Origin of the sequence: Rubrivivax benzoatilyticus JA2 = ATCC BAA-35 (genome assembly GCF_000190375.1) — a bacterium.
GTDB classification, from domain to species: domain Bacteria; phylum Pseudomonadota; class Gammaproteobacteria; order Burkholderiales; family Burkholderiaceae_C; genus Rubrivivax; species Rubrivivax benzoatilyticus.
The window spans coordinates 1-56073 of the sequence record NZ_AEWG01000156.1; the positions used below are offsets into that span (position 1 = coordinate 1).

Genomic DNA, 56073 nt, shown 5'->3' on the forward strand with positions numbered 1-56073 from the left:
CTGCCGAAGCCGCCGAAGCCGCCGCGCCGGCGCCGCAGCTGCCGCCGGCCGACGTCGGCGAGGTCTTCGCCAGCGTGCTGTCGGGCAGCTGGGACGCCGAGGCCGGCGACGAAGCGCCGCCGCTGCCGGCCAAGCGTGTGCTCGCGCCCGAGCCCGACGCGCCCAAGCTGCACAAGGTGCTGGCCCAGGCCGGCATCGGCTCGCGCCGCGACATGGAGCAGATGATCCTGGAAGGGCGCATCACCGTGAACGGCGAGCCGGCGCACATCGGCCAGCGCATCGCCGCCGGCGACCGCATCGCCGTCGGCGGCAAGCCGGTGCGCTACCGCATCGCGCCGCCGCCGACCCGCGTCATCGCCTATCACAAGCCGGCCGGCGAGGTCGTCACGCACGACGACCCGCAGCAGCGGCCGACGGTCTTCCGTCGTCTGCCTCGGCTGCACCAGGGCAAGTGGCAGTCGGTCGGCCGTCTGGACATCAACACCGAAGGCCTGCTGCTGTTCACCAACTCCGGCGAGCTGGCCAACCAGCTGATGCACCCGCGTTTCGGCATCGAGCGCGAGTACGCCGTGCGTTCGCTGGGTGGCCTGGACGACGCTTCGCGCCAGAAGCTGCTCGAAGGCGTCGAGATCGACGGCCAGCGCTGCGCGTTCAAGAGCATCGAGAACGGCGGCGGCGAAGGCGCCAACCAGTGGTATCGCTGCGTCATCACCGAAGGCCGCAACCGCGAGGTGCGCAAGCTCTTCGACGCCGTCGGCCACGCGGTGAGCCGGCTGATCCGCATCCGCTACGGCTCGGTCGTGCTGCCCAAGGGGCTCAAGCGCGGCGTCTGGGTCGACCTGAGCGAGCAGGACGTGCGCACGCTGCGCCGCATGACCGGCGTCGGCGAGCGTCCCGAAGGCGAGGCGCGCGAGGCGCGTGAGGCCGGCGGCGACCGTCGCGGCAAGCGTGGCAAGCGCGGCCGCGGCGGCAACGCCCCCGAGGGCGCGCCGCGTGCGGCCAGGCCGCAGCGCCGCGAGGGCGGCGAGGGGCCGGCGATCCCGAACCCGCTGCAGCAGACCTTCGACAAGCGCGCGATCCAGCAGGAGCGCCAGCGCAAGCGCGAGATTCCCGAGGACGGCCCGATCCCGAACCCGCTGCAGCAGACCTACGACAAGCGCGGCCTGCAGCGCGAACGGCCGGTGCGCGACTTCGGCGAGGACGGCCCGATCCCGAACCCGCTGCAGCAGACCTACGACAAGCGCTTCGTGCAGAAGCCCAAGCCGCTGGCCGGCGGCCGCGGCGCCCGCGGCCCGAAGAAGGGGGGCGCCGGCGGCCAGCCCGACCCGATGCAGACCTCGGTCGGCTACATCGGCGGCGACGCCTTCCTGCGCAAGGGGTCCGGCGGTGGTGGCCGTGGCGGCTCGCGCGGCGGGCGCGGCGGCGGTGGTGGCGGTGGTGGCGGCGGGCGTCGCGGCGGGCGTTGAGCGCCTCTTTGTCAAATCCCTGCCGCGATCCCTCGCGGTAGAATCGAAAACTTTGCCAAGTCCTTGATTCAGGAGAACATTTACATGGCCATCGAACGCACCCTCTCGATCATCAAGCCCGACGCCGTCGCCAAGAACGTCATCGGCCAGATCTACGCCCGCTTTGAAGGCGCCGGCCTGAAGATCGCCGCCGCGAAGATGCAGCACCTGTCGCGTGCCGAGGCCGAGGCCTTCTACGCCGTGCACAAGGCGCGTCCGTTCTTCAACGACCTCGTGAACTTCATGATCTCGGGCCCGGTGATGATCCAGGTGCTCGAAGGTGAAGGCGCGATCGCCAAGAACCGCGAGCTGATGGGCGCGACCGATCCGAAGAAGGCCGAGAAGGGCACGATCCGCGCCGACTTCGCCGACAGCATCGACGCCAACGCCGTGCACGGCTCCGACGCCCCGGAAACGGCGGCCGTCGAGGTCGCGTTCTTCTTCCCCGGCATGAGCGTCTACAGCCGCTGAGTCGACGATGGCCGTCAATCTTCTCGACTTCGACCTCGAGGGGCTGGCGGCCTTCTGCGACAGCCTGGGCGAGAAGCGTTTCCGCGCCGTCCAGCTGTTCCGCTGGATCCACCAGAAAGGCGAGTCGGACTTCGACAAGATGTCCGATCTCGCCAAGTCGCTGCGCGGCAAGCTCGCCGGCGCGGCGGTGGTCGAGTCGCTGCCGGTCATCAGCGAGCACGTCTCGGCCGACGGCACGACCAAGTGGCTGTTCGACGTCGGCGGCGGCAACGCCGTCGAGACCGTCTACATCCCCGAGGACGACCGCGGCACGCTGTGCGTGTCCTCGCAGGCCGGCTGCGCCGTTGGCTGCCGCTTCTGCTCGACCGGGCACCAGGGCTTCAGCCGCAACCTGAGCACCGGCGAGATCATCGCCCAGCTGCGCTACGCCGAGCACCGCCTGCGCGGGCCGGATGGCCAGCGTGTCATCGACAACGTCGTGATGATGGGCATGGGCGAGCCGCTGCAGAACTACGCCGCCGTCGTGCCGGCGCTGCGCGTGATGCTCGACGACCACGGCTACGGCCTGTCGCGCCGCCGCGTGACGGTGTCGACCTCGGGCATGGTGGCGATGATCGACCGCCTGCGCGAGGACTGCCCGGTGGCGCTGGCGGTCTCGCTGCACGCGCCCGACGACGCGCTGCGCGACATGCTCGTGCCGATCAACCGCAAGGACGGCATCGAGGCGCTGCTCGACGCCTGCCTGCGTTATGTCGAAGCCGCCCCGCGCGACTTCATCACCTTCGAGTACTGCATGCTCGACGGCGTCAACGACGCCCCCGAGCAGGCGCAGCAGCTCGTGCACCTTGTCCGCCGCCGCCGCGTGCCGTGCAAGTTCAACCTGATCCCGTTCAACCCCTTCCCCGAGTCGGGGCTGAAGCGTTCGCCGCGCGAGCGTGTGACGGCGTTCGCCAAGGTGCTGCAGGACGCGGGCATCGTGACGACGATCCGCAAGGTGCGCGGCGACGACATCGACGCGGCCTGCGGCCAGCTTGCAGGCGAGGTCCAGGACCGCACGCGGGCGCGCGAACGCCTGCTGGAGCGCCGTCGCACGATCCCGATCGCCGCGGCGGAGGACTCGCGGTGACGCGACGCCTGCTGGCTTCGCTGGCGATGCTGGCGTGCTTGGGCACGCTGCTGCCGGCTTGTGTCACCGAGCCGCCGGCCGGCGGCAGCGTGCGCGACGCGCGCCCGAGCAACGACCCCGCCGACGTCGAGCGCCGGGCCAAGGTGCGGCTGGAGCTGGCGTCGGCCTACTTTGCCCGCGGGCAGACCGAGACCGCGCTGAACGAGGTCAAGCAGGCGCTGGCGGCCCGTCCCGACATGCCCGAGGCGCTGGGCCTGCGCGGCCTGATCTACGCCGCGCTGGGCGAGAACCGGCTGGCCGAGGAGAGCTTCCAGCGCGCGCTGTCGCTGGCCCCGCGCGACGGCGACATGCGCCACAACTACGGCTGGTTCCTCTGCCAGCAGCGCCGCTACGCCGACGCTGACCGCGAGTTTGACGCCGCGATGGCGCTGCCGCAGTACCGCGGCGGCTCCCGCACGCTGCTCGCCAAGGGCGTCTGCGACGCCCGTGAAGGCCGCTGGGCCGATGCCGAGAGCGCGCTGATGCGCAGCTTCCAGCTCGACCCCGGCAATGCCGCCACCTCGTTCAACCTCGCCGACACGCTGTACCGACGCGGCGAGTACGAGCGCGCGCGCTTCTACGTCCAGCGAGTGAACGCCGTGGCGGAGCAATCCAGCCCGTCCTCGCTCTGGCTGGCCGCGCGCATCGAGCGCCGGCTCGGCAACCTGGCTGGTGCACGCGAGTTCGGTCGCCAGGTGCGCGACCGTTTCCCCCAATCGCCTGAGGCAGCGCTGTTCGAGCAAGGCCGGTTCGATGACTGATCCCGTGACGCCCCCGCCCGAGGGCACGACGGCCGGCGCGCTGCTGCGCGCCGCGCGCGAGAAGCAGGGCCTGCACATCGCCGCGCTGGCGGCGTCGATCAAGGTCCCGGTGGCCAAGCTCGAAGCCCTCGAAGCCGACCAGTACGCCTTGCTGCCGGATGCGGCCTTCACCCGGGCGCTGGCCCAGGCGGTGTGCCGTGCGCTGCGCACCGACCCCCAGCCGGTGCTGGCGCTGCTGCCGCAGACCGACGGCTCGGCGCTGGACCACGTCGTCGGCAACCTGAACACCCCGTTCCGCGAGCGCGCCGGCCCCGATCTGCCCAAGGTCAACCTGGGGGCGGTGCGTCCGATGGCCTGGGCCGGCGGTGCGCTGCTCGTGGCTGCCGCGGTCGTCTATTTCATGCCGAGCGGGCTGCTGCAGCCGCCGGCGGCCACGGCCGACGCGCCGCTGGCCGCCGAACCGGCCGCGCCCGCCGAGCTGGCTGTCGAGCCGGCGGCCGAGGTGTCGGCCTCGGCCGTGCCGCTGGACCCGGCAGCGCCCGTGCTGCAGGCCTCGCAGAGCGTGGTCGCGCCCGCCGTCGCCCAGCCGTCCGCGCCGGCGTCGGTGGCACAGGCCGCGACCCCGGCCGCACGCACGCTCGTGGCGTCCGCCCCCGTGCCGGCCGCGGCCTCGCGCCCGAGCCTGGTGCAGCTGCACGCCGACGGCGCCTCCTGGGTCGAAGCCTATGACGGCAAGGGCCAGCTGCTGTTCTCGCGTCTGCTGCAGGCGGGCGAGTCGGCCGGCGTCGAGGGCCAGCTGCCGATCCGGCTCAAAATCGGCAATGCGCCGGCGACCCGCCTGGTCTTCCGCGGCCAGCCCGTCGACCTGGCGCCGCTGACGCGCAACGCCGTCGCCCGCGTCGAGTTGCAGTGAGCGAAGAAGTTCTTGCAGTGAGGTTTCGATGAACGCTCCGGAAACGCCCGCCACCATCCCGTCCGCCGCACCGCTGCCGCGCCGCTCGCGCCAGGCCCGTGCCGTCTGGGGGAGCCGGGTCGTCACCATCGGCGGCGACGCTCCGGTGCGCCTGCAGTCGATGACCAACACCGACACGACCGACGTGATCGGCACCGCCATCCAGGTCAAGGAGCTGGCGCTGGCCGGTTCCGAACTGGTGCGCATCACCGTCAACACGCCCGAAGCCGCCGAGGCCGTGCCGCACATCCGCGAGCAGCTTGACCGCATGGGCATCGACGTGCCGCTGGTCGGCGACTTCCACTACAACGGCCACCGCCTGCTCACCGAGTACCCGGCGATGGCCCAGGCGCTGTCCAAGTACCGCATCAACCCGGGCAACGTCGGCAAGGGCGACAAGCGCGACCGCCAGTTCGCGATGATGGTCGAGGCCGCCTGCCGCTGGGACAAGGTGGTGCGCATCGGCGTCAACTGGGGCAGCCTGGACCAGGAACTGCTCGCGTCCATGATGGACGAGAACGCCCGCCGCGCGCAGCCGCTGGACGGCAAGCAGGTGATGTACGAGGCGCTGGTGCAGTCGGCGCTGAGCTCGGCCACGGCCGCGCGCGAACTCGGCCTGAACCCGGACCAGATCGTCATCAGCTGCAAGGTCAGCGGCGTGCAGGACCTGATCTCGGTCTACCGCGGCCTGGCGCAGCGCTGCGACTACGCGCTGCACCTCGGCCTGACCGAAGCCGGCATGGCGACCAAGGGCACGGTGGCCTCCAGCGTCGCGCTGGGCATCCTGCTGCAGGAAGGCATCGGCGACACGATCCGCGTCAGCCTGACGCCGCAACCGGGCGAGGCGCGCACCCAGGAGGTCGTCGTCGCCGGCGAGATCCTGCAGGCGCTGGGCCTGCGCACCTTCAACCCCAGCGTCACCGCCTGCCCGGGCTGCGGCCGCACGACGAGCACCACCTTCCAGGAGCTCGCCAAGCAGATCGACGACTACCTGCGCGCGCAGATGCCGGTCTGGAGGAGCCGCTACCCGGGCGTCGAGAACCTGAAGGTCGCGGTGATGGGCTGCATCGTCAACGGCCCCGGCGAGAGCAAGCACGCCGACATCGGCATCAGCTTGCCGGGCAACGGCGAAGCCCCGGCCGCGCCGGTGTTCATCGACGGCGAGAAGGCGCTGACGCTGCGCGGCGAGGGCATCGCGCAGGAGTTCCACAAGATCGTCGAGGACTACATCGAGCGCCGCTTCGGCGCGGCCGCGACCGCGGCCTGATCCTCGTTCCAGGCGGGCCGCCGGCCCGCCGCACCAACCTGTTCCCCATGGCCGAGAAGATCGTTGCCGTCAAAGGCATGAACGACATCCTGCCGCCCGAGTCGGCGCGCTGGGAGTGGTTCGAAGACACCGTGCGCGCGCTGATGCGTCGCTACGCCTACCAGAACGTGCGCACGCCGATCGTCGAGCACACGCCGCTGTTCGTGCGCGGGCTGGGCGAGGTGACCGACATCGTCGAGAAGGAGATGTACTCCTTCGTCGACAGCATGAACGGCGACCCGCTGTCGCTGCGCCCCGAGGGCACGGCCGGCGTCGTGCGCGCGGTCGTCGAGCACTCGGCGCTGTACGACGGCGGCAAGCGGCTGTTCTACATCGGCCCGATGTTCCGCCACGAGCGCCCGCAGCGCGGCCGCTACCGCCAGTTCCACCAGGTCGGCGTGGAGGCGCTGGGCTTCGGCGGCCCGGACGTCGACGCCGAGGTCATCCTGATGTGCCGCGCGCTGTGGAAGGACCTGGGCCTGGGCGAGGTGCGCCTGGACATCAACAGCCTGGGCCAGCCCGAGGAGCGCAAGGCGCACCGCGCGGCGCTGATCGCCCACTTCGAGCGCCACGCCGAGCTGCTCGACGAGGATGCGCGCCGCCGCCTGCACAGCAACCCGCTGCGCATCCTGGACACCAAGAACCCGGCGATGCAGGCGATGGTCGAGGCCGCGCCGCAGCTCATCGACTACCTCGGCGAAGCCTCGCTGAAGCACTTCGACGCGCTGAAGGCCATGCTCGACGCCGCCGGCCAGCCCTACCGCGTCAACCCGCGCCTGGTGCGCGGCATGGACTACTACAACCTGACCGTCTTCGAATGGGTGACCGACAAGCTTGGCGCCCAGGGCACGATCTGCGGCGGCGGACGCTATGACGGCCTGGTCGAGCTGGTCGGCGGCAAGCCGGCGCCCGGCATCGGCTGGGGCATGGGCATCGAGCGTGTGCTCGACCTCGTGCAGCAGCTGGGTGTCGCGCCGCCGGCGCCGGTGCCCGACGCCTACGCCATCGTGCCCGACGGCGCCGCGCTGCCGCAGGCGATGCGTGTCGTCGAGGCGCTGCGTGCGGCCGGTGTCGCGGTGCAGCTGCACGTCGGCGGCGGCAGCATGAAGTCGCAGTTCAAGAAGGCCGACGCCAGCGGCGCCCGCCACGCGCTGATCTTCGGCGGCGACGAGCTGGCGCGCGGCGAAGTCGCCGTCAAGCCGCTGCGCGACGCCGCCGCGGCGCAGACCGCGCGCCCGATCGCCGACCCCGCCATCTGGGCGAGCGAACTGCTCCCCGCATAATCGATCGTTTTTCGTCCGCTTCATCGACATGGCCACACAACTCGACCTGCAGGAGCAGGAGCAGCTCGACGCCCTCAAGGCGTTCTGGAAGCGGTACGGCAACCTGGTCACCTGGTTGCTGATCGCCGCGCTCGCCGCCTACGCCGGCTGGAACGGCTGGAACTACTGGCAGCGCGACCAGGCCTTGAAGGCCAGCGCGATGTACGACGAGCTCGACCGTGCCGCCGCCGCCGGCGACGCCGACAAGACCGCGCGCATCTTCGGTGATCTGAAGGACCGCTACCCCGGCACCGCCTACGCCGAGCAGGGTGGCCTGGCCGCCGCCAAGGTGCAGTTCGAGAAGGGGCAGGTCGACGCCGCGAAGGCCTCGCTGACCTGGGTGGCCGCCAACGCCGCCGAGGACGAGTACCGGACGGTCGCCCGGCTGCGCCTGGCCGCCGTGCTGGCCGCCGCCAAGCAGTTCGACCAGGCCCTGGCCGAACTCGACGCCGCCAAGGCGGCCGGGTTCGAGGCCCTGGTGGCCGACCGCCGCGGCGACGTGCTCGCTGCCGCCGGCCGCGAAGCCGAGGCGCGCGCCGCCTACGAGGCGGCCTACAAGGCGATGGACGACTCGGTCGACTACAAGCGCCTGATCGAGGCCAAGCTCACCGCGCTGGGCGCCGCACCCGCACCGGCGGCTCCCGCCGCCTCGGGAGCCGCGTCGTGATGCGCCGCGCCGTTCTCGTGCTCGGCCTGGCTGCGGTGCTGGCCGGTTGCACCTCGTCCAAGCCCAAGCCGATGCCGCTGGAGACCGTCAAGCCGACGATCGCCGGCCGGCAGGTGTGGAGCGCGCGCCTGGGCAGCGTCGAGTTCCCGCTCGCCGTCGTCGTGCGCGACGGCAAGTTCCGCGTCGCCGGGACCGACGGCACGATCCTGGTGCTCGACGCCGACAGCGGCCGCGAGGTCTCGCGCACCCGGGTCGACGGCAAGCTCTCGGCCGGTCTGGGCAGCGACGGCCGCTTCGACGCCGTCGTGACGGTCGCCAACGAACTCGTCGTCGTCGACGGCGGCCGCGAGGTCTGGCGCAAGCGCCTGCCCGCGCGTGTCGTCACCGCGCCGCTGGTCGCCGGCGAACGTGTGTTCGTGATGGGCGTGGACCGTGCCGTGCACGCCTTCGACGCGCTCGACGGCCGCCTGCTGTGGCGCCTGCAGCGTCCCGGCGACGCGCTGACGCTGGCGCAGCCCGGCATCGTGGCGGCTTTCCGCGACACGCTGCTGGTGGGCCAGGGCCCGCGCCTGACCGGCGTCGACTCGCTTCGCGGCACCATCCAGTGGGAGGCCGCGATGGCCTCGCCGCGCGGCACCAACGAGGTCGAGCGCCTGGCCGACCTGCTCGGCCCGCCGCTGCGCCTGGGCGAGCGTTTCTGCGCCCGCGCCTTCCAGTCGGCCGTGGCCTGCGTCGACGCGTCCAAGGGCACGCTGCTGTGGTCGCGCAACGTCGGCGGCCTGCAGCCGATCGGCGGCAACGAGACGGCGATCTTCGGCGCCGACGGCACCGACCGCATCAGTGCCTGGCGCACCGACACCGGCGAGGTGCTGTGGACCCACGAGCGCCTGCTCAACCGCGGCCTGAGCGCGCCGGTGGTCGCCGGCACGACCGTCGTCTTCGGCGACTACGAGGGCTACCTGCACTTCCTGTCCACGGCCACTGGCGAGACCCAGCTGCGCCTGCCGACCGACGGCTCGCCCGTCGTCGGCACGCCGGTGCTGTCCGGCAGCACGATGCTCGTCGTCACCCGCAAGGGCGGCCTGTACGCCTTCCGTCCGAACTGAGGTCGCGAGTGAAACCCGTCATCGCGCTCGTCGGGCGCCCGAACGTCGGCAAGTCGACGCTGTTCAACCGGATCACGAAGAGCCGCGACGCCATCGTCGCCGACTTCGCCGGCCTGACGCGTGACCGCCACTACGGCGACGCCCGCCTGGGCGGGCGCGAGTTCATCGTCGTCGACACCGGCGGCTTCGAGCCCGAGAAGCCCTCCGGCGTCGTCGCCGAGATGGCCAAGCAGACCAGGCAGGCGGTCGCCGAGGCCGACGTCGTCGTCTTCGTCGCCGACCTGCGTGCCGGTGTCTCGGCCCAGGACCACGACATCGCGCGTTTCCTGCGCACGCAGCAGAAGAAGGTCATCCTCGCCGTCAACAAGGCCGAGGGCATGGCCGAGTCGCCGCTGCTGGCCGAGTTCCACGAGCTCGGCATCGGCGAGCCGCATCCGCTGTCGGCCTCGCACGGCCAGGGCGTGCGCAGCCTGCTCGAGGCGGCGCTCGAGGACTTCGACTTCGGCGACGAGGACGAGGAGGGCGCCGAGCCCGACGCCGACGCGCCGATCCGCCTGGCCGTCGCCGGCCGGCCCAACGTCGGCAAGTCCACGCTGATCAACGCCTGGCTCGGCGAGGAGCGCCTGGTGGCGTTCGACCAGCCGGGCACGACGCGTGACGCGATCAAGGTCTCGCTGGAGCGCGAGGGCCGCCGTTTCGAGCTGATCGACACCGCCGGCCTGCGCCGCAAGGGCAAGGTTTTCGAGGCGATCGAGAAGTTCTCGGTCGTCAAGACGCTGCAGGCCATCGCCGACGCCAACGTCGTCGTGCTGATGGTCGACGCGACCGTCGGCGTTAGCGAGCAGGACGCGCACATCGCGGGCTACGTGCTGGAGTCCGGCCGGGCCGTCGTGCTGGCGCTCAACAAGTGGGATGCCACCGACGAGTACCAGCGCCAGCAGCTGCAGCGCTCGATCGAGAGCCGGCTGGCGTTCCTGAAGTTCGCGCCGCTGCTGCAGATCTCGGCGAAGAAGCGCACCGGCCTGACGGCGCTGTGGAAGGCGATCCTGCACGCCCACGCCTCGGCGACGGTGAAGATGCCGACGCCGGTGCTGACGCGGCTGCTGATCGACGCCGTGCAGCACCAGGCGCCGCGGCGCGATGGTGCCTTCCGGCCCAAGATGCGCTACGCCCACCAGGGCGGCATGAACCCGCCGCTGGTCGTGATCCACGGCAACTCGCTCGACCACATCACCGACGCCTACAAGCGTTATCTCGAAGGCCGTTTCCGCGAGCACTTCAAGCTCGTCGGCACGCCGATGCGGATCGAATTCCGATCGTCGAAGAATCCCTTCGACGACCGCAGCCCCTGAGGCAATCCGCATTTAGCGTCGGGTTCTCCCCCGTGTGATAACGTGGGGCACTCGACATTCAACACGGAGCATATCGTGAGCAACAAAGGCCAACTTTTGCAGGACCCCTTCCTGAACCTGCTGCGCAAGGAGCACGTGCCGGTCTCGATCTACCTGGTCAACGGCATCAAGCTCCAGGGCCACATCGAATCCTTCGACCAGTACGTCGTTCTGCTTCGCAACACCGTCACCCAGATGGTCTACAAGCACGCGATCTCGACCGTCGTGCCCAGCCGCGCGGTCAACTTCCACCCGAACGAGGCTCCCGAGCAAGCCTGATCCCGTTCGGGCCCTGCCGTACCGAGACCCGCCACCCCCAGAGCCTTGAGTTCCGCATCACCGCAGACGCTGTCACCTGAGGGCGGCCCGACGCGCGCCGTGCTCGTCGGCGTCGACATCGGTGGTGACCCCCACTTTGATCCCACGCTCGACGAACTGGCGTTGCTGGCCGAGTCGGCCGGTGACGTCGCCGTCGCGCGCGTGACCGCGCGCCGCAAGGCGCCGGACGCCGCGCTGTTCGTCGGCTCGGGCAAGGCCGACGAGATCCGGGCGATGGTCGCGGCGACGCAGGCCCACGGCGTCATCTTCGACCAGGCGCTGTCGCCGGCGCAGCAGCGCAACCTGGAGCGTCACCTCGGCGTTCCGGTCGCCGACCGCACCTCGCTGATCCTCGACATCTTCGCCGCCCGCGCCCAGAGCCACGAGGGCAAGCTGCAGGTCGAACTCGCGCGGCTGCAGTACGTCGCCACGCGGCTGGTGCGGCGCTGGTCGCACCTGGAGCGCCAGCGCGGCGGCATCGGCACGCGCGGCGGCCCGGGCGAGGCGCAGATCGAACTCGACCGGCGCATGATCGGCGAGCGCATCAAGTCGGTGAAGGCCCGGCTGGAGAAGGTCAAGCAGCAGCGCGGCACGCAGCGCCGGGCGCGCGAGCGCCGCGGCACGTTCCGCGTCTCGCTGGTCGGCTACACCAACGCCGGCAAGTCGACGCTGTTCAACGCCCTGGTCAAGGCCAAGACCTACGCCGCCGACCAGCTGTTCGCGACGCTGGACACGACGACTCGCTCGCTGTGGCTGGGCGAGGCCGGCATGTCGGTGTCGCTGTCGGACACCGTCGGCTTCATCCGCGACCTGCCGCACAAGCTGGTCGAGGCCTTCGAGGCGACGCTGCGCGAGGCTGCCGACGCCGACCTGCTGCTGCACGTCGTCGACGCCGCGAGCCCGGCGCTGCTGGAGCAGCAGGCCGAGGTCGAGCGCGTGCTCGAGGAGATCGGGGCCAGCGGCGTGCCGCAGATCCTGGTCTTCAACAAATGCGATCTGCTCGAGGACTCGCGCCTGCCGCGCTGTCCCCGTGACGAGGTCGAGGTCCATCCCGGCGTGCGCCGTGCCCGCGTGTTCGTCAGCGCCCGCGACGGACAGGGTCTCGACAGCCTGCGCCAGCTCATCGCCGATGCCGCGCATTCCGCGCAAGACGCGCAACTGATCACCACCGAATGAAGCACACACCCCCCTTCAAGGTCTCGCGGCTGCGCGCCGCGCTGGCAGGCTGGGTCTTCAACAACCGCAATGACGGTCCGCCCGACCTGGACGAGCTCTGGCGCGACTTCAACCGCAAGCTCAGCGGCCTGTTCGGCGGCAAGGGCGGCGGTGGCGGCGGCAACCGCAACAACGGCGGCGGCGGTGGCGGCGGCTCCGGCGGCCCGTCGTTCCAGCCCGACATGAAGAGCGCCGGCATCGGCGTCGGCCTGATCGGCGCGGTCGTCGTGCTGGTCTGGCTGGGCAGCGGCTTCTTCATCGTCCAGGAAGGCCAGCAGGCGGTCGTCACGACCTTCGGCAAGTACAGCCACACGGCAGACGCCGGCTTCCAGTGGCGCTTCCCGTATCCGGTGCAGGCCCACGAAACGGTGTCGGTGACGCAGCTGCGCTCGGTCGAGGTCGGCCGCAGCACGGTGGTCCAGGCCACCGGCCTGCGCGACTCGTCGATGCTGACGCAGGACGAGAACATCATCGACATCCGCTTCACCGTGCAGTACCGGCTGAGCGATGCGCGCCAGTACCTGTTCGAGAACCGCAGCCCCGACGAGGCGGTGGTCCAGGCCTCCGAGTCCGCGGTGCGCGAGATCGTCGGCCGCAGCCGGGTCGACTCGGTGCTCTACGAGCAGCGCGACGCGCTCGCCGCCGACCTGGTCAAGTCCATCCAGTCGCAGCTCGAGCGCCTGCGCGCCGGCATCCTGATCGCCAACGTCAACGTCCAGAACGTGCTGGTGCCCGACGCGGTGCAGGCCGCGTTCAACGACGCCGTCAAGGCCGGCGCCGACCGCGACCGCTTCAAGAACGAAGGCCAGGCCTACGCCAGCGACGTGATCCCGAAGGCGCGCGGCAACGCCTCGCGCCTGCTCGAGGAGGCCGAAGGCTACCGGGCCCGCGTCATCGCGCAGGCCGAGGGTGATGCGCAGCGCTTCCGCTCGGTGCTGGCCGAGTACCAGAAGGCGCCCGCCGTCACGCGCGACCGCATGTACGTCGACGCGATGCAGCAGATCTACTCGAACGTCTCCAAGGTGATGGTCGATTCGCGCAGCGGCTCCAACCTGCTGTACCTGCCGCTGGACAAGCTGATCCAGCAGAGCGGCCCGACCACGGCGGCCCCGCAGGCCCCGGTGGCCGTGCCGACGCCTTCGTCGTCGACGCCGGACACGCTGTCCGGCAGCGCCGACATCCGTTCCCGCGACAACGCGCGCGCTCGCGACCGCGAAGGCCGCTGACCCAGGAGCACGCGAGACATGAACCGCATTGGAGTTTTCGTTGCCGGCGCGCTCGTCGCGCTGATGATCGCCGCCTCGACCCTGTTCGTCGTCGACCAGCGCCAGGTGGCGGTGGTCTACGCGCTCGGCGAGATCAAGGAAGTCGTCACCGAGCCGGGCCTGAAGTTCAAGATGCCGCCGCCGTTCCAGAACGTGGTGTTCCTGGACAAGCGCATCCAGACGCTGGACAGCCCGGAGACGCGGCCGATCTTCACCGCCGAGAAGAAGAGCCTGGTCATCGACTGGCTGGTCAAGTGGCGCATCACCGAGCCGCGCCAGTTCATCCGCAACAACGGCACCGACATCCGCAACCTCGAGTCCCGCCTGGCGCCGGTGGTGCAGGCCGCGTTCAACGAGGAGATCACCAAGCGCACCGTGCGCGGCGTGCTCGCCACCGAGCGTGACCGCGTGATGGCCGACGTCAAGAGCCGGCTGACCGACGAGGCCCAGGGCTTCGGCATCGAGATCGTCGACGTGCGCATCAAGCGCGTGGACTTCGTCGCCGACATCACCGACTCGGTCTATCGCCGCATGGAGTCCGAGCGCAAGCAGGTTGCCAACGAACTGCGCTCGCAGGGCGCGGCCGAGGGCGAAAAGATCCGCGCCGATGCCGACCGCCAGCGCGAGATCATCCTTGCCGAGGCCTACCGCGACGCGCAGAAGATCAAGGGCGAGGGTGATGCCAAGGCGTCGGCGCTGTACGCCGAGGCCTTCGGCCGCGACCCGCAGTTCGCCCAGTTCTACCGCAGCCTCGAGGCCTACCGCGCCGCCTTCCGCTCCAAGAGCGACGTGATGGTGCTGGACCCGAACTCGGAGTTCTTCCGCGCGATGCGCAACGGCGGGCCGGGCACGCCGGCGGCCAAGGGTAGGTGAGCGGGCCGGCACGGACGTGTCCGACCTGCTGATCGGCGCCCTGGCGCTGGTGCTGATCTTCGAGGGGCTGCTGCCCTTCGCAAGCCCGGCGACCTGGCGCCGCATGTTCGAGCAGATGACCCGGCTCGAGGACGGCCAGATCCGTTTCCTCGGCCTGGGCTGCATCAGCGTCGGCCTGGTGCTGCTGGCGCTCTGGCACTGAGCTGCCCCGGTGCTGCGCTCGGCCGATCGGCGGCCGGGCGTGCATCGCCGCGTACAATCCCCTTTTTAAGCGCTGCAGGCCTTTTCGAATGTTGTCAGCTTGGCTCTTGCCCGAGCATATCGCCGACGTCCTGCCCGCCGACGCCCGACGCATCGAGGAGCTGAGGCGGCGCCTTCTGGACCGCGCCCGCGGCTACGGCTTCGAGCTCGTGATGCCGCCGCTGCTCGAGCACCTCGAGTCGCTGCTGTCGGGCACCGGCCGTGAACTCGACCTCAAGACCTTCAAGCTGGTCGACCAGCTGAGCGGCCGCACGCTCGGCGTGCGCGCCGACACGACGCCGCAGGCCGCGCGCATCGACGCCCATCTGCTCAACCGCGAAGGCGTGACCCGGCTGTGCTATTGCGGCCCGGTGCTGCACACGCGGCCCTCGGGGCTCAACGCGACCCGCGAGCCGCTGCAGTTCGGCGCCGAGATCTTCGGCCATGCCGGGCTCGAAGCCGACCTCGAGGTCGCCGAGCTGGCGCTGGACTGCCTGCACGCGGCCCGCCTGTCCGAGCTGACGATCGACCTCGCCGACGCGCGCATCCTGCGCGGCGTGCTCGCCGGCGCGCCGGTGGACGCGGCGCGCTTGCAGGACGTCGTCGCCGCGCTGTCCGAGAAGGACGCTTCTGCGCTGGAGGCGCTGGCCGCCGGCCTGCCCGACGAGACCCGCCACGGCCTGCGCGCGCTGCTGCGCCTGTACGGCGGCGACGAGGTGCTCGCCGCCGCCCGCACCGAGCTGCCGCAGCGCAGCCTGATCACCGCGGCGGTCGAGCAGCTCGAATGGACCGCGCGCCACCTGCGCGCCGCCTTCCCGGGGCTGTCGATCGGCTTCGACCTCTCGGACATGAGCGGCTACGCCTACTACAGCGGCCTGCGTTTCGCCGTCTACGGTGCCGGCAGCGCCGACGCGCTGGCGCGTGGCGGCCGCTACGACGAGGTCGGCGCGGTCTTCGGCCGCAACCGGCCGGCTGTCGGCTTCAGCCTGGACCTGAAGGCGCTGGCCGACCTGGCGCCGGCCGTCGGCGCCGGCCGCGCGATCCGCGCCCCCTGGGGCGAGGATGCCGCGCTGCGCGCCGCCGTGCGCCGGCTGCGCGAATCCGGAGAGACCGTCATTGCCGCGTTGCCGGGTCACGAAGTCGAGACCCAGGCTTTCGAATGCGACCGCGAGCTCGTGCTGCTGGACGGCCAGTGGCAGCTGCGCACCTGCTGAATCCCGTTAAGGAACCCATCCCATGCAAACAGGCATCCTCCCGACCGCGGGACGCAACGTCGTGGTCGTCGGCACCCAGTGGGGCGACGAAGGCAAGGGCAAGGTCGTCGACTGGATGACCGACCACGCCCAGGGCGTGGTGCGCTTCCAGGGCGGCCACAACGCCGGCCACACGCTTGTCATCGCCGGCCGCAAGACGGCGCTGCAGCTGATCCCCTCGGGCATCATGCGCGAAGGCGTCAAGTGCTACATCGGCAACGGCGTCGTCGTCGACCCGAAGCACCTGCTCGGCGAGATCGAGCGCCTGGAGGCGCTGGGCCTGGAGGTGCGCTCGCGCCTGTTCATCAGCGAGTCCTGCCCGCTGATCCTGCCGTTCCACGTCGAGATCGACCGTGCGCGTGAAGCGCAGCGCGAAAGCTGCGGCAGCGGCAAGATCGGCACCACCGGCAAGGGCATCGGCCCGGCCTACGAAGACAAGGTCGCCCGCCGCGCGCTGCGCGTGCAGGATCTGAAGCACCCGGCGCGCCTTGAAGCCAAGCTGCGCGCGCTGCTCGACCTGCACAACGCCGAGCTGACCGGTGTGCTCGGCGGCCAGCCGCTGGAGCTGCAGCCCATCCTCGACGACGCGCTGCGTGCCGCCGAGCAGCTGCGCCCGATGATGGCCGACGTCGGCTACCGGCTGTTCCAGGCCCATGGCGTCGGCGAGAACCTGCTGTTCGAAGGCGCGCAGGGCACGCTGCTCGACATCGACCACGGCACCTATCCGTACGTCACCTCGAGCAACTGCGTCGCCGGCAACGCCGCCGCCGGCTCGGGTCTCGGCCCGGGCATGCTGCACTACGTGCTGGGCATCACCAAGGCCTACACGACGCGTGTCGGCAGCGGCCCGTTCCCGACCGAGCTCGACATCGAGACCCCGGGCACGATCGGCCACCACCTGTCGACCGTCGGCCAGGAGCGTGGCACCGTCACCGGCCGCGCGCGCCGCTGCGGCTGGCTGGATGCCGCCGCGCTGAAGCGCTCGATCATCATCAACGGCGTCTCCGGCCTGTGCATCACCAAGCTCGACGTGCTCGACGGCCTGCAGGAAATCAAGATCTGCACCGGGTATGAACTCGACGGCCGCGTGATCGACGTGCTGCCGCTGGACGCCGACGAGATCGAGCGTTGCCAGCCGATCTACGAAACCATGCCGGGCTGGAGCGACACGACCGCCGGCCTGACCAACTGGGAACAGTTGCCGGCGCCCGCCCGGCGTTATCTCGAGCGCGTGCAGGCCTTGATCGGCGCGCCCATCGACATGGTTTCCACCGGCCCCGACCGGGTCCATACCATCCTGCTGCGGCATCCGTTCCGCGCCTGAAACACGACGATTCGCGAGAAGGAGAATCCATGCTCACCGACGACGGCAAGCACCTCTACGTATCCTGGGACGAATACCACCTGCTGATCGAGCGCCTGGCGCTGAAGGTGCATGCCTCGGGCTGGGAGTTTGACCAGATCCTGTGTCTGGCGCGCGGCGGCATGCGCCCCGGCGACGTCATGTCGCGGGTGTTCGACAAGCCGCTGGCGATCATGTCGACGAGTTCCTACCGCTCGGACGCCGGCACCATTCAGGGTCGTCTGGACATGGCCAAGTACATCACCATGCCCAAGGGTGAACTCGCGGGCCGCGTGCTGCTGGTCGACGACCTCGCCGACACCGGCGTGACGCTGCGTGCGGTGGTCGACCGCCTGCGCGGCATGCCGTCGATCACCGAGCTGCGCGCTGCGGTGCTGTGGGTGAAGGGTGTTTCGAGCTACGTCCCGGACTACTACTGCGAGGTCCTGCCGACGAGCCCGTGGATCCACCAGCCGTTCGAGGAATACGACAACCTGCGTCCCGACGGTCTCGCCCGCAAGTTCGCGGTCTGACCGCCCAGCAAAAAGGCCAGCATGCAGCTGGCCTTTTTTATTTTCCGTGCTCCGGAAAAGCCAACGGGGTTTCGGAAGATAATTTCCGAAACCCCGTCGTTGTTTGGTGCCCAGAAGAGGACTCGAACCTCCACGCCGTTAAGCGCTAGTACCTGAAACTAGTGCGTCTACCAATTCCGCCATCTGGGCGTCTCAGGAAGAAAAGAACTATAGCATCGGAATATGGACTCTGCAAGCCCCTCCGCAAAAAATCTTCAACCGGCCTGTTGGGCGAGGTTGAGGGCCGTGTCGAAGGCCATCGTGACGGCCATGGTTTCGTCGTGCCCGACGAAGGCGACACCTGGATCTATCTCGCGTCGCAGGAGATGCGCTCGGTGCTGCACCGCGACCGCGTGCGCGTGCGCATCGTGCGCTTCGACCGCAAGGGCCGGCCGGAAGGGCGCGTGCTCGACATCCTGGACCGCCGCAAGACGCCGATCATCGGCCGCCTGCTGCACGAAGGCGGGCAGTGGGTCGTCGCGCCCGAGGATCGCCGCTATGGCCAGGACATCCTGATCCCGAAGAACGCCACCGCCAGTGCCGCCGTCGGCCAGGTCGTGTCGGTCGAGCTGACCGAGCCGCCGTCGCTGCACTCCAAGCCGGTCGGCCGCGTCGCCGAGGTGCTCGGCGAGATCGACGACCCGGGCATGGAGATCGAGATCGCGGTGCGCAAGTACGAGGTGCCGCACCGCTTCTCGCCCGAGACGCTGGCCCAGGCCGCGGCGCTGCCCGAGAAGCTGCGCGCCGCCGACCGCAAGAACCGTGTCGACCTGACCGACGTGCCGCTGGTGACGATCGACGGCGAGGACGCACGCGACTTCGACGACGCCGTCTACTGCGAGCCGTTCCGCCGCGGCCGCGGCAAGACGCTGTTCGAAGGCTGGCGGCTGATCGTCGCGATCGCCGACGTCAGCCACTACGTCAAGCCCGGCGAGCCGCTGGACGAGGACGCCTACGAACGCGCCACCTCGGTCTACTTCCCGCGCCGCGTGATCCCGATGCTGCCGGAGAAGCTGTCCAACGGCCTGTGCTCGCTGAACCCCGAGCAGGACCGGCTGGCGATGGTCTGCGACATGCTCGTGTCCACCGAGGGCACGCTCGACGCCTACCAGTTCTACCCGGCGGTGATCTGCTCGCACGCCCGGCTGACCTACACCGAGGTCGCCGCGGTGCTGCAGAACACGCGCGGCCCCGAGGCCCAGCGCCGGGCCGACCTGGTGCCGCAGCTCGTGCACCTGCACGAGGTCTTCCGCGCGCTGCTCAAGCAGCGTGCCCAGCGCGGCGCCGTCGACTTCGACACCGTCGAGACGCAGATCGTCTGCGACGACAACGGCCGCATCGAGAAGATCGTGCCGCGCGTGCGCAACGACGCCCACCGGCTGATCGAGGAGGCGATGCTGGCGGCCAACGTCTGCGCCGCCGACTTCATCGCCCACGGCGAGCACCCGTCGCTGTACCGCGTGCACGAGGGACCGACACCCGAGAAGCGTGCCGCGCTGCAGTCCTATCTGAAGGCGCTGGGCCTGGGTCTGCACCTCAGCGAGGAGCCGACGCCGGCGGAGATGCAGGCCATCTCGCAGGCCGTGCAGGGCCGCCCCGACGCGCAGCAGATCCAGACCATGCTGCTGCGCTCGATGCAGCAGGCGATCTACACCGCCAGCAACGCCGGCCACTTCGGCCTGGCCTACGGCGCCTACACGCACTTCACGAGCCCGATCCGGCGCTACCCGGACCTGCTGGTGCACCGCGTCATCAAGGCGCTGCTCGGCGCGCGCCGCTACCACCTCGTGCCCAGCCCGAAGACGCGCGTGCCCGAGGTGCGTCGCGGCGCCCGCGGCGGCAAGCCGGTCAAGGCGGCCAAGCCGATGTCGCAGGAGATGGAGTCCTGGGAGGCCGCCGGCGCGCACTGCAGCGCCAACGAGCGCCGCGCCGACGAGGCCTCGCGCGACGTCGAGGCCTGGCTGAAGTGCCGCTACATGCGCGAGCACCTCGGCGAGGAGTACGCCGGCACGGTCAGCGCGGTGACGCCGTTCGGCCTGTTCGTCACGCTGGACGCGCTCTACGTCGAGGGCCTGGTGCACATCACCGAGCTCGGCGGCGAGTACTTCCGCCACGACGAGCTGCGCCAGGAGCTGCGCGGCGAGCGCACCGGCGTGCGCTACGCCATCGGCACGCGGGTGCAGGTCCAGGTCAGCCGTGTCGACCTCGACGGCCGCCGCATCGACTTCCGCATGGTGCGCGACGGCGAGGCCGAGCGCCTGTTGTCGCGCGGCCGCACGACGCCCGAGCGGGCCGACAAGCCAGGATCGGCAACCGAGGAGCTGGCCGCGCTGCGGGCCGCCGACCGCGCCGCGAAAGCCGCGTCCAAGGCGCGCACGACGTCCGCGGCGCCGCGCAAGACCGGCGCCCGCAAGACGGCCGGCAAGACGGCCGCCAAGGCGGGTTCGCGCCGCTGAGCTCCGGCCGGGGCGCTCCCGTGGTGCCGGCCGGCCGAGGTCGGTCTCGCCCGACCGGCCTCAGGCCGCCGCGTGCAGCGCCTCGACGAGATCGGCCGCGCGCAGCGGCGCTCTGGCGCCGGCGGCCTGCGCACGATCGGCGGCGTGGCCGTGCTGCCACGCGGCGGCCACCGCGCTGTCGAAGGCCTCGCCGCCCGCCGCCCACCGTCCGCCGAGCCACCCGGCGAGCACGTCGCCGGTGCCGGCGGTGGCCAGCAGCGCGTTGCCGGTCGGGTTCAGCGAGGGCAGGGCGCCGGGTGCGGCGACGACGCTGCCCGAGCCCTTCAGCACGACGACGCAGCCCAGGCGCTCGGCCAGGCGCTGTGCGGCCGCCACGCGGTCGGCCTGGACCGCGGCGGCCGTCGTGCCGAGCAGCCGGGCGGCTTCCAGCGGATGCGGCGTCAGCACCGTCGGCCGTGAACGGTGGGTCAGCAGCCGCTGCAGCGACGGATCCGCCGCCAGCACGTTGAGCGCGTCGGCGTCCAGCACCAGCCGCCCGGCGTGGGCCAGCAGCGCCGGCAGTGCCTCGCGCACCGCCTGGCCGCCGCCGCAGCCGGCGACGACGGTCGCCGCGGCCAGCGTCGCCGGCGGCGAACGCCACCAGGCGGGGCGTCCCATCAGCTCGGGGCGAGCCGCGTCCAGCAGCGGCGCGTCGGCGTCGAGCAGGCTGCAGTAGACGCGCCCGGCGCCCGCCGCCAGTGCTGCGCGTGCTGCGAGCCAGGCGGCGCCGGCCATGCCGGGCGCGCCGCCGACGACAGCGAGGTCGCCGAAGCTGCCTTTGTGCTGGGCGTGGTGGCGCACCGGGCCGGGGGGCGCGCCGGCCAGGCGTGCCGTCTCGCCGCCGGCCGCCACGCCGAGGTCGTCGAACCAGACCTGGCCGGCATGGTCGCGCCCGTGGCCGGTGAAGAGCCCTGGCTTCAGCGTCAGCAGGGCCAGTGTCGCGTCGGCGCGCAGGCAGGTCTCGCCCAGCGGCTGGCCGGTGTCCGGGTGCAGGCCCGAGGGCAGGTCGACGGCGAGCACCGGCGCGCGCCGTGTCGCGGCCCAGTCGATCGCGGCGGCGATGCGGCCTTCGGGCGCGCGGCGCGTGCCGAGGCCGAGCAGGGCGTCGATGACGAGCTCGGCCGGGGCTTCGTCCAGCGCTAGGGCGATCGGCACGCCGGCGGCCTGTGCCGCCGCCAGCGCGTCGGCGGCGTCCGCCGGGAGCCGGCCGCTGTCGCCGGCCAGCACGACACGCACGGCCTTTCCCGCGGCGTGCAGATGGCGCGCGGCGACGAGGCCGTCGCCGCCGTTGTTGCCCGGGCCGGCGAGCACGGCGACGGTGCGCGCGTGCGGGGCCAGCGCTAGCGCCAGCCGGGCGACGCCCAGACCGGCACGCCGCATCAGCGCGTGCGGCGGTGCGCCGGCCAGCGCCGCCGCTTCGGCGGCGCGGGAGGCGGCGGCGTCGTGCAGCGGCCAGCCGGTTTCGGGGGCGACGAGGACGGGGCTCATGCCGCCATTCTCGTCCTGCCGCTTCAGCGCAGGCGTTCCAGACCGAGCGCCGTCATGTCCAGCGGCGCGGCGCGCCCGGCCACCTGCTCGGCGAGCACGCGCGCCGAGCCGCAGGCCAGCGCCCAGCCGCTGGCACCGTGGCCGAGGTTCAGCCAGACGCCCGGCAGGCCGCTGGCCCCCAGCACCGGCGGGCCGTCGGGCAGGCTGGGGCGTGCGCCTTTCCAGCGCTGCGCCTGGGTCGGCACGAACGCGCCGGGGAACCAGTCCTCGAGCACGCGGTACAGCGTGCGCAGCGCCCGTTCGTCGTAGCGGTCGGCGCGGCCGCCGATCTCGCTGCTGCCGGCCACGCGCACCCGCTGCCCCAGCCGCGACACGGTGACCCGGTAACGCTCGTCGAACACCGCCGAGCGCGGGCCGAGGTCCGGATAACCTTCGAGCTGGCGCAGCGGCGCGGTGACCGCGTAGCCCCAGACGGGCGCCAGCGGCAGCTTCAGTCGCAGCGACTGCAGCAGCGGTGCCGAGGCCGCGCCGCTGCACAGCACGACGGCGTCGAAACGCTCTTCGGTGCCGGCGGCGGTCACGGTCGGGCCGGCGCCCGTGCCGATGCGCTGGACCTCGACGCCGAAGCGGAAGTCGGCGCCTCGCCGTTCGGCTTCGGTCTTCAGTAACTGCGCGAACTGGCGGCAGTTGCCGACGCCGTCCTGCGGCAGGTGCACGGCGGCGCGCAGCGTGGTGTCCGGGTTCAGACCGGGTTCGACCTGGCGCGCACGCTCGGCGTCCAGCAGCTCGAACGGCACGCCGAGTTCGGCGAGCAGCTTCAGGCCGGGGCGCGAGCGCTTGAGTTCACGCTCGCTGCGCAACAGCACCGTGTAGCCGCGGCTGTGCTCGTAGTCCAGGCGCAGCGCGCGGGTCAGCGTCGCCAGACGCTCCTGGCTGAGCCGCGCCAAGCGCAGCATTGCCGCGCGGTTGGTCGCGTGCACGCCGGGCCGGCAGGCGCGCCACCAGCGCCACAGCCAGGGCAGCTGGCTCCAGACACCCAGGCCGTCCAGCGTCAGCGCGCCTTCGCGGCGCAACAGCTGCAGCATCAGCTTCAACGGCATGCCCGGCGCGGCCGAGGGCATCACGTAGCCGGGCGCGAGCACGCCGGCGTTGGCGAAGCTGGTTTCCGCGGCGACGCTGCCGCGGCGTTCAAAGACGACGACCTCGTGCCCGTCGGCGGCGAGTTCGAACGCGGTGGTGACGCCGACGATGCCGGCGCCGATGACGGCGACACGCATCCTCAGGCCTCCCGCGCGGCAAGCGCGCTCTCGACCTGCAGCGCCGCGCCGAGCACGGCGTCGTCGGCGAAGGCCGGTGCCCAGAGCATCAGCCCGACGGGCAGCGTTCCGGGCGGCTGGCAGGGCAGCGACAGCGCGCAGCCGTCGAGGAAATTGACCACTGCCGGGTTGCGCAGCACCAGCGCGTTGGTGGCGAAGAAGAGCTTGTCGTCGGCCTCCAGCGGTGCCAGTGGCGGCGCGACGATCGGCACCGTCGGTGACAGCGCGGCGTCGAAGCCGGCGAACGCCGCCTGCACGCGCGCGATCCAGTCGCGGCGTGCATGCAGCAGGTCCAGGTAGTCGGCGGCCGACATCGTCTCGCCGCGGCGGATGCGGGCGGCGACACGCGGGTCGTAGCGTGCGCCACGTTCGGCCAGGAGCCGGCGGTGCCAGGTCCAGGACTCGGCGGCCGGCAGGCCACCCGCGGCGTTCAGCGTTGCCAGCTCGGCGAGTTCGGGCAGGTTGATCTCGACGATGCGCGCGCCGCCGGCCGACAGCGCCGCCAGCGCGGCGTCGAAGGCCGCCGCGACGTGGTCGTCCAGGCCGTCGAGCATCAGCGTGCGCGGCACCGCCAGACGCAGCCCTTCGAGCGGACGCACGGCCGGGCGTGGCGTGCGTGCCGCGAGGATGGCGTGCATCCGCACCGCGTCGGCCACCGAGCGCGTGATCGCGCAGGCCGTGTCCAGCGAACTCGACAGCGGGATGCAGCCGTCCAGCGGCACGAGGCTTTGTGTGCTCTTGAAGCCGACCAGGCCCTGGAACGCCGCCGGGATGCGGATCGAGCCGCCGGTGTCCGAGCCCAGTGCCGCCCAGGCGGCGCCGGTGGCGACGCTGACCGCGCCGCCCGAGGTGGAGCCGCCGGGCGCGCGCGGCGTGGCGTCCAGCGCCGCGGTCACCGGGTTGGCCGGCGTGCCGTGGTGCGGGTTCAGGCCCAGGCCGGAGAACGCGAACTCGGACAGGTTGGTGTGGCCGACCAGTGCTGCACCCGCGGCACGCAGCCGGGCGACAGCCGGGCAGTCGGCCGTGGCCGGCGGCGCGTCGGCCAGCGCCGCCGAGGCACCGGTCGTCGGCTGGCCGGCGACGTCGAACAGGTCCTTGATCGACACCGCCAGCCCGGCCAGCGGCGGCAGCGGGGCGCCGGCGGCGTGCAGCGTGTCGACCGCCGCGGCCGCAGCGCGCGCCTGGTTGTCGAAGCGGCGAACGAAGGTGTGTCGGCAGGGGGGCGTGCCGGCTGCGGCGAGGGATTCTTCGAGCATCGCGGCGGCGCTGGAAGCGCCGGCCACGATGCGGTCCCGGGCGTCGCCCAGATCGGGGGCGCCGCGGCGTGGTAGACTCATCGGGTTTGTCTCGGGGCGGGTGCTGATGCCCCTGCGATTCGAGACGGACACATCCGCGAACCCGGGCACCTGAGGTGTCGCTGGCGGGGAGTCGGGAAGCTCTTCAGTCGTACACGACTCGAGCGATTCCGTCACCTTCGGCAACGATCAAGCGCCGGGATTCTAGATCCAACCTTCGGAGTCTCCATGACTGTCTCCATGCGTGAAATGCTGGAAGCCGGTGTCCATTTCGGTCACCAAACGCGCTTCTGGAACCCCAAGATGGCCCCGTACATCTACGGCCATCGCAACAAGATCCACATCATCAACCTCGAGAAGACGCAGCCGCTCTTCGAGGACGCGATGAAGTTCGTGCGCCAGCTGAGCGCGCGCCGCGGCACGATCCTGATGATCGGCACCAAGCGCCAGGCGCGCGAGGTGATCGCGATGGAAGCCCAGCGCTGCGGCATGCCCTACGTCGACCAACGCTGGCTCGGCGGCATGCTGACCAACTTCAAGACGGTCAAGGGCTCGCTGAAGAAGCTCAAGGACATGCAGGCCACCAAGGAAGCCGGCATGGAGCAGATGATCAAGAAGGAAGCCCTGCTGTTCGATCGCGAGCTGGTCAAGCTCGAGAAGGACATCGGCGGCATCCAGGACATGGGCGCTCTGCCTGACGCGATGTTCGTCATCGACGTCGGCTACCACAAGATCGCCGTCGCCGAAGCCAAGAAGCTCGGCATCCCGGTGATCGGCGTCGTCGACACCAACCACTCGCCGGTCGGCATCGACTACGTGATCCCCGGCAACGACGACTCGGCCAAGGCCGTCGCGCTGTACGCGCGCGCCGTCGCCGACGCGGTGCTCGAAGGCCGTGCCAGCGCGACCAACGAGGTCGTGCAAGCCGCCGCCGGCGCCGACGAGTTCGTCGAGGTCCGCGAAGAGGCCTGATCCGTGCGGGGCCCACGCGGCCCCGCCCCGAATCCGTGAGTCCGCCGCCGGCGCGCACGACGCGCTGGGGCGGTTTCCTGCCATCCGAATGGAGTAGAGAGATGCCCGCAATCACCGCCAGCATGGTTGCCGAACTGCGCGCCAAGACCGACGCGCCGATGATGGAGTGCAAGAAGGCGCTCACCGAGGCCGACGGCGACATCGCCCGCGCCGAGGAGATCCTGCGCGTCAAGCTCGGCAACAAGGCCGGCAAGGCCGCCAGCCGCGTGACCGCCGAAGGCGTCGTCGCCGCGGCCGTCGACGGCACGACCGGCGCGCTCGTCGAGATCAACTGCGAGACCGACTTCGTCTCGAAGAACGACTCGTTCCTGGCCTTCGCCAAGGCCGCGGCCCAGCTCGTCGCCGAGAAGAACCCGGCCGACGTCGCCGCGCTCGGCGCGCTGGCCTACGAGCAGGACGGCTTCGGCCCGACGCTCGAGGACGTGCGCAAGGGCCTGATCGGCAAGATCGGCGAGAACATGTCGATCCGCCGCTTCAAGCGCTACGCCGGCGGCGGCCAGCTCGCCAGCTACCTGCACGGCACGCGCATCGGCGTGGTCGTCGAGTTCGACGGTGACGCCGTCGCCGCCAAGGACGTCGCGATGCACGTCGCCGCGATGAAGCCCAAGGCGCTGGCTGCCAGCGAAGTCCCGGCCGAGCTGGTCGAGTCCGAGCGCCGCATCGCCGCCGAGAAGGCTGCCGAGGACGCCGCCGCCGCGACCGCCGCCGGCAAGCCGGTGCAGTCGCCGGAGATCGTCGCCAAGCGCGTCGAGGGTTCGGTGCAGAAGTTCCTGAAGGAGGTCTCGCTGCTGAACCAGGCCTTCGTCAAGAACGACAAGCAGACCGTCGAGCAGATGCTCAAGGCCGCCGGCACCACGGTGAAGGGCTTCACCCTGTACGTGGTCGGCGAAGGCATCGAGAAGAAGGTCGACGACTTCGCTGCCGAAGTCGCGGCCCAGGTCGCTGCCGCCAAGGGCCAGTAAGCTAGGTCCTGCAACAAAGGGGGCCTCGTGCCCCCTTACACTCACTCTCGCACCCTCATCGATTCAGGAGTCTCCCGCATGCCGGCATACAAGCGCATTCTGCTCAAACTGTCGGGCGAGGCGCTGATGGGAGAGGACTCGTACGGCATCAACCGCGGCACCATCGTGCGCATGGTGCGCGAAGTCCAGGAGATCACCAGCCTGGGCTGCCAGGTCGCCGTCGTCATCGGCGGCGGCAACATCTTCCGCGGTGTCGCGGGCGGCTCGGTCGGCATGGACCGCGCCACCGCCGACTACATGGGCATGCTGGCCACCGTGATGAACTCGCTGGCGCTGGCCGACACGATGCGCCAGGAAGGCATGACCGCGCGTGTCATGTCGGCGATCTCGATCGAGCAGGTCGTCGAGCCGTACGTGCGTCCCAAGGCGCTGCAGTACCTCGAGGAAGACAAGATCGTCGTCTTCGCCGCCGGTACCGGCAACCCGTTCTTCACCACCGACACCGCCGCCGCGCTGCGCGGCGCCGAGATCGGCGCCGAGGTCGTGCTCAAGGCGACCAAGGTCGACGGTGTCTATTCCGCCGACCCCAACAAGGACCCGACCGCGACGCGCTACTCGACGATCGGCTTCGACGAAGCCATCGCGCGGAACCTGCAGGTGATGGACGCCACGGCGTTCGCGCTGTGCCGCGACCAGAAGCTGCCGATCCGGGTCTTCAGCATCAACAAGCCCGGCGCCCTCAAGCGCGTCGTGCTGGGCGAAGACGAAGGCACGCTCGTGCACGTTTGACGAGGCCTCACCTCCATGACCATCGCTGACATCCAGAAGACGGCCGCCGAGAAGATGGCGAAGTCCGTCGACGCGTTCAAGAACGAACTGCACAAGATCCGCACCGGCCGCGCCCACCCCGGCATCCTCGACCAGGTGCATGTCGAGTACTACGGCTCGATGCTGCCGATCAGCCAGGTCGCCAACGTCTCGCTGCTCGACGCCCGCACGATCAGCGTCCAGCCCTGGGAAAAGGGCATGGGCCCGAAGATCGAGAAGGCGATCCGCGAGTCCGACCTCGGCCTGAACCCCTCCGCCCAGGGCGACCTGCTGCGCGTGCCGATGCCCGCGCTGACCGAGGAGCGCCGCAAGGAGCTGACCAAGGTCGTGCGCCACACCGGCGAGGAAGCCAAGATCCACGTGCGCGCCGTCCGCCGCGACGCCAACGACCAGCTGAAGAAGCTGGTCAAGGACAAGCTCGTCTCCGAGGACGACGAGCGCCGCGGCCAGGACGAGGTCCAGCGCCTGACCGACCGCACCATCGCCGAGATCGACAAGCTCGTCCAGGCGAAGGAAGCGGAGGTCATGGCCGTCTGAGCCACCTGCGTCGCCGATGACCCATCTCCCGCTGACCGAGAACCTCGCGCCCGACGGCACGGCGCTCGATCGCGCGATTCCGCGTCATGTCGCCGTCGTGATGGACGGCAACGGCCGCTGGGCGCGCCAGCGCTACATGCCGCGTTTCTTCGGCCACAAGCAGGGGGTCGACGCGCTGGTGCGGGCGGTCAACGTCTTTGCCGAGCGCGGCGTCGAGTACCTCACGGTGTTCGCGTTCTCGTCCGAGAACTGGAAGCGGCCGTCCGACGAGGTCTCGGGCCTGATGGGGCTGGTGCTGGTCGCCGTGTCCAAGTACCTGGCCAAGATGGCCGGCGACGGGGTGCGCATCCGCATCATCGGTGACCGCTCCGCGGTCTCCGACAAGCTGCGCGAGGCCTGGGACCGCGCCGAGGCGCTGACCGCCGACAACCACCGCATCACGCTGTCGGTGGCCTTCAACTACGGCGGCCGCTGGGACGTCGTCCAGGCCTGCCGCCAGGCGATGGCCGACGGCATCCGGCCCGAGGACTTCGACGAGTCCTATCTGTCGCGGCACATGGCGCTGTCCTTCGCGCCCGACCCGGACCTCTTCATCCGCACCGGCGGCGAGATGCGCATGAGCAACTTCCTGCTCTGGCAGGCGGCGTACTCGGAGCTGTTCTTCACCGAGTGCCTGTGGCCCGATTTCGGCGAAGCCGAGATCGACGCCGCGCTGGCCGCCTTCGCGCAGCGTGACCGCCGGTTCGGCGGCATCCGTGCGCCGCAGGTGATGTCCGAAAGCTCCTGAGGTTCCATGCTGCGACAGCGGGTCATCACGGCCGTCGCCCTGCTTCTCGTCCTCATCGCGTCGCTGGCGGCCCCCGGGCCGGTCTGGTTCGCGCTGCTGACGCTCGTGCTGCTGGCCGCGGCCGGCTGGGAGTGGGCACGGCTGAACCAGGCCGGGCAGGGCCTCGCGGTGGCGATGGGGGCGCTGCTCGCGGCGGCCTGCGCCGGCTCGCTGGCCGCTGGCTGGGTCGAGCAGCCGCCGTCCGGCGTCTGGTGGCTGGCCGTGGCGCTGTGGGTGCCCGGCAGCGTCGTCGCGCTGCACGGTGGCCCGGCGGCCTGGCCGCGCCTGCCGCGGCTCGCCCGCTGGGGCCTGGGCCTGGTGATGCTCTGGGTCGCCTGGCTGGCGATCGCGCATGCGCGTGCCGTCGGCCTGAACTTCATGTTCTCGGTGTTCTGCCTGGTGTGGGCGGCCGACATCTGCGCCTACTTCGGCGGCCGTGCCTTCGGCCGGCGCAAGCTCGCGCCGTCGATCAGCCCGGGCAAGAGCTGGGCCGGTGTCTGGAGCGGCCTGGCCGGCGTGCTGCTGCTGGCCGTCGCCTGGATGGCCGTCGACGGCCGCTGGAGTCTCGACGGCCCGGGTCTTTACACCCGCATGGCGGACTCCCTGGGCCCGGCGGTCGGCGTCGCGGCGCTGCTGGTGCTGGTCGCGATGAGCGTCGTCGGCGATCTCGTCGAGTCGCTCGTCAAGCGCGCCGCCGGCGCCAAGGACAGCAGCCGGCTGTTGCCCGGCCATGGCGGCGTGCTCGACCGTGTCGATGCGCTGCTGCCGGTCTTCCCGATCGCCCTGGCCTTCGCCGGGGTCTAAGCTATTTCTCGTTTCCTGGGTCAGGCATCGTGAGCACACCCCAACGTCTGGTCATCCTCGGCTCCACCGGCTCCATCGGCACCAGCACGCTGGACGTCGTGGCCCGCCATCCCGAGCGTTTTCAGGTCCACGGCCTGAGCGCCTTCCAGCGCGTGGAAGAACTCGCGGCCCAGTGTCGCCAGTTCCATCCGCGCGTGGCCGTCGTGCCGACCGAGGAACGGGCGGCGGCGCTGCGCGCGCTGCTCGGCGGCGTGCGCACCGAGGTCCGCGTCGGCGCCCAGGCGCTGTGCGAGCTGGTGGCCGAGCCCGAGGTCGACAGCGTGATGGCGGCCATCGTCGGCGCTGCCGGCCTGCCGTCGTGCATGGCCGCGGCGCGTGCCGGCAAGCGGCTGCTGCTGGCCAACAAGGAGGCGCTCGTCGTCGGCGGCGCGCTGTTCATGAAGGCGGTCGAGGACGGTGGCGCGACGCTGCTGCCGATCGACAGCGAACACTCGGCGATCTTCCAGTGCCTGCCCGAGGACCGCGGCGTCTGGGGCCAGCGCATCGACCACATCGTGCTGACGGCCAGCGGCGGCCCGTTCCGCCACCGCGACCCGGCGACGCTCGCCGACGTCACGCCCGAACAGGCCGTGGCCCACCCGAACTGGGTCATGGGCCGCAAGATCTCGGTCGACTCGGCGACGATGATGAACAAGGCGCTCGAGGTGATCGAGGCGCGCTGGCTGTTCGGCCTGGAGCCCGAGCAGGTGCGCGTCGTCATCCACCCGCAGAGCATCATCCACTCGATGGTCGTGTGCCGCGACAACTCGGTGCTGGCGCAGCTCGGCACGCCCGACATGCGCGTGCCGATCGCCTACGGCCTGGCGTTCCCCGAGCGCATCGAGTCCGGCGCCTCGCGCCTGGACTTCCTGCAACTGCAGGCGCTGACCTTCGAGGAGCCCGACCTGCGCCGCTTCCCCGGCCTGGCGCTGGCCTGGGAGACGCTGCGCGGCCCGGTGGGCGCCACCGCGGTGATGAACGCCGCCAACGAGGAGGCCGTCGCGGCCTTCCTGGATCGCCGCATCGGCTTCACCGACATCCACGCCGTCAACGCCGGCACCGTCGAGCGCCTGGTGCCGGCGCTGGGCACGATCGCCTCGATCGACGAGCTGATCGCGCTCGACGAGCAGGCCCGCGCCGCCGCGCGCACGCTGATCGGGGCGCTGGCCGCGTGATCGCGACCGTCCTCGGCTTCGTGCTGACGCTCGGCGTGCTGATCGTCGTGCACGAGTACGGGCACTACCGTGTCGCCGTGGCCTGCGGCGTCAAGGTGCAGCGTTTTTCGGTCGGCTTCGGCCGCGTGCTGTTCAGCCGCGTGCGCGGTGCCGACCGCACCGAGTTCGTCGTCTGCGCGCTGCCGCTGGGCGGCTACGTGAAGATGCTCGACGAGCGCGAGGCACCGGTGGCGCGTCACGAGCTCCATCGCGCCTTCAACCGCCAGCCGCTGTCGCGGCGCGCGGCCATCGTCGTCGCCGGGCCTGCCGCCAACCTGCTGCTGGCGGTGCTGCTGTATGCCGCGGCGCACTGGATCGGCATCGAGGAGCCCAAGGCCGTGCTCGGCACGCCGCCGGCGGGCAGCGCCGTCGAGGCCGCCGGCCTGCGTGCCGGCGACTGGGTGCGCGCCGTGTCGCGCGACGGCCAGTCGTGGGACGAGGTCGACTCGATGACCGACCTGCGCTGGCAGGTGACGCAGGCCGCGATGCAGGGCCGCTCGCTCGAGCTCGAGGTCAGCGACCGTGCCGGCCACGGCATGCGCAGCCTGCGGCTGGACCTGTCGGCCTATTCGGCGCGCGACGTCGACTCGCGGTTCGTCGGCCGGATGGGCTTCGGCGCGCCGTTCAGCGAGGCGCTGATCGGCGAGGTGCGCGCCGGCAGCCCGGGCGAGGCCGCCGGGCTGCGCGCGGGCGACCGCGTGCTGCTCGTCGACGGTCAGCCGGTGGCCGACGCCACCTCGCTCGTGCGCCGCGTGCGCGCGGCGGTGCGCGACGGCGAGGGCGTGCCGATGCGCTGGCGCGTCGAGCGCGGAGGCGCCGAGCGCGAGCTCGATGTCGTGCCGCGCGTCGTGCAGACCGCCGACGGCCCCGCCGGGCGCATCGACACCGTCGTCGGGTCCGCGCCCGAGACGGTCCTCGTGCGCCGCGGCCTGCTCGACGGCCTGCAGGAGGGTGCCGCGCGGACCTGGGAGGTGTCGACGCTGACGCTCGGCATGATCGGCAACATGCTGGTCGGCGACGCCTCGCTGAAGAACCTCAGCGGCCCGCTGACGATCGCCGACTACGCCGGCCAGTCGGTGCAGCGCGGCGCCGCGGTCTACCTCGGCTTCCTGGCGCTGGTCAGCGTCAGCCTCGGGGTGCTGAACCTGCTGCCGCTGCCGATGCTCGATGGCGGCCACCTCATGTATTACATTTTCGAGGCCGTCACCGGACGGCCTGTCTCCGAACTGTGGCTGGCGAGGCTGCAGCGCGGCGGGATCGCGGTGCTGCTGATGATGATGTCGCTCGCCCTCTTCAACGACGTGGCCCGGCTGCTGGGCCTGCACTGAACCCCATGCTCCCAGTCATTCCGACCACTCCGCAGCGCGTGGCCTGCGCCCTGTTTGCCAGCGCGGCCGTGCTGGCCACGCCGGCCGCCCATGCCGTCACGCCCTTCGTCCTGCAGGACATCCGCATCGAGGGCCTGCAGCGCACCGACCCCGGCACCGTGTTCGGCGCGCTGCCGTTCCGCATCGGCGACACCTACAACGACGAGAAGGGTGCCGCCGCGCTGCGTGCGCTCTTCGGCACCGGCCTGTTCAACGACGTGCGCCTGGAGGTCGACGGCAAGGACCTGGTGGTCGTCGTCGACGAACGGGCCATCGTCGCCTCGGTCAACTTCGTCGGCTTGAGGGAGTTCGACTCCGAGCCGCTGATCAAGTCGCTGCGCGATTCCGGCATCGGCGAAGGCCTGCCCTTCGACAAGGCCCTGATCGACCGCGCCGAGCAGGAGATCAAGCGCCAGTACCTGACGCGCAGCCTGTACGGTGCCGAGGTCGTCACCACGGTGACGCCGCTGGAGCGCAACCGCGTCAACGTGACCTTCACGATGAACGAGGGCGATGCGGCCAAGATCACCGACATCCGCATCGTCGGTGCCCGGGCGTTCAAGGAGTCCACGCTGCTGGACCTGTTCGACCTGACCCCCGGCGGCTGGCTGACCTGGTACACGAAGAACGACCGTTATTCGCGCAGCAAGCTCAACGCCGACCTCGAGAAGCTGCGGGCCTGGTACGTCAACCGCGGCTACCTCGAGTTCAACGTCGACGCCACCCAGGTCACGATCTCGCCGGACAAGCAGTCGATCGCGATCACGATCTCGATCCGCGAAGGCCAGCCCTACACCGTCACCGCGGTGCGGCTGGAGGGCGACTACCTCGGCAAGGACGACGAGTTCCGCGCCCTGGTCGGCATCCGGCCCGGCACGCCCTACAACGGCGACGCGGTGGCCGAGACCACGCGCCGCATCACCGAGCGTTTCGGCCTCTACGGCTACGCCTTCGCGCGCGTCGAGCCTCGGCCGGAGATCGACCGCGAGAAGGGCCAGGTCGTGCTGGTGCTCGGCGCCGAGCCGCAGCGCCGCGTCTACGTGCGCCGCGTCGACGTCGCCGGCAACGCGCGCACCCGCGACGAGATCATCCGCCGCGAGTTCCGCCAGCTGGAGTCGTCGTGGTACGACGGCGACCGCATCAAGCTGTCGCGCGACCGTGTCGACCGTCTGGGCTACTTCAGCGACGTCGCCGTCGACACCACCGAGGTGCCCGGTGCGCCCGACCAGGTGGACCTGACGGTCAAGGTCGAGGAGAAGGCCACCGGCAACCTGATGCTGGGTGCCGGCTACTCCAACGCCGAGCGGCTGTCGCTGACGGCGTCGATCCAGCAGGACAACGTCTTCGGCTCGGGCAACTACCTCGGCTTCCAGATCAACACCAGCAAGTCGCAGCGCACGCTGGTGCTGAGCACGACCGACCCGTACTTCACCCAGGACGGGATCTCGCGCGCGCTGGACATCTACTACCGCACGACCCGCCCCTACAACAGCCTGGGCGACAGCTACGACCTGGCGACGCAGGGCGCCTCGGTGCGTTTCGGCGTGCCGTTCTCCGAGTACGACACGGTCTTCTTCGGCATCGGCGCGGAGACGACCAAGATCGGCACCTCGGCCGGCATTCCGCTGACCTACCTGAACTACCGCGTCGCCTATGGCGAGAGCAGCTATTCGGTGCCGCTGACGCTGGGCTGGCAGCGTGACCGCCGCGACAGCGCGCTGGTGCCCTCGCGCGGGCGCTACACGCGTGTCAACGCCGAGATGAGCCTGGTCGGCGACGTGCGCTACGTGCGCACCAACCTGCAGTACCAGGAGTTCTGGCCGATGCCCTGGCGTACGACGCTGGGCGCCAACGCCGAGCTCGGCTGGGGCGAGGGCATCGGCGGGCGTCCGTACCCGATCTTCAAGAACTTCTACGGCGGCGGCCTCGGCACGGTGCGCGGCTTCGAGCAGAACTCGCTGGGCGTCGTCGACCCGACCGGCGCCTACATCGGCGGCTCCAAGCGCCTGAACCTCAACACCTCGCTGTACTTCCCGGTGCCGGGGACGGGCAACGACAAGACGCTGCGCATCTTCGCCTTCGGTGACGCGGGCAACGTCTGGCGCGATGGCGAGACCGTCGACCTCGGCACGCTGCGCGCGTCCGCGGGTCTGGGCCTGAGCTGGATCTCCCCGGTCGGCCCGCTGCAGTTGAGCTATGCGGTGCCGCTGCGTGTCGAGCGCACCGATAAAATCCAACGTTTCCAATTCCAGATCGGGACCTCGTTCTGATGAAGGTGCAGCCCATGAAATCCCTCCTTGCTGCCGTCGCCCTCGTGGCGCTGGTGCCGCTGGCCGGCGCGCAGGAGCTGAAGATCGGCTACGTCAACAGCGAGCGTGTGCTGCGCGAGGCGGCGCCCGCCAAGGCGGCGCAGGCCAAGCTCGAGACCGAGTTCAGCAAGCGCGAGCGCGAGCTGTCCGACCAGGCCGCCCGGCTCAAGGCCGCGGCCGACAAGCTCGAGAAGGACGGCCCGACGCTCGGCGAGAGCGAGCGCAGCCGCCGCCAGCGCGAGCTCGTCGACCAGGACCGCGAGTTCCAGCGCAAGCGCCGCGAGTTCCAGGAAGACCTGAACCAGCGCCGCAACGAGGAACTGGCCAGCGTCGTCGAACGCGCCAACCGCGTCATCAAGCAGATCTTCGACCAGGAGAAGTACGACCTGATCCTGCAGGAGGTCGTCTTCGCGGGTCCGCGCGTGGACATCACCGACAAGGTGCTGAAGGTCCTGAACGCGCCGGCCGGCGCGGGCAAGTGAAGACGGTCTGCCGCTCGTGCAAGCGCGCATCGGCGACCTGGCCGCGCTGCTCGGCGGCGAACTGATCGGAGACCCGGAACACACGGTCGTCCGCCTCGGCACGCTCGAGCGTGCCGAGGCCGACACCGTCAGCTTCCTGTCCAACCCCCGCTACCAGGCCCAGCTGGCGACGACACGTGCCGGCTGCGTGATCGTGTCGGCGGCGATGCGCGAGGCGGCTGCCGCGCGCGTCGCCGCGATCGTCGTCGCCGACCCCTACCTGGCCTACGCGCGCCTGTCCCAGTGGTGGGCCGCCCGGCTGCGCGAGCGGCCGGCCGCCGGCATCCACCCGAGCGCCGTCGTCGAGGAGGGCGCGATCGTCGCGCCAGGTGCCTCGATCGGGGCGCTGGCCTTCGTCGGTGCCGGCGCGGTCGTCGAGGCCGGCGCCATCGTCTCGGCCCAGGCCCACGTCGGCGAGGGCGCCTTCGTCGGCGAGGGCACGGTGCTCAAGCCGCGGGCGATGCTCGCCTTCGGCTGCCGCATCGGCGCCCGCGGCATCGTGCACGGCGGCGCGGTGATCGGCGCCGACGGCTTCGGCTTCGCGCCGGAGGCCGGGCGCTGGACCAAGATCGAGCAGCTCGGCGCGGTGCGCCTGGGTGACGACGTGGAGATCGGCGCCAACACCTGCATCGACCGCGGCGCGCTCGACGACACCGTCGTCGATGACGGCGTGAAGATCGACAACCTGGTGCAGATCGCGCACAACGTGCGCATCGGCGCCCACACCGCGTTCGCGGGCTGCTCGGCCGTGGCGGGCAGCACGCGCATCGGCCGCCACTGCACGATCGGCGGCGCGGCCAACATCGTCGGCCACCTGGAGATCTGCGACGGCGTGCACATCAGCGCGGCGACGCTGGTCACGGCCTCGATCCGCAAGCCCGGCCACTACACCGGCGTCTTCCCCTGCGACGACCACGCGTCCTGGGAGAAGAACGCCGCGACCCTGAAGAACCTGCATTCCCTGCGTGAGCGCCTGCGGGCGCTGGAGAAGAAGACATCATGAGCGAGCCGGTGCTGGACATCCACAAGATCCTGAAGAAGCTGCCGCACCGTTATCCGATCCTGCTCGTCGACCGCGTCGTCGAGTTCGAGAAGAACGTGCGCATCAAGGCCATCAAGAACGTCACGATCAACGAGCCGTTCTTCATGGGCCACTTCCCGGCGCGCCCGGTGATGCCCGGCGTGATGATGCTCGAGGCCCTGGCGCAGAGCGCCGCGCTGCTGTCCTTCGAGTCGATGGGCACCGAGCCCGGCGACGACACCGTCGTCTACTTCGTCGGCATCGACGGCGCGCGTTTCAAGCGGGTCGTCGAGCCGGGCGACCAACTCGTGCTGGAGGCCTGGATCGACCGCGCCAAGGGCGGCATCTACAAGTACAAGACGCGCGCCAGCGTCGACGGCGAGACCGCCGTCGAGGCCGAGCTGATGTGCACGATGCGCAAAGTCGCCTGAGGCCGAGATGACCCGGATCCACCCGACGGCCATCGTCGACCCGAAGGCCGAGCTCGACGCGTCGGTCAGCGTCGGCCCGTACACGATCATCGGCGCCGGCGTGCGCATCGCCGCCGGCAGCTCGATCGGCCCGCACTGCATCGTCGAGGGCCCGACGACGATCGGCCGCGACAACACGATCTACGGCCATGCCGCGATCGGCACCGCGCCGCAGGACATGAAGTACCGCGGCGAGCCGACCGAACTCGTCATCGGCGACCGCAACACGATCCGCGAGTTCTGCCACTTCAACCGCGGCACGACCCAGGACGGCGGCGTCACGCGCATCGGCGACGACAACTGGATCATGGCCTACGTGCACATCGCGCACGACGTGCAACTGGGCAGCCGCTGCATCCTGGCCAACAACGCCACGCTGGCCGGCCACGTGCACGTCGGCGACTGGGTCATCGTCGGCGGCCTGACCGGCATCCACCAGTTCTGCCACGTCGGCTCGCACGCGATGACCGGCTTCCAGAGCCACGTCTCGCAGGACGTGCCGCCGTTCATGATGGTCAGCGGCAACCCGCTGGGCGTGCACGGCTTCAACGTCGAGGGCCTGCGCCGGCGCGGCTTCTCGCGCGAGCGCATCGGCCAGGTCAAGCAGATCCACCGTCTGCTCTACCGCGACGGGCTGACGCTGGAGAAGGCGCGCGAGGCGATCGCCGCGCTCGCCGGCCAGGTCGACGGCGGCGATGCCGACGTCGCGCTGGTGCTGGACTTCCTCGCCGCGTCGACGCGGGGCATCGCGCGCTGAATCCCATGCGACTGGCGATGGTCGCGGGCGAAGCCTCCGGCGACCTGCTCGCCGGACTGCTGCTGGGCGGACTGCGCGAGCGCTGGCCGGCGCTGGCTGCCGCCGGCATCGGCGGCCCGAAGATGGCGGCGCAGGGCTTCGAGGCCTGGTGGCCCAGCGACAAGCTGGCCGTGCACGGCTACGCCGACGCGCTGCGCCACTACCGCGAGATCAAGGGCATCCGCGACCGCCTCGGCGACCGCCTGCTGGCCGAGCCGCCGGCGGTTTTCGTCGGCGTCGACGCGCCCGACTTCAACCTCGGGCTGGAAAAGCGGCTGAAGGCCGCCGGCATCCCGTCGGTGCACTTCGTCTGCCCGTCGATCTGGGCCTGGCGCGGCGGCCGCGCGAAGAAGATGGCCGCCAGCTGCGACCACGTGCTGTGCCTGTTCCCGTTCGAGCCCGAGCTGCTGCAGCGCCACGGCGTCGCCGCGACCTACGTCGGCCACCCGCTGGCCGACGCGATCCCGGTCGAGCCGCCGCGCGCCGCCGCGCGTGCGGCGCTGGGGCTGGGCGAGGCCGAGCCGGTGGTCGCGGTGCTGCCGGGCAGCCGGCGCGGCGAGATCGAGCACATCGCGCCGGCCTTTCTGCAGGCCGCCGCGCGGATGCACCGCCAGCGGCCGGAGCTGCGTTTCCTGCTGCCGCTCGCGCCGGGCCTGCGGGCGATGGTCGAGCCGCTGGTCGCGGCGCATGCCGGCGACGCGCCGATCCAGCTGCTCGACGGCCGCTCGCACGAGGTGCTGGCCGCCTGCGACGTGACGCTGATCGCCAGCGGCACGGCGACGCTGGAGGCGGCGCTGTTCAAGCGCCCGATGGTCATCGGCTACCGCATGGCCTGGCTGTCGTGGCAGCTGATGCGCCGCATGGGTTATCTGCCCTGGGTCGGCCTGCCCAACATCCTGGCGCGCGATTTCGTCGTGCCCGAACTGCTGCAGGACCGCTGCGAGCCCGAGGCCCTGGCCCGCGAGACGCTGGCCTGGCTCGACGACGCGCCGCGTGCGCGCGACTTGCAGGCGCGTTTCGTCGAACTGCACCATCTGCTCAAGCGCGACACCGCGCGCCGTGCCACCGATGCCCTCGCGCAAGTTCTCGAAAGCCGCTCCTGAACAGCTCGACCTGGGCTGGCATCCGCCCGGTCTGGTGGCCGGCGTGGACGAAGCCGGCTGCGGGCCGCTGGCCGGGCCGGTGGTCGCTGCCGCGGTGATCCTCGACGACCAGGCGCCGATCGCCGGCCTGGCCGACTCCAAGGCGCTGAGCGCACGCCAGCGTGAACGCCTGTTCGACGAGATCCACGCGCGTGCGCTGTGCGTCTCGATCGCGCTGGCCAGCGTCGAGGAGATCGACACGCTGAACATCCTGCACGCCCGGCTGCTGGCGATGAAGCGTGCCGTCGAGACGCTGCGCCTGCTGCCCAAGCGTGTGATGGTCGACGGCAACCGGCTGCCGGTGCTGCGTTTCCCCGCCGAGGCCGTGGTCGGTGGCGACGCCAAGGTGCCGGCGATCTCGGCCGCGTCCATCGTCGCCAAGGTGCACCGCGACCGGCTCTGCGCCGAGCTGCACGCGCGCTGGCCCGACTACGGCTTCGACGGCCACAAGGGCTATCCGACGCGGGTGCACCTGGACGCCCTGCGCCGCCTGGGCGCCTGCCCCGAGCACCGGCGCAGCTTCGCCCCGGTGCGTGCCGCGCTGGCGGCGGCCGAGAAGAGCACGGCATGACGAGCGTGCGCAGCATCACCTCGCGCGACAACCCGCTGCTGGCCCGCGTGCGCCGGCTGGCGCAGGACGGCAACGCCTACCGCCGTGTCGGCCAGGTCTGGCTCGAAGGCGACCACCTCTGCGCCGCGCTGCGCGCGCGCGGGCGGCCGGCGGCGCAGGCGCTCGTCGCCGTCAGCGCCTGGGAGCAGGGTGGGGCGCTGCGCGATCTCGCCGGCTGGGCGCAGGCGGTGGCCGTCGTCGACGACGCGCTGTTCGCCGCGGCCAGCGGCCTGGAGTCGCCGGCGAAGATCGGCTTCCTGATCGACGCGCCGGCCGGTGGCGCCGTGCTGCCCGACGCGCACGGCGTCGTGCTCGACCGCGTGCAGGACGCCGGCAACGTCGGCAGCATCCTGCGCAGCGCCGCGGCGCTGGGCGCCACGCAGGTGCTGGCGCTGAAGGGCACGGCCTCGCTGTGGTCGCCCAAGGTGCTGCGCGCCGGCATGGGCGCGCATTTCGCGCTGAACCTCGTCGAAGGGCTGGACGACGCGGCGCTCGATGCGCTGGCGGTGCCGCTGGTGGCGACGCTGCCGCACGCCGGCGCGACGCTGCGCGAGGCGGCGCTGCCGCCACGCTGCGCCTGGGTGCTGGGGGCACGAAGGGCAGGGCGTCTCGGCGGCGCTGCAGTCGCGCTGCACGCTGGCGGTGCGCATCCCGCAGCCGGGCGGCGAGGAGTCGCTGAACGTCGCCGCCGCGGCGGCGATCTGCCTGTACGAATCGGCGGCGCGCGGGCCTCGGTAGGTCAGTAGATCAGGCGGTCCGGGCGGATGTCGCGCAGGATCGTCGTCGCGATCTCCTCGATCGACTTGTGCGTCGACGACAGCCACTGGATGCCCTCGCGGCGCATCATCGTCTCGGCCTCGTTGACCTCGTAGCGGCAGTTCTCCAGCGCCGCGTAGCGGCTGCCCGGGCGTCGTTCGTTGCGGATCTGCGCCAGCCGCGTCGGGTCGATCGTCAGGCCGAAGCACTTCTTGCGGTGCGGCGCCAGCATCGACGGCAGCTTGCCGCGCTCGAAGTCTTCCGGGATCAGCGGGTAGTTGGCGGCCTTCACGCCGTGCTGCATCGCCAGGTACAGCGAGGTCGGCGTCTTGCCGCAGCGGCTGACGCCGACGAGGATCACGTCGGCCAGATCGAGGTTGCGCGAGCTCTGGCCGTCGTCGTGCGCGAGGCTGAAGTTGATCGCCTCGATGCGGTCGTTGTACTCCTGGCTCTGGCTGGCGTCGTTGAAGCGGCCGACGCGGTGGTTGGACTTGACGCCCAGCTCGTCCTCCAGCGGCTCGACGAAGGTGCGGAACATGTCCAGCACCATCCCGTTGACGCCCGGGCCGGTGACACGCGCACGGATCTGCGGCTCCACCAGCGTGATGAACACGACCGGGCGGCGGCCTTCGCGCTCGGCGACCTCGTTGATCTCGGAGACGACGGCGTCGGCCTTCTCGAGCGAGTCGATGAAGGGCCGGCGCACGTGGCGCATCTTCACCGGGAACTGGTTGAGGATGGAGTTGCCGAAGGTCTCGGCGGTGATGCCGGTGCCGTCGGAGACGAAGAAGACGCTGCGTTCGGTCATGAGTTCACTTGGGGCGCCCGTGCCCCGTTTCTGGTCATCATAGGGAAAGACTTCCGTAGAATGCCTGCGAAGCATCCTGCCTTCACCTCGACGTGACCACCCCCGGCCGACAAACAGAATCCACAAGCGCTGGAGCGAGGGGTCAGAGCGTGCCTGCGGCAGCACCGGTTTTCTCACATCACGGAGCTTTCCCACCATGTCCCAGGCCAACTTGGCGACCGCCCTGGTCGTCCCGTTCGAACAACTTCGCATGACCGACGTCGAGGTCGTAGGCGGCAAGAACGCCTCCCTCGGCGAAATGATCAGTCAGCTGGCCGCCACCGGCGTGCGCGTTCCCGGCGGGTTCGCGACGACGGCACACGCCTTCCGCCTCTTCCTGCGCCACGGCGGCCTCGCCGAGCGCATCGAGGCGCGCCTGGCCGCGCTCGACACCGACGACGTGCGCGCGCTGGCCGAGGCCGGCGCCGAGATCCGCCGCTGGATCATCGAGACCCCGTTCCCGGCCGAGCTCGAGGCGGCCATCCGCTCGCAGTTCAAGCTGCTGGAAGGTGACAACCCCGGCGCGACCTACGCGGTGCGCTCGTCGGCCACCGCCGAAGACCTGCCCGACGCCTCGTTCGCCGGCCAGCAGGAGACCTTCCTGAACGTCAGCGGCATCGAGTCGGTGCTGCACCACATGAAGGAAGTCTTCGCGTCGCTCTACAACGACCGCGCGATCAGCTACCGCGTGCACAAGGGCTTCGCCCACGCCGACGTCGCGCTGTCGGCCGGCGTGCAGCGCATGGTGCGCTCGGACGTCGGCTCGGCCGGCGTGATGTTCACGATCGACACCGAGTCCGGCTTCGCCGACGTGGTCTTCATCACCGCGAGCTACGGCCTGGGCGAGACCGTCGTGCAGGGCTCGGTCAACCCCGACGAGTTCTACGTCTTCAAGCCGGCGCTGGCCGCGGGCAAGTTCCCGATCATCCGCCGCGTGCTCGGCAGCAAGCTGCAGCGCATGGAGTTCGCGACCGAGGCCGACCGCGCCGCCGGCAGCCGCCTGGTCAAGGTCGTCGACAACCCGCCCGAGATGCGCAACCGCTACTCGCTGGCCGATGCCGACGCCGTCGAGCTGGCCAAGTACGCGAAGATCATCGAAGCGCACTACGGCCGCCCGATGGACATCGAGTGGGGCAAGGACGGCGTCGACGGCCGCATCTACATCCTGCAGGCCCGTCCGGAGACCGTGAAGAGCCAGGCCGCCGGCAAGGTCGAGCACCGCTACAAGCTCAAGGGCCAGGGCACCGTGCTCGCCGAGGGCCGCGCGATCGGCCAGAAGATCGGCACCGGCCCGGTGCGCCTGGTGCACTCGATCGCCGAGATGGACCGCGTGCAGCCCGGCGACGTGCTCGTCACCGACATGACCGACCCGAACTGGGAGCCGGTGATGAAGCGTGCGTCGGCGATCGTCACCAACCGCGGCGGCCGCACCTGCCACGCGGCGATCATCGCGCGTGAACTCGGCATCCCGGCCGTCGTCGGCTGCGGCGACGCCACCGAGCGTGTGCAGGACGGCGCCCTGGTCACCGTCGCCTGCTCCGAGGGCGACACCGGCCGCGTCTACGACGGCCTGCTCGAGACCGAGGTCAGCGAGGTGCAGCGCGGCGAGATGCCGTACTGCCCGGTGAAGATCATGATGAACGTCGGCAACCCGCAGCTGGCCTTCGACTTCGCCCAGATGCCGAACTCCGGCGTCGGCCTGGCGCGCCTCGAGTTCATCATCAACAACAACATCGGCGTGCACCCGAAGGCGATCCTCGACTACCCGAACGTCGACGCCGACCTGAAGAAGGCCGTCGAGTCGGTGGCCCGCGGCCACGCCTCGCCGCGTGCGTTCTACGTCGACAAGCTGGTCGAGGGCATCGCGACGATTGCCGCCGCGTTCTTCCCGAAGCCGGTCATCGTGCGCCTGTCGGACTTCAAGTCCAACGAGTACCGCAAGCTGATCGGCGGCACGCGCTACGAGCCGGAGGAAGAGAACCCGATGCTGGGCTTCCGCGGTGCCAGCCGCTACATCAGCAGCGACTTCGCCGAGGCCTTCGCGATGGAGTGCGAGGCCCTGAAGCGCGTGCGCGGCGAGATGGGCCTGACCAACGTCGAGATCATGGTGCCGTTCGTGCGCACCGTGCGCCAGGCCGAGCGCGTGGCGCAGATGCTCGCCGACCACGGCCTGAAGCGCGGTGTCGACGGCCTGCGCCTGATCATGATGTGCGAGGTGCCGAGCAACGCCATCCTGGCCGACCAGTTCCTCGAGCACTTCGACGGCATGTCGATCGGCTCGAACGACCTGACGCAGCTGACGCTGGGCCTGGACCGCGACTCCGGCCTGGAGCTGCTGGCCAGCGACTTCGACGAGCGCGACCCGGCGGTCAAGGCGATGATCTCGCGCGCCATCGCCGCCTGCCGCGCCACCGGCAAGTACATCGGCATCTGCGGCCAGGGCCCCAGCGACCACCCCGACTTCGCCGAGTGGCTGGCCGCCGAAGGCATCGTGTCCATCTCGCTGAACCCGGACACGGTCGTCGACACCTGGCAGCGCCTGGCCCAGCGCTTAACCCGCGCCGGGCCGCATGTCCTCGGTCGGCAGCGGGGCGACGGCCAGCGGCGCGCGGGGTTTCCGCCGCCGCCTTCACGGCGCCTACCTGCTGTACACGCTGGCGCTGGCCGGCTTCATCGGGCTGATGGCGGCGGCCGAGCGCTTCGGGCTCGGCCGCAACCTCATCGGGCTGACGATGCTGCTGGGCACCGTCGTGCTCTACGCGGCCATCGGCCTGCGCTGCCGCACCTCGGACTCGGCCGAGTACTACGTCGCCGGCCGCCGCGTGCCGGCGTTCTACAACGGCATGGCCACCTCGGCCGACTGGATGAGCGCCGCCTCGTTCATCGGCCTGGCCGGCACGCTGTACCTGGGCGGCTACAACGGTCTGGCCTTCGTCATCGGCTGGACCGGCGGCTTCTGCCTCGTCGCGCTGCTGATCGCGCCGTACCTGCGCAAGTTCGCCGAGTACACGATCCCCGACTTCCTCGGTGCGCGCTACGGCGGCACGATGCCGCGGCTGGTGGGCATCGCCGCGGCGGTGGTCGTGTCCTTCGTCTACGTCGTCGCCCAGATCTACGGCGTCGGCCTGATCGTCGCGCGCTTCACCGGCTTCGGCTTCGAGATCGGCATCTTCGTCGGCCTCGGCGGCGTGCTCGTCTGCTCCTTCCTGGGCGGCATGCGGGCGGTGACCTGGACCCAGGTCGCGCAGTGCATCATCCTCGTCGTCGCCTACCTGGCCCCGGTGGCCTGGCTGTCGCTGAAGGTCACCGGCAACCCGGTGCCGCAGGTGGCGATGGGGCAGGTGCTGCAGTCGGTCACCGAGCGCGAGGCGCAGCTCGTCGCCGACATCGGCGAGCGCGACGTCATGGCCGCCTACGCCCAGCGTGCGGCGGTCGCCGGTGCCAAGCTGCTGGACGTGCCGGCGGCGATGGCCGACGACCGCGCCGCGGCGCAGCGCCGCGTCGAGCAGCTGATGGAAGCGGCGGCGCCGCTGGCCGAGGTGCAGGCCGCCCGGCGTGAGCTCGCCGCACTGCCGCGCACCGAGGACGAGGCCCGCCGGCGCTACGCCGACGAGCTGGCCGCGGCCGAAGCCTGGTCGCAGCCGCTGGGCGGCATGCCGCCGCACGCCCAGGCCTTCGCGGCCAACCCGCGCGGCGACGACCCGGCGGCGCGCATCAGCGACGAACACTCGCGGCGCAACTTCCTGGCGCTGGTCTTCTGCCTGATGCTGGGCACGGCCGGGCTGCCGCACATCCTGACGCGCTTCTACACGACGCCGTCGGTGCGCGAGTCGCGCCGGGCGGTCGGCTGGACGCTGCTGTTCATCTGCGCGCTCTACCTGACGGCACCGGCGCTGGCGCTGCTGGTCAAGCACGAGGTCTTCAACAGTCTGGTGGGTACGCCGTTCGACCGGCTGCCGGCATGGATCGCCAGCTGGGCCAAGGTCGATCCGTCGCTGGTGCAGGTCAGCGACGTCAACGGCGACGGCATCCTGCAGCTCGGCGAGCTGCACATCGGCGCCGACCTGGTGACGCTGGCCGCGCCCGAGATCGCCGGGCTGCCCTACGTGATCTCGGCGATGGTCGCCGTCGGCGGCCTGGCCGCGGCGCTGTCCACCGCCGACGGGCTGCTGCTGACGATCTCCAACGCGCTGTCGCACGACCTGTACTACCGCGTCATCGACCCCAACCGGCCGAGCTCGCGCCGGGTCGCGGTGTCCAAGGTGCTGCTGCTGGTCGTCGCACTGGCCGCGGCCTACGTCGCGTCGATGCGTGTCGCCGACATCCTGTTCCTCGTCGCCGCGGCGTTCTCGCTGGCGGCCTCGTCGATCTTCCCGGCGCTGGTGCTGGGCGTCTTCTGGAAGCGCGCCAACCGCTGGGGCTGCGTCAGCGGCATGCTCGCGGGGCTGGCCGTCACCAGCTACTACATGGCGACGACGCAGCCCTGGCTGCGCGGGTTGTTCGGCGTCTGGCGGCCGGTCGAGGACTGCATGTGGTTCGGCATCGCGCCGATCGCCGCCGGCGTCTTCGGCGTGCCGGTGGCGCTGGCGGCGATGGTCGTCGTCAGCCTGCTGACGCCGCGGCCCGGCGCGGCCAGCGACGCGCTGGTCGACCGCATCCGCGACCCCCGCCCCGAGCGCGTGTGAGGCGGCCTCGGCGGGGCGCCGTTTCCGGGCTATAATCATCGGCTTTTCGCCTTGCCGCACCCGGGAATAGACGCTACGGGGCGGCTTTCCGCAACAGGAAACCCTCGAGGAGAATCAATGCGTCACTACGAGATCGTTCTGCTGATCCATCCGGATCAAAGCGAACAGGTTCCGGCGATGCTGGAACGCTACAAGACCCTGGTCACCGCCGGTGGCGGCAAGGTCCATCGGGTCGAGGACTGGGGCCGCCGTCAGCTGGCCTACATGATCCAGAAGCTCGCCAAGGCCCACTACCTGTGCCTGAACATCGAGTGCGACAAGCCCGTGCTCGAGGAGCTGGAGACCGGCTTCCGCTTCAACGACGCCGTCCTGCGCCACCTCACGGTGCGCAAGGAAAAGGCCGAGACGACGCCGTCGGTCATGATGAAGGCGGTCGAGCGCGAAGAGTCGCGCAAGGCCAGCCAGCAGGAGGCCTCGGCCTGACGCGCACGACTGCGCCTGCCACTGCGGGGTGCCGATGAACCGGCTGGTTCTTTCGGCGCAACTGGTGGAGCGGGGCGCGCTGCGGTACACCCCCGCCGGCCTTCCGGCCCTGGACCTGAGCTTGAAGCACGAGTCCGAGGTCGTCGAGAACGGCGCTCCGCGCAAGGTCTCCCTGGAGATCCGGGCGCTGGCGATCGGGGCGGACATCACCGCGGTGCTCACCACGCTGGCGCTGGGCAGCAACGCCGAATTCGGCGGCTTCCTGGCAGCCCTGCGCAACGGACGCGGCATGCGGTTCCACATCACGTCGGTCGCCCCGTTGGGCTGACCGGTCCACTGTTCCGGATAGTTTTCAGCATTCCCAGGAGGTCTTATGGCTCCCCCCGTGGCAAGGGTCGCTTCTCGAAGGACAAGCGTCCGAAGCGCAACACCCAGTCTCTCCTGTTCCGCCGCAAGCGCTTCTGCCGCTTCACCGTCGCCGGCGTCGAACAGATCGACTACAAGGAAATCGACACGCTGCGTGACTTCATCAGCGAGAACGGCAAGATCACGCCGGCCCGTCTGACCGGCACGCGCGCCTACTACCAGCGCCAGCTGACGACGGCGATCAAGCGCGCCCGCTATCTGGCGCTGCTGCCGTACTCCGATCAGCACAAGGTCTGAGGAGCGACGACATGCAAGTGATCCTGCTGGAGAAGGTCGCCAAGCTCGGCAACCTCGGTGACATCGTCAAGGTCAAGGACGGCTACGCCCGCAACTTCCTGATCCCGACCAAGCTCGCGCGCCGCGCGACCGACGCCGCGATCAAGGAGTTCGCCGAGCGCCGTGCCGAACTCGAGAAGGCCGCCGCCGCCAAGCTCGCCGCCGCCCAGGCCCTGGGCGAGCAGCTCGCCGGCACCACCGTGCGCATCGTGCAGAAGGCCGGCGTCGACGGCCGCCTGTTCGGCTCGGTGACCAACGCCGACATCGCCGACGCGCTGACGCAAGCCGGCAAGGCGGTGCAGAAGTCGCAGGTGCGCATGCCCAACGGTCCGCTGAAGACCGTCGGCGAGCACCCGGTGTCGGTGGCCCCGCACGGCGACGTCGTCGTCGAGCTCACCGTCCAGGTGGTTGCGCAAGCCGACTGAAGCGCCTACGCTTCGTCCACCCTTCTGAAGAAGGCCGGCTCTTGCCGGCCTTCTTCGTTTTGGGTGTCAAGAGTTGTCCCCCGGCCGTCCCCCGACGACTCCCAGGCTGTCCACAGACTTGCCCACAGATCCGATGTCCGCGCTGTTCGAATCCCGAGGTTCCTCCGCTCCCGACGACGAAGTCGCCCGCCTGCGGGTGCCGCCGCACTCGAACGAGGCCGAGCAGAGCGTGCTCGGCGGCCTGCTGATCGACAACCTGTCCTGGGACCGCGCCGCCGACCTGCTGACCGACAGCGACTTCTACCGCTTCGAGCACAAGCTGATCTTCAGCGCGATCTCGACGCTGGTGAACCAGAGCAAGCCGGCCGACGTCATCACCGTCTTCGAGCAGCTGCAGAGCCTGGGCAAGGCCGAGGACTGCGGCGGCCTGGCCTACCTGAACGCGCTGGCGCAGAGCGTGCCGAGCGCGGCCAACATGCGCCGCTACGCGGAGATCGTGCGCGAGCGCGCGATCCTGCGAAAGCTCATCGCCGCCAGCGACGAGATCGCCACCAACGCCTTCAACCCGCAGGGCCGGCCGGTGAGCAGCATCCTCGACGAGGCCGAAGGCAAGATCTTCAAGATCGGCGAGGAAGGCTCGCGCCAGAAGCAGGGTTTCCTGGGCATCGACAAGCTGGTCGTCGACCTGATCGACCGCGTGCAGGAGCTGCACGACAACGGCGCCGAGGAAGTGACCGGCGTGCGCACCGGCTTCTACGACATGGACCGCATGACCGCGGGCCTGCAGAAGGGCGACCTGATCATCCTCGCGGCGCGGCCGTCGATGGGCAAGACCGCGTTCGCGCTGAACATCGCCGAGAACGTCGCCGTCGCCGAAGGGCTGCCGGTGCTCGTGTACTCGATGGAAATGGGCGCCTCGCAGCTGGCGCTGCGTCTGGTCGGCTCGCTCGGCCGCATCGACCAGCAGAACCTGCGCACCGGGCGTCTGCGCACCGAGGAATGGGAGCGCCTGACCGAGGCCGTTGACAAGCTCGGCCAGGTGCAGCTCTTCATCGACGAGACGCCGGCGCTGACCGCGCCCGAACTGCGCGCCCGCGCACGGCGCATGGCGCGCCAGTACGGCCAGCTCGGCCTGATCGTCATCGACTACCTGCAGCTGATGAGCGGCTCGTCGGCCAGCACCGGCGAGAACCGCGCCACCGAGATCGGCGAGATCTCGCGCGGCCTGAAGGCGCTGGCCAAGGAGCTGCAGTGCCCGGTGATCGCGCTGTCGCAGCTCAACCGCTCGGTCGAGACGCGCACCGACAAGCGGCCGATGATGAGCGACCTGCGCGAGTCGGGCGCCATCGAGCAGGACGCGGACATCATCATGTTCATCTACCGCGACGAGTACTACAACAAGGACAGCAAGGACCCGGGCGTCGCCGAAGTCATCATCGGCAAGCAGCGTAACGGCCCGGTCGGCACCGTGCGCCTGGCCTTCCTGAAGCCGCTGACCAAGTTCGAGAACCTCGCCCCCGACGCGATGTCGGACTACTAAGACGGGAGTTGCCGCGGCATGCTGTATAAAACAACAGCATGTCGCCGCCCCGCAGTTTCCGTCCACCCGCCCCGCCGCCGGCCACGCCGGCAAACGCCCCGCTGAAGGGCCGCGGCACGACCTGGGCGATCGCCCACCGCTTCGAGCGCGACGCGCGCGAAGCCTTCGACGACGGCTGGGGCGCCGTGGACGCGGCCGCCGGCGAGACGCCGCAGTCCTTGCCGACGCAGGTCGTCGAGGAACACGCCGGCCGAATCCTGGCCGAGAACGACTCGCCGGACATCGGCTTCGAGGTCTCGCTGAACCCCTACCGCGGCTGCGAGCACGGCTGCATCTACTGCTACGCGCGGCCCTCGCACGCCTACCTCGGCTGGTCGCCGGGGCTGGACTTCGAGACCCGGCTGGTGGCCAAGGTCAACGCCGCCGAGCGCCTGCGCGCCGCGCTCGGCGCACGCGGCTACCAACCGCGGCCGATCGCCGTGGGCACCGTCACCGACGCCTACCAGCCGGTCGAACGCCGCCTCGGGATCACGCGTGCGGTGCTCGAGGTGCTGCACGAGACGCGGCACCCGTTCTCGCTGATCACGAAGTCGGCGCTGGTCGAGCGCGACCTGGACCTGATCGTGCCGATGGCCGCCGCCGGCCGCGCCTGCATCGACATCACGCTGACGACGCTGGACCCGGCCTTGGCGCGCCGGCTGGAGCCGCGTGCCGCCTCGCCCGAGCGCCGGCTGCGCACGATCCGTACGCTGGCCGAAGCCGGCGTTCCGGTCGGCGTCAGCGTGTCGCCGCTGATCCCCTTCGTCAACGAGCCCGAACTCGAGCGGGTGCTGCAGGCGTCGCGGGAGGCCGGTGCGGTGCGCGCCTTCGCCATCGTGCTGCGCCTGCCGTCGGAGCTGTCGCCGCTGTTCCGGCACTGGCTGGAGCAGCATGTCCCGGACCGTGCGGCGCGTGTGATGGCACGGGTGCAGGAGATGCGCGGCGGCCGCGACAACGATCCGCGCTTCGGCAGCCGCATGCGCGGCGAGGGCGTCTGGGCCGAACTGCTGCGCCAGCGCCTGCACAAGGCCTGCGATCGTCTGGGCCTGCAGCGCCGGCACGAGGCGCTGGACGTGGCGGCATTCCGGCCGCCGGAGGGCGCGCAGCGGCGCCTGTTCTGATGCTCCGGCTTCAGGTCGCCGCAGCGACTGGTGGTGCGGGTTCGGCGCCCAGCGCGCTGGCGACGGCGCCGCGCAGGGCCAGGCCGCCGGCCTTGCGCCCCGGACTGTCGCCGATCGGCAGCCGGGTCGGCAGCGTGAAGTAGCGCTGGCGCAGGTCGTCGATCGTCGCCTGCAGTTCGGCCGCGCCCTCGATCCTGCCGTGGTGGCGCTGCAGCACCAGGCGCGCGGTGTCGATCAGCTTGCCATTGAGCGAGGCCCGGCCGTTGTCGAGCAGCGTGCGCACCGACGAGCCCGGGTCGCCGGCCAGGCTGAAGGCCATCGCCGCCTCGGACACCTCGAGCACCCGGTGCTGGCAGGCGCGGATGCGTTCGACGAACGGCGCGTGCGGGTGTGCCGCGCGGGCCAGCAGTTCCGTCATCGACTTCGCGGTGCAGTGGCGCAGGCCGATCGCGTCCACCCATTCGTCGGCCTGCTCCAGCGTGTAGCCGACGTCGGCCAGCCGCGCCAGCAGCGACAGCAGGTTGCAGGCGGCCTCGATGTCGAAGGAGGCTTCGCGCACCTCGAGCGCAAGGTCGGCCACGGCCTGCTGCACGTCGGCGTGCTGCAGCCGAAGCATCAGCTCGAGCACGCGCACCACGGCGGCGAAGCGCCGCAGGCGCGGGCTGTCGGGGCTGCGCGAGAGCAGGTGCTCCAGGTTCTCGTTGCAGCGCTGCACGCCCTTGGAGTCCGATTGCCGCCAGCGCACGAAGGCCAGCAGCACCAGCGTCTGCGGGTCGAACATCTTCGACGAGATGCCGATGCCCACGCTGCGCTCCAGCGCCTTCAGCGCGTCGTCGTGACGCTCCAGGTAGAAGGACAGCATGCCGACCTTCTGCAGCCGTGTCACCGAGTCCGGCGTCAGCGAGGCGGCGCGCATGAACACCGCCGCGGCCTCGTCGAGATTGCCCTGGTCGACATGGATGCGGCCCATCACGTCGTAGGCGTCGACGAAGTTCGGCTGGTCGGCGGTCAGGCTCTCCAGCGTCGACAAGGCCTTGCCCGGCTCGTTGGCCTCGACCTGCGCACGCGCGACGCCCAGGCGCGCCCAGGGCAGGGTCTGCGCCTTCAGCACCGCTTCGTACAGGCCCCAGGCTTCGCGGTGGCGGTCGTGGGTCAGCAGCAGCTCGGCACCGACGCGCGCGGCGAACAGCCAGAACTCGCCGCGTTCCTCGAAGCGCTTGAGGCACAGCCGGATCGCGTCGTCGAAACGCGACTCGTCGACGGCCTCGAAGATGTCACGCAGCACCTTCTTGCGCCGGCGGGCGTGCAGGATTCGGTCGCCCAGGCCGGCGGCGGTGTGGGGCTTGATCAGGAAGCTGTCCAGCGCCGACTCGGCCGCCTCGGCGACCTTGTTGTAGGTCGCCTCGCTGCTGATCATGATGAACACCGTCGACAGCGGCAGCAGCTGGTGGCGCCGCAGGTCGTCGAGCAACTGCTGCCCGGCGGCATCGTTGCCGGCGAAGTTGTTCTCGCACAGCACGATGTCGAAGCCCCGCGCCTCGAGCTGGTTGCGCGCGTCGGCGACACGGCCGCACTGGACGACGGTGCCGATGCCGAAGTCGCGCAGCTGGGCGACGAGGATGCTGCGCGAGGTCGGGTTCGGGTCGATGACCAGCGCCTTGCTGAGGTGGATGTCGCGGTCCAGTCTCATCGTGCGTCTCGCCCGGGCAGAGCGCCAGCCGCCGCACGCAGGCGGCGGGTGGAGGAGAGGGCGGGGCGGCTTGTCGTCATGCGCGGCATTTCGTGACCGTGTTGTCGGCCAGGCCGCCGCGCACTTGAGCGGTGCATGTCCCGTCAGGCGGGAAAACCTCTACTTGAAGAGGTCTTTGACCCGGTCGGTCCAGCTCTTGGCGTTCGGCGAGTGCCGGTCGCCACCCTTGCGGAAGGACTCGTCGAGCTCGCGCAGCAGCTTGCGCTGGTGCTCGGTCAGCTTGACCGGGGTCTCGACGGTGATGTGCGCGTAGAGGTCGCCCGGGTAGCTGGAGCGGATGCCCTTGATGCCCTTGCCGCGCAGGCGGAAGGTCTTGCCGTGCTGGGTGCCCTCGGGCAGCTCGATCTCGGCCTTGGAGCCCAGCGTCGGCACCTCGATCGTGCCGCCGAGCGCCGCCGTCGTCATGCCGACCGGCACCGTGCAGTGCAGGTCGTCGCCGTCGCGCTCGAAGATCTCGTGCGGCTTGATGCGGATCTCGATGTACAGATCGCCCGGCGGGCCGCCGTTGGTGCCCGGCTCGCCGTTGCCGGCCGAGCGGATGCGCATGCCTTCGTTGATGCCGGCGGGGATCTTCACCTCCAGCGTCTTCTGGCGCTTGATCTTGCCGGCGCCGCCGCAGGTCGGGCAGGGCTCGGGGATGATCTTGCCGCTGCCGTGGCAGTGCGGGCAGGTCTGCTGGATGCTGAAGAAGCCCTGGCGCAGGTGCACCGTGCCCGAGCCCGAGCAGGTCGGGCAGGTCTTTGGGCTGGTGCCGGGTTTGGCGCCGCTGCCGTGGCAGGTGTCGCAGCCTTCCCAGCTCGGGATGCGGATCTGCGTCTCCTTGCCGGCGGCGGCCTCCTCCAGCGTGATCTCCATCGCGTAGCTGAGGTCGCTGCCGCGGTAGACCTGCTGGCCGCCGCCGCGACGGCCGCCGGCCGCGCCGCCGAAGATGTCGCCGAAGATGTCGCCGAAAGCCTCGGCGAAGCCGCCGAAGCCTTCCGGGCCCGCGCCGCGGCCGCCCATGTTCGGGTCGACGCCGGCGTGGCCGTACTGGTCGTAGGCGGCGCGCTTTTGCGCGTCGGAGAGCATCTCGTAGGCCTCCTTGACCTCCTTGAACTTCTCTTCCGCCTTCTTCGCCTCGTCACCCTGGTTGCGGTCAGGGTGGTACTTCATGGCCAGTTTGCGATAGGCCTTCTTGATGTCGTCGTCCGAGGCGTTTTTCGCCACGCCGAGGATTTCGTAGTAGTCGCGCTTTGCCATGGGGGTGCCGTGAACAGCCAGTCGTCAAGCGTAAACGCCGCGCAGGGGTGCCGGGGTGGGCCGGCACGCCTGGACGCGGCGGGAAATCACGGCCGGGCGTGCTGCGCCGGCCGCGGGAAGATCACTTCTTGACTTCCTTGAACTCGGCGTCGACGACGTTGTCGTCGGCCGGCTTGGAGGACGAGGGCTGCGGCGCCTCGTCGGCCCCGGCGGCGGCACCGGCCGCGGCCTGGGCGTCGGCGTAGACCTTCTCGCCGAGCTTCTGGCTGGCGCTCATCAGGGCTTCGGTCTTGGCCTCGATGGCGGCCTTGTCCTCGCCCTTCAGCGCTTCTTCCAGGTCCTTCAGCGCGGCCTCGATCTTCTCCTTCTCGCCGGCGTCGAGCTTGTCGCCGTGCTCGCCCAGCGTCTTGCGCACCGAGTGCAGCATCGCGTCGCCCTGGTTGCGGGCCTGGACGATCTCGAGCTTCTTCTTGTCCTCGGCGGCGTTGGCCTCGGCATCCTTCACCATCTTCTCGATCTCGGCCTCGGACAGGCCCGAGTTCGCCTTGATGGTGATCTTGTTCTCCTTGCCGGTGCCCTTGTCCTTGGCGCTGACGTGCAGGATGCCGTTGGCGTCGATGTCGAAGGTGACCTCGATCTGCGGCAGGCCGCGCGGCGCCGGCGGGATGCCCTCGAGGTTGAACTCGCCCAGGCTCTTGTTGCCCGAGGCCAGTTCACGCTCGCCCTGGAAGACCTTGATCGTCACCGCCGGCTGGTTGTCGTCGGCGGTCGAGAACACCTGCGAGAACTTGGTCGGGATCGTGGTGTTCTTCTTGATCATCTTGGTCATCACGCCGCCCAGGGTCTCGATGCCCAGCGACAGCGGGGTGACGTCCAGCAGCAGCACGTCCTTGCGCTCGCCACCCAGGACCTGGCCCTGGATCGCGGCGCCGACCGCGACGGCTTCGTCGGGGTTGACGTCGCGGCGCGGTTCCTTGCCGAAGAACTCCTTGACCTTCTCCTGCACCTTGGGCATGCGGCTCATGCCGCCGACCAGGATGACGTCGTCGATCTCGCCGACCTTCACGCCGGCGTCCTTCATCGCGGTGCGGCAGGGCTCGATCGTGCGTTCGATCAGCTCGTCGACCAGGGCCTCGAGCTTGGCGCGCGTGAGCTTGATGTTCAGGTGCTTCGGGCCCGACGCGTCGGCCGTGATGTACGGCAGGTTGATGTCGGTCTGCGAGCTGTTGGACAGCTCGATCTTGGCCTTCTCGGCGGCTTCCTTCAGGCGCTGCAGCGCGAGCACGTCCTTGGTCAGGTCGACGCCCTGTTCCTTCTTGAACTCGCCGATGATGTAGTCGATGATGCGCTGGTCGAAGTCCTCGCCGCCGAGGAAGGTGTCGCCGTTGGTCGACAGCACCTCGAACTGCTTCTCGCCGTCGACGTCGGCGATCTCGATGATCGAGATGTCGAAGGTGCCGCCGCCCAGGTCGTAGACGGCGATCTTGCGGTCACCCTTGCCGGCCTTGTCCAGGCCGAAGGCCAGCGCCGCGGCGGTCGGCTCGTTGATGATGCGCTTGACCTCGAGGCCGGCGATGCGGCCGGCGTCCTTGGTCGCCTGGCGCTGGCTGTCGTTGAAGTAGGCCGGCACCGTGATCACGGCCTCGGTCACTTCCTCGCCGAGGTAGTCCTCGGCGGTCTTCTTCATCTTGCGCAGCACTTCGGCGCTGACCTGCGGCGGCGCGAGCTTCTTGCCGCGCACCTCGACCCAGGCGTCGCCGTTGTCGGCCGCCGTGATCGTGTAGGGCATCAGGTCGATGTCCTTCTGCACTTCCTTCTCGGTGAACTTGCGGCCGATCAGGCGCTTCACCGCGTACAGCGTGTTGCGCGGGTTCGTGACCGCCTGGCGCTTGGCCGACGCGCCGACGAGGATCTCGCCATCGTCCTGGTAGGCGATGATCGACGGCGTGGTGCGCGCGCCTTCACTGTTCTCGATGACCTTGGTCGTGTTGCCTTCCATCACGGCCACGCACGAGTTCGTGGTGCCCAGGTCGATGCCGATGATCTTTCCCATGGTGTTCTCCTGAAATCTGGATTCCGGTTGTCTTGGAGTTGTGGCTGCCGGGCGGCGTTTCAAGCCCGGCGCACGCAGGCGGTGGTCAGGACTTCGGTGCGGCGACCGTGACGAGCGCCGGGCGCAGCACGCGGTCGGCGATCAGGTAGCCCTTCTGCAGCACGGCGACGACGGTGTTCGCTTCCTGGTCGGCCGGCACCACGCTGATCGCCTGGTGCTGGTGCGGGTCGAACCGGGTGCCCGGCGGCGGCGCGATCTGCACGACCTTGTTGCGCTCCAGCGCCTGGGTCAGCTGGCGCAGCGTCGCGTGCGTGCCCTCGAGCAGCTGCTCGGGCGTCGCGTTCTGGATCGCGATCGCGGCCTCGAGGCTGTCCTTGACCGGCAGCATGCTCTCGGCGAAGGCCTCGACGGCGAACTTGCGCGCCTTGGACACTTCTTCCTCGGCGCGGCGGCGGATGTTCTCGGTCTCGGCCTTGGCGCGCAGGTAGGCGTCAGCGACCTCGGCATGCTTGGCCTCGAGTTCGGCCAGGCGCGCCTCGGCGCTCGGGGTGGCCTCGGCCGCCGGTGCGGTGGCATCAGGAGACGGGGTGTCGGGGGAGTTCGGATTCGCGTTCATGGGCGGTTCGGGGCAAAACTCGGAGGGAGTTGGGGGCATCGACCGGGCTTTCAAGAGCCTGTGTCGTCGAGGCTCGCGCTCCAGCGGTTCCAGTCGGCCAGCTTGCGGCGGTCGCGCTTGGTCGGGCGGCCTTGTTCGATGGCGGCGGCGGGTTCGGGCTGCAGGCGGCGGGCCTCGGCGGCGCGTTCGCGTGCGGCGATGCTCTCGGCGGTCTCGCGGTACAGCGTCTGCGCCACCGGCGCCGGGCCGCGCACGGTGCCCAGCACGAGCACGTCGACGACACGCTCGACGCCGCCCTGGCGCAGCGCGACGCGGTCACCGAGGTGCAGTTCGCGCGCCGGCTTGGCCGCCAGCCCGTTGACGCTGACGCGGCCGCGGTCGGCCTCCTCGGCGGCGATCGCGCGGGTCTTGTAGAAGCGTGCGGCCCACAACCACTTGTCCAGCCGCACCCGGGGGTCGTTCATCGGGTCTCCTGGCCGCCGCGCGGCCGCTCATCGGGCCGCGGCCCGCGCCTTGTGCTCCGCGTTCCGGTCTAGATCGTCGCGCCGAGCGCCGTGGCACGCTCGCGCGTCGCGCTGGCCTGCGCCAGGTCCGTTTGCGCGCGTGTGTTCCAGCCGGCCATGTGGCGCTCGGCGACGGCCGCCAGCGCGTCGATCCAGGCCGGCTGGTCGTTGAGGCACTCGATGTACTCGAAGCGTTCGCCGCCGCAGGAGAGGAAGGCTTCGCGCGCCTCCTCGTTGATCTCCTCGAGTGTCTCCAGGCAGTCGGAGACGAAGCCCGGGCACATGACGTCGACGCGGCGCAGGCCCTCGGCGGCCAGGCGGCGCAGCGTCGGCTCGGTGTAGGGCTCCAGCCACTTGGCGTTGCCGAAGCGGCTCTGGAAGGTCACGACGACGTGCTCGGGCTCGAGGCCGAGGCGCTCGCGCAGCAGCCGCGCGGTCTTGTGGCACTGGCAGTGATAGGGGTCGCCGAGCACCAGCGTGCGGTGCGGCACGCCGTGGAAGCTCAGCAGCAGGCGCTC

Annotated in this window: 51 protein-coding genes, 1 tRNA gene and 2 pseudogenes (1 of these 54 only partly in view); 43 read left to right on the forward strand and 11 right to left on the reverse strand. The window is 70.6% G+C overall.

Going from position 1 to position 56073, the window contains the following annotated elements; all coding sequences use genetic code 11:
- From RBXJA2T_RS17610 to RBXJA2T_RS17695, 18 genes are all read left to right on the forward strand, one after another.
- The coding region (locus tag RBXJA2T_RS17610; RefSeq protein WP_009858783.1) for a pseudouridine synthase at nucleotides 1–1466 on the forward strand (1466 nt) is incomplete at its 5' end.
- 84 nt (nucleotides 1467–1550) lie between these two features.
- Complete coding sequence (gene ndk / locus RBXJA2T_RS17615; protein WP_009858784.1) at nucleotides 1551–1976, forward strand: nucleoside-diphosphate kinase; 426 nt, start codon at nucleotides 1551–1553, stop codon at nucleotides 1974–1976.
- A 7-nt stretch (nucleotides 1977–1983) separates the two neighbouring features.
- Nucleotides 1984–3102 (forward strand): dual-specificity RNA methyltransferase RlmN, encoded by a 1119-nt coding sequence (gene rlmN / locus RBXJA2T_RS17620; protein WP_009858785.1) that lies wholly within the window; start codon nucleotides 1984–1986, stop codon nucleotides 3100–3102.
- Nucleotides 3099–3902, forward strand: a complete 804-nt coding sequence (gene pilW / locus RBXJA2T_RS17625) for a type IV pilus biogenesis/stability protein PilW (protein ID WP_009858786.1) — start codon at nucleotides 3099–3101, stop codon at nucleotides 3900–3902. Before rlmN ends, pilW begins: the two co-directional genes overlap by 4 nt.
- Complete coding sequence (locus tag RBXJA2T_RS17630; protein ID WP_029718329.1) at nucleotides 3895–4815, forward strand: helix-turn-helix domain-containing protein; 921 nt, start codon at nucleotides 3895–3897, stop codon at nucleotides 4813–4815. Before pilW ends, RBXJA2T_RS17630 begins: the two co-directional genes overlap by 8 nt.
- Before the next feature lie 28 nt (nucleotides 4816–4843).
- Complete coding sequence (gene ispG, locus RBXJA2T_RS17635) at nucleotides 4844–6121, forward strand: flavodoxin-dependent (E)-4-hydroxy-3-methylbut-2-enyl-diphosphate synthase (protein WP_009858788.1); 1278 nt, start codon at nucleotides 4844–4846, stop codon at nucleotides 6119–6121.
- A 47-nt stretch (nucleotides 6122–6168) separates the two neighbouring features.
- Nucleotides 6169–7443, forward strand: coding sequence for a histidine--tRNA ligase (gene hisS, locus RBXJA2T_RS17640; protein WP_009858789.1), 1275 nt, complete (start codon nucleotides 6169–6171; stop codon nucleotides 7441–7443).
- 28 nt (nucleotides 7444–7471) lie between these two features.
- Nucleotides 7472–8149 carry a YfgM family protein gene (locus RBXJA2T_RS17645; RefSeq protein ID WP_009858790.1) on the forward strand — a complete coding sequence of 226 codons (678 nt, stop codon included), beginning with the start codon at nucleotides 7472–7474 and terminating at the stop codon, nucleotides 8147–8149.
- Nucleotides 8149–9255, forward strand: a complete 1107-nt coding sequence (gene bamB, locus RBXJA2T_RS17650; protein WP_009858791.1) for an outer membrane protein assembly factor BamB — start codon at nucleotides 8149–8151, stop codon at nucleotides 9253–9255. Before RBXJA2T_RS17645 ends, bamB begins: the two co-directional genes overlap by 1 nt.
- Before the next feature lie 8 nt (nucleotides 9256–9263).
- Nucleotides 9264–10607, forward strand: coding sequence for a ribosome biogenesis GTPase Der (gene der, locus RBXJA2T_RS17655; RefSeq protein WP_009858792.1), 1344 nt, complete (start codon nucleotides 9264–9266; stop codon nucleotides 10605–10607).
- A gap of 75 nt (nucleotides 10608–10682) precedes the next feature.
- On the forward strand, nucleotides 10683–10925 hold the full coding sequence (gene hfq, locus RBXJA2T_RS17660; protein WP_009858793.1) for an RNA chaperone Hfq: 243 nt from the start codon (nucleotides 10683–10685) through the stop codon (nucleotides 10923–10925).
- A gap of 45 nt (nucleotides 10926–10970) precedes the next feature.
- The gene (gene hflX, locus RBXJA2T_RS17665) at nucleotides 10971–12140 is read left to right on the forward strand and encodes a GTPase HflX (RefSeq protein ID WP_050801796.1); all 1170 of its coding nucleotides are present in this window, start codon (nucleotides 10971–10973) and stop codon (nucleotides 12138–12140) included.
- The gene (gene hflK / locus RBXJA2T_RS17670) at nucleotides 12137–13405 is read left to right on the forward strand and encodes an FtsH protease activity modulator HflK (RefSeq protein ID WP_009858795.1); all 1269 of its coding nucleotides are present in this window, start codon (nucleotides 12137–12139) and stop codon (nucleotides 13403–13405) included. The genes hflX and hflK overlap by 4 nt, the downstream gene beginning before the upstream one ends.
- A gap of 18 nt (nucleotides 13406–13423) precedes the next feature.
- Nucleotides 13424–14317 (forward strand): protease modulator HflC, encoded by an 894-nt coding sequence (gene hflC, locus RBXJA2T_RS17675; RefSeq protein WP_009858796.1) that lies wholly within the window; start codon nucleotides 13424–13426, stop codon nucleotides 14315–14317.
- Between the two features lie 16 nt (nucleotides 14318–14333).
- On the forward strand, nucleotides 14334–14519 hold the full coding sequence (locus RBXJA2T_RS17680) for a DUF2065 domain-containing protein (protein WP_009858797.1): 186 nt from the start codon (nucleotides 14334–14336) through the stop codon (nucleotides 14517–14519).
- A gap of 91 nt (nucleotides 14520–14610) precedes the next feature.
- Nucleotides 14611–15771: an ATP phosphoribosyltransferase regulatory subunit gene (locus RBXJA2T_RS17685; protein WP_037289799.1), complete on the forward strand. Its 1161-nt coding sequence runs from the start codon at nucleotides 14611–14613 to the stop codon at nucleotides 15769–15771.
- Nucleotides 15772–15793: 22 nt separating this feature from the next.
- Entirely contained in the window at nucleotides 15794–17134 is a 1341-nt protein-coding gene (locus RBXJA2T_RS17690; protein ID WP_009858799.1) for an adenylosuccinate synthase, read from the forward strand.
- Between the two features lie 29 nt (nucleotides 17135–17163).
- Nucleotides 17164–17685, forward strand: coding sequence for a phosphoribosyltransferase (locus RBXJA2T_RS17695; RefSeq protein WP_009858800.1), 522 nt, complete (start codon nucleotides 17164–17166; stop codon nucleotides 17683–17685).
- A 104-nt stretch (nucleotides 17686–17789) separates the two neighbouring features.
- On the opposite strand, the gene RBXJA2T_RS17700 is transcribed toward RBXJA2T_RS17695, so the two are convergent.
- Nucleotides 17790–17874, reverse strand: a tRNA-Leu gene (locus RBXJA2T_RS17700).
- A gap of 77 nt (nucleotides 17875–17951) precedes the next feature.
- On the opposite strand from RBXJA2T_RS17700, the gene rnr reads away from it, so the two are divergent.
- Nucleotides 17952–20180 (forward strand): ribonuclease R, encoded by a 2229-nt coding sequence (gene rnr / locus RBXJA2T_RS17705; RefSeq protein WP_009858801.1) that lies wholly within the window; start codon nucleotides 17952–17954, stop codon nucleotides 20178–20180.
- A gap of 60 nt (nucleotides 20181–20240) precedes the next feature.
- Here the strand turns inward: rnr and RBXJA2T_RS17710 are convergent, their stop codons facing one another.
- The 3 genes from RBXJA2T_RS17710 to RBXJA2T_RS17720 are packed head-to-tail and all read right to left on the reverse strand — an operon-like array spanning nucleotide 20241 to nucleotide 24360.
- Nucleotides 20241–21707 carry a bifunctional ADP-dependent NAD(P)H-hydrate dehydratase/NAD(P)H-hydrate epimerase gene (locus RBXJA2T_RS17710; protein WP_009858802.1) on the reverse strand — a complete coding sequence of 489 codons (1467 nt, stop codon included), beginning with the start codon at nucleotides 21705–21707 and terminating at the stop codon, nucleotides 20241–20243.
- A gap of 23 nt (nucleotides 21708–21730) precedes the next feature.
- Complete coding sequence (locus RBXJA2T_RS17715; RefSeq protein WP_009858803.1) at nucleotides 21731–22984, reverse strand: FAD-dependent oxidoreductase; 1254 nt, start codon at nucleotides 22982–22984, stop codon at nucleotides 21731–21733.
- 2 nt (nucleotides 22985–22986) lie between these two features.
- Complete coding sequence (locus tag RBXJA2T_RS17720) at nucleotides 22987–24360, reverse strand: amidase (protein ID WP_029718332.1); 1374 nt, start codon at nucleotides 24358–24360, stop codon at nucleotides 22987–22989.
- 186 nt (nucleotides 24361–24546) lie between these two features.
- Here RBXJA2T_RS17720 and rpsB point away from each other — a divergent pair, with 186 nt between their 5' ends.
- The 16 genes and pseudogenes from rpsB (at nucleotide 24547) to RBXJA2T_RS17800 (ending at nucleotide 39534) form a co-directional block, all read left to right on the forward strand.
- The gene (gene rpsB / locus RBXJA2T_RS17725; RefSeq protein WP_009858805.1) at nucleotides 24547–25290 is read left to right on the forward strand and encodes a 30S ribosomal protein S2; all 744 of its coding nucleotides are present in this window, start codon (nucleotides 24547–24549) and stop codon (nucleotides 25288–25290) included.
- Nucleotides 25291–25391: 101 nt separating this feature from the next.
- The gene (tsf, locus tag RBXJA2T_RS17730) at nucleotides 25392–26312 is read left to right on the forward strand and encodes a translation elongation factor Ts (RefSeq protein WP_009858806.1); all 921 of its coding nucleotides are present in this window, start codon (nucleotides 25392–25394) and stop codon (nucleotides 26310–26312) included.
- A gap of 78 nt (nucleotides 26313–26390) precedes the next feature.
- Nucleotides 26391–27101, forward strand: a complete 711-nt coding sequence (gene pyrH, locus RBXJA2T_RS17735) for a UMP kinase (protein ID WP_009858807.1) — start codon at nucleotides 26391–26393, stop codon at nucleotides 27099–27101.
- Nucleotides 27102–27116: 15 nt separating this feature from the next.
- A complete protein-coding gene (frr, locus tag RBXJA2T_RS17740; protein WP_009858808.1) occupies nucleotides 27117–27677 on the forward strand; it encodes a ribosome recycling factor in 561 nt (186 codons plus the stop codon).
- 16 nt (nucleotides 27678–27693) lie between these two features.
- Nucleotides 27694–28464 carry a polyprenyl diphosphate synthase gene (gene uppS, locus RBXJA2T_RS17745; RefSeq protein ID WP_009858809.1) on the forward strand — a complete coding sequence of 257 codons (771 nt, stop codon included), beginning with the start codon at nucleotides 27694–27696 and terminating at the stop codon, nucleotides 28462–28464.
- Nucleotides 28465–28470: 6 nt separating this feature from the next.
- Entirely contained in the window at nucleotides 28471–29307 is an 837-nt protein-coding gene (locus RBXJA2T_RS17750; RefSeq protein ID WP_009858810.1) for a phosphatidate cytidylyltransferase, read from the forward strand.
- Nucleotides 29308–29336: 29 nt separating this feature from the next.
- The gene (gene ispC / locus RBXJA2T_RS17755; protein ID WP_009858811.1) at nucleotides 29337–30521 is read left to right on the forward strand and encodes a 1-deoxy-D-xylulose-5-phosphate reductoisomerase; all 1185 of its coding nucleotides are present in this window, start codon (nucleotides 29337–29339) and stop codon (nucleotides 30519–30521) included.
- Nucleotides 30518–31888 carry an RIP metalloprotease RseP gene (gene rseP / locus RBXJA2T_RS17760; protein WP_009858812.1) on the forward strand — a complete coding sequence of 457 codons (1371 nt, stop codon included), beginning with the start codon at nucleotides 30518–30520 and terminating at the stop codon, nucleotides 31886–31888. Before ispC ends, rseP begins: the two co-directional genes overlap by 4 nt.
- 5 nt (nucleotides 31889–31893) lie before the next feature.
- Nucleotides 31894–34197 carry an outer membrane protein assembly factor BamA gene (gene bamA / locus RBXJA2T_RS17765; protein ID WP_029718334.1) on the forward strand — a complete coding sequence of 768 codons (2304 nt, stop codon included), beginning with the start codon at nucleotides 31894–31896 and terminating at the stop codon, nucleotides 34195–34197.
- 14 nt (nucleotides 34198–34211) lie between these two features.
- Entirely contained in the window at nucleotides 34212–34718 is a 507-nt protein-coding gene (locus tag RBXJA2T_RS17770; protein ID WP_085977013.1) for an OmpH/Skp family outer membrane protein, read from the forward strand.
- A gap of 16 nt (nucleotides 34719–34734) precedes the next feature.
- Entirely contained in the window at nucleotides 34735–35760 is a 1026-nt protein-coding gene (gene lpxD / locus RBXJA2T_RS17775) for a UDP-3-O-(3-hydroxymyristoyl)glucosamine N-acyltransferase (protein WP_009858815.1), read from the forward strand.
- An 8-nt stretch (nucleotides 35761–35768) separates the two neighbouring features.
- A complete protein-coding gene (fabZ, locus tag RBXJA2T_RS17780) occupies nucleotides 35769–36209 on the forward strand; it encodes a 3-hydroxyacyl-ACP dehydratase FabZ (RefSeq protein WP_029718335.1) in 441 nt (146 codons plus the stop codon).
- Nucleotides 36210–36216: 7 nt separating this feature from the next.
- Entirely contained in the window at nucleotides 36217–37005 is a 789-nt protein-coding gene (lpxA, locus tag RBXJA2T_RS17785; protein WP_009858817.1) for an acyl-ACP--UDP-N-acetylglucosamine O-acyltransferase, read from the forward strand.
- A 5-nt stretch (nucleotides 37006–37010) separates the two neighbouring features.
- Nucleotides 37011–38147, forward strand: coding sequence for a lipid-A-disaccharide synthase (gene lpxB, locus RBXJA2T_RS17790; protein WP_029718336.1), 1137 nt, complete (start codon nucleotides 37011–37013; stop codon nucleotides 38145–38147).
- The gene (gene rnhB, locus RBXJA2T_RS17795) at nucleotides 38113–38757 is read left to right on the forward strand and encodes a ribonuclease HII (protein ID WP_009858819.1); all 645 of its coding nucleotides are present in this window, start codon (nucleotides 38113–38115) and stop codon (nucleotides 38755–38757) included. The genes lpxB and rnhB overlap by 35 nt, the downstream gene beginning before the upstream one ends.
- Nucleotides 38754–39534: pseudogene (locus tag RBXJA2T_RS17800) on the forward strand (TrmH family RNA methyltransferase). Before rnhB ends, RBXJA2T_RS17800 begins: the two are co-directional and overlap by 4 nt.
- A 1-nt stretch (nucleotide 39535) precedes the next feature.
- On the opposite strand, the gene ppsR reads toward RBXJA2T_RS17800, so the two are convergent.
- Nucleotides 39536–40360, reverse strand: a complete 825-nt coding sequence (gene ppsR / locus RBXJA2T_RS17805) for a posphoenolpyruvate synthetase regulatory kinase/phosphorylase PpsR (protein WP_009858821.1) — start codon at nucleotides 40358–40360, stop codon at nucleotides 39536–39538.
- A 196-nt stretch (nucleotides 40361–40556) separates the two neighbouring features.
- Here ppsR and ppsA point away from each other — a divergent pair.
- The 8 genes and pseudogenes from ppsA to RBXJA2T_RS17850 all read left to right on the forward strand — a co-directional run.
- Nucleotides 40557–42950: pseudogene (gene ppsA, locus RBXJA2T_RS19905) on the forward strand (phosphoenolpyruvate synthase); the annotation flags it as partial.
- Nucleotides 42951–42969: 19 nt separating this feature from the next.
- A complete protein-coding gene (locus RBXJA2T_RS17825; protein WP_009858823.1) occupies nucleotides 42970–45084 on the forward strand; it encodes a sodium:solute symporter family protein in 2115 nt (704 codons plus the stop codon).
- A 117-nt stretch (nucleotides 45085–45201) separates the two neighbouring features.
- Nucleotides 45202–45567, forward strand: coding sequence for a 30S ribosomal protein S6 (gene rpsF / locus RBXJA2T_RS17830; RefSeq protein ID WP_009858824.1), 366 nt, complete (start codon nucleotides 45202–45204; stop codon nucleotides 45565–45567).
- A gap of 34 nt (nucleotides 45568–45601) precedes the next feature.
- Nucleotides 45602–45895, forward strand: a complete 294-nt coding sequence (gene priB, locus RBXJA2T_RS17835) for a primosomal replication protein N (RefSeq protein WP_029718340.1) — start codon at nucleotides 45602–45604, stop codon at nucleotides 45893–45895.
- 29 nt (nucleotides 45896–45924) lie between these two features.
- Nucleotides 45925–46230 (forward strand): 30S ribosomal protein S18, encoded by a 306-nt coding sequence (gene rpsR, locus RBXJA2T_RS19910; protein ID WP_081467653.1) that lies wholly within the window; start codon nucleotides 45925–45927, stop codon nucleotides 46228–46230.
- An 11-nt stretch (nucleotides 46231–46241) separates the two neighbouring features.
- Nucleotides 46242–46694, forward strand: coding sequence for a 50S ribosomal protein L9 (rplI, locus tag RBXJA2T_RS17840; RefSeq protein WP_009858826.1), 453 nt, complete (start codon nucleotides 46242–46244; stop codon nucleotides 46692–46694).
- A 133-nt stretch (nucleotides 46695–46827) separates the two neighbouring features.
- Nucleotides 46828–48234 carry a replicative DNA helicase gene (gene dnaB, locus RBXJA2T_RS17845; RefSeq protein ID WP_009858827.1) on the forward strand — a complete coding sequence of 469 codons (1407 nt, stop codon included), beginning with the start codon at nucleotides 46828–46830 and terminating at the stop codon, nucleotides 48232–48234.
- A gap of 38 nt (nucleotides 48235–48272) precedes the next feature.
- Nucleotides 48273–49394: a PA0069 family radical SAM protein gene (locus tag RBXJA2T_RS17850; protein ID WP_009858828.1), complete on the forward strand. Its 1122-nt coding sequence runs from the start codon at nucleotides 48273–48275 to the stop codon at nucleotides 49392–49394.
- A gap of 10 nt (nucleotides 49395–49404) precedes the next feature.
- On the opposite strand, the gene RBXJA2T_RS17855 is transcribed toward RBXJA2T_RS17850, so the two are convergent.
- The 6 genes from RBXJA2T_RS17855 to hemH form a co-directional block, all read right to left on the reverse strand.
- Nucleotides 49405–51084: a response regulator gene (locus RBXJA2T_RS17855; RefSeq protein ID WP_009858829.1), complete on the reverse strand. Its 1680-nt coding sequence runs from the start codon at nucleotides 51082–51084 to the stop codon at nucleotides 49405–49407.
- A gap of 159 nt (nucleotides 51085–51243) precedes the next feature.
- Nucleotides 51244–52383 (reverse strand): molecular chaperone DnaJ, encoded by a 1140-nt coding sequence (dnaJ, locus tag RBXJA2T_RS17860; protein WP_009858830.1) that lies wholly within the window; start codon nucleotides 52381–52383, stop codon nucleotides 51244–51246.
- 121 nt (nucleotides 52384–52504) lie between these two features.
- Entirely contained in the window at nucleotides 52505–54436 is a 1932-nt protein-coding gene (gene dnaK, locus RBXJA2T_RS17865; protein ID WP_009858831.1) for a molecular chaperone DnaK, read from the reverse strand.
- Nucleotides 54437–54521: 85 nt separating this feature from the next.
- On the reverse strand, nucleotides 54522–55052 hold the full coding sequence (gene grpE / locus RBXJA2T_RS17870) for a nucleotide exchange factor GrpE (protein ID WP_009858832.1): 531 nt from the start codon (nucleotides 55050–55052) through the stop codon (nucleotides 54522–54524).
- 50 nt (nucleotides 55053–55102) lie between these two features.
- Nucleotides 55103–55516 (reverse strand): Hsp15 family ribosome-associated heat shock protein, encoded by a 414-nt coding sequence (locus RBXJA2T_RS17875; RefSeq protein WP_009858833.1) that lies wholly within the window; start codon nucleotides 55514–55516, stop codon nucleotides 55103–55105.
- Between the two features lie 68 nt (nucleotides 55517–55584).
- Nucleotides 55585–56073, reverse strand: partial view of a ferrochelatase gene (hemH, locus tag RBXJA2T_RS17880; protein ID WP_009858834.1) — the 3' portion only. 603 nt of this gene lie beyond the right edge of the window; 489 of the gene's 1092 nt are visible here — the last part of the coding sequence; its start codon lies beyond the right edge, outside the window — the gene reads right to left on this strand; its stop codon occupies nucleotides 55585–55587.

Excerpts from the sequence above, each read along its gene's own strand:
- ndk (WP_009858784.1), top strand. The coding sequence starts at position 1,551 with ATGGCCATCGAACGCACCCTCTCGATCATCAAGCCCGACGCCGTCGCC.
- rlmN (WP_009858785.1), top strand. The coding sequence starts at position 1,984 with ATGGCCGTCAATCTTCTCGACTTCGACCTCGAGGGGCTGGCGGCCTTC.
- RBXJA2T_RS17630 (WP_029718329.1), top strand. The coding sequence starts at position 3,895 with ATGACTGATCCCGTGACGCCCCCGCCCGAGGGCACGACGGCCGGCGCG.
- ispG (WP_009858788.1), top strand. The coding sequence starts at position 4,844 with ATGAACGCTCCGGAAACGCCCGCCACCATCCCGTCCGCCGCACCGCTG.
- hisS (WP_009858789.1), top strand. The coding sequence starts at position 6,169 with ATGGCCGAGAAGATCGTTGCCGTCAAAGGCATGAACGACATCCTGCCG.
- RBXJA2T_RS17645 (WP_009858790.1), top strand. The coding sequence starts at position 7,472 with ATGGCCACACAACTCGACCTGCAGGAGCAGGAGCAGCTCGACGCCCTC.
- bamB (WP_009858791.1), top strand. The coding sequence starts at position 8,149 with ATGCGCCGCGCCGTTCTCGTGCTCGGCCTGGCTGCGGTGCTGGCCGGT.
- hflK (WP_009858795.1), top strand. The coding sequence starts at position 12,137 with ATGAAGCACACACCCCCCTTCAAGGTCTCGCGGCTGCGCGCCGCGCTG.
- hflC (WP_009858796.1), top strand. The coding sequence starts at position 13,424 with ATGAACCGCATTGGAGTTTTCGTTGCCGGCGCGCTCGTCGCGCTGATG.
- RBXJA2T_RS17690 (WP_009858799.1), top strand. The coding sequence starts at position 15,794 with ATGCAAACAGGCATCCTCCCGACCGCGGGACGCAACGTCGTGGTCGTC.
- RBXJA2T_RS17695 (WP_009858800.1), top strand. The coding sequence starts at position 17,164 with ATGCTCACCGACGACGGCAAGCACCTCTACGTATCCTGGGACGAATAC.
- RBXJA2T_RS17710 (WP_009858802.1), bottom strand. The coding sequence starts at position 21,707 with ATGAGCCCCGTCCTCGTCGCCCCCGAAACCGGCTGGCCGCTGCACGAC.
- RBXJA2T_RS17715 (WP_009858803.1), bottom strand. The coding sequence starts at position 22,984 with ATGCGTGTCGCCGTCATCGGCGCCGGCATCGTCGGCGTCACCACCGCG.
- RBXJA2T_RS17720 (WP_029718332.1), bottom strand. The coding sequence starts at position 24,360 with ATGAGTCTACCACGCCGCGGCGCCCCCGATCTGGGCGACGCCCGGGAC.
- rpsB (WP_009858805.1), top strand. The coding sequence starts at position 24,547 with ATGACTGTCTCCATGCGTGAAATGCTGGAAGCCGGTGTCCATTTCGGT.
- tsf (WP_009858806.1), top strand. The coding sequence starts at position 25,392 with ATGCCCGCAATCACCGCCAGCATGGTTGCCGAACTGCGCGCCAAGACC.
- pyrH (WP_009858807.1), top strand. The coding sequence starts at position 26,391 with ATGCCGGCATACAAGCGCATTCTGCTCAAACTGTCGGGCGAGGCGCTG.
- frr (WP_009858808.1), top strand. The coding sequence starts at position 27,117 with ATGACCATCGCTGACATCCAGAAGACGGCCGCCGAGAAGATGGCGAAG.
- uppS (WP_009858809.1), top strand. The coding sequence starts at position 27,694 with ATGACCCATCTCCCGCTGACCGAGAACCTCGCGCCCGACGGCACGGCG.
- RBXJA2T_RS17750 (WP_009858810.1), top strand. The coding sequence starts at position 28,471 with ATGCTGCGACAGCGGGTCATCACGGCCGTCGCCCTGCTTCTCGTCCTC.
- bamA (WP_029718334.1), top strand. The coding sequence starts at position 31,894 with ATGCTCCCAGTCATTCCGACCACTCCGCAGCGCGTGGCCTGCGCCCTG.
- RBXJA2T_RS17770 (WP_085977013.1), top strand. The coding sequence starts at position 34,212 with ATGAAATCCCTCCTTGCTGCCGTCGCCCTCGTGGCGCTGGTGCCGCTG.
- lpxA (WP_009858817.1), top strand. The coding sequence starts at position 36,217 with ATGACCCGGATCCACCCGACGGCCATCGTCGACCCGAAGGCCGAGCTC.
- lpxB (WP_029718336.1), top strand. The coding sequence starts at position 37,011 with ATGCGACTGGCGATGGTCGCGGGCGAAGCCTCCGGCGACCTGCTCGCC.
- rnhB (WP_009858819.1), top strand. The coding sequence starts at position 38,113 with ATGCCCTCGCGCAAGTTCTCGAAAGCCGCTCCTGAACAGCTCGACCTG.
- ppsR (WP_009858821.1), bottom strand. The coding sequence starts at position 40,360 with ATGACCGAACGCAGCGTCTTCTTCGTCTCCGACGGCACCGGCATCACC.
- RBXJA2T_RS17825 (WP_009858823.1), top strand. The coding sequence starts at position 42,970 with ATGTCCTCGGTCGGCAGCGGGGCGACGGCCAGCGGCGCGCGGGGTTTC.
- rpsF (WP_009858824.1), top strand. The coding sequence starts at position 45,202 with ATGCGTCACTACGAGATCGTTCTGCTGATCCATCCGGATCAAAGCGAA.
- priB (WP_029718340.1), top strand. The coding sequence starts at position 45,602 with ATGAACCGGCTGGTTCTTTCGGCGCAACTGGTGGAGCGGGGCGCGCTG.
- rplI (WP_009858826.1), top strand. The coding sequence starts at position 46,242 with ATGCAAGTGATCCTGCTGGAGAAGGTCGCCAAGCTCGGCAACCTCGGT.
- dnaB (WP_009858827.1), top strand. The coding sequence starts at position 46,828 with ATGTCCGCGCTGTTCGAATCCCGAGGTTCCTCCGCTCCCGACGACGAA.
- RBXJA2T_RS17850 (WP_009858828.1), top strand. The coding sequence starts at position 48,273 with ATGTCGCCGCCCCGCAGTTTCCGTCCACCCGCCCCGCCGCCGGCCACG.
- RBXJA2T_RS17855 (WP_009858829.1), bottom strand. The coding sequence starts at position 51,084 with ATGAGACTGGACCGCGACATCCACCTCAGCAAGGCGCTGGTCATCGAC.
- dnaJ (WP_009858830.1), bottom strand. The coding sequence starts at position 52,383 with ATGGCAAAGCGCGACTACTACGAAATCCTCGGCGTGGCGAAAAACGCC.
- dnaK (WP_009858831.1), bottom strand. The coding sequence starts at position 54,436 with ATGGGAAAGATCATCGGCATCGACCTGGGCACCACGAACTCGTGCGTG.
- grpE (WP_009858832.1), bottom strand. The coding sequence starts at position 55,052 with ATGAACGCGAATCCGAACTCCCCCGACACCCCGTCTCCTGATGCCACC.
- RBXJA2T_RS17875 (WP_009858833.1), bottom strand. The coding sequence starts at position 55,516 with ATGAACGACCCCCGGGTGCGGCTGGACAAGTGGTTGTGGGCCGCACGC.